Source organism: Streptomyces sp. NPDC003032 (assembly GCF_053591415.1).
On the sequence record NZ_JBSFTT010000004.1, the window covers coordinates 402,838 to 445,505 of the forward strand.

Sequence of the window (42,668 nt, forward strand, 5' to 3'; positions counted from 1 at the left end):
GCACGGCGGGGCCCCGATGCCCCCGCCGCCCCGCCGCCCCCCGGCGATGACCCCGCTGGAGCCGGAGCCGCACCTCCGTACCGCCCAGGACCGAGCCGCCGACACGGACATCGCCGCCCGTCGACTCGGCGAGGCGGCGGACGATGTCCAGGCCCAGGCCCGTGGAGCCGTCCGCTCCCGAGCCCGCGCCCCGGGCCATCGCGGCCTCGGGGTCGGCGATCCCGGGCCCCGCGTCGGAGACGAGGACGATCACCGCGTCCTCGCCGCTGTGCACGTCCACGGAGAAGGCCGTGCCCTCGCCCGTGTGCCGGAAGACGTTGCCGAGCAACGCGTCGAGCGCCGCCACAAGGTCGGGCCGGGCCACCGGTATGTGGACCGGCCGCTCCACCCCCGCCACCCGCACCTCCCGGCCCTCGTCCTCCGCGAGCGCCGACCAGAAGGCCATCCGCTCGCGGATCACCTCGGCGGCGTCGCAGCCCGCCCCGGGCCCGACCGCCGCCGTCCGCGGCTTGGCGTCCCGCGCGGTACGGATGATCGTGTCGACCTCGCGCTCCAGCGTCTCGACGGCCGTACGGGTCTGCTCGGCCGCCGGCCCGCCGCCGAGCGACGCGGCGTTCAGCCGCAGCACGGTCAGGGGCGTGCGCAGGCGGTGCGAGAGATCCGCCGCCAGCTCACGCTCGTTGGCGAGGAGCTGCACCACCTGGTCCGCCATCGCGTTGAACGCCACCGCCGCCAGGCGCAGCTCCGTCGGCCCCTCCTCCGGCACCCGCGCCCCCAGCTTCCCCTCCCCGAGGTCGTGCGCGGCGCCCGCCAGCCGCTTGGCGGGCTGGACCATGCGTACGCCGAGCCGGTCCGCGACGGCCACGGAGCCGATGACGAGCGCGACGCCGACGCCCGCGAGCACCAGCCACGCCGTGGTCACGCCGTTGCTGACCTCGGCCTCGGGCACGTAGATCTCCACGACGGCCGTACCGGAGCTGAGCGCGGTCGGCTGGAGTACCACGAAGCCACCGGGCACCTCGGCGGTCCTGGCGCGGCCCTCCTCGCGAGTGGCCTCCACGGCGCCCGCCCGCGCCCTCGGATCGCCGACCTCGAAGGCGGGGGCGCCGTCGACGGCCGGTACGTACACCGCCATCCGCCCGTCGCCGCCCGCCTCGGACGTGGCGACGGCCCGGGTCAGCTCCTCGCGGTCGGTGGTGATGGAGAGCGTGGGGCCCATGCCCGCGCCGTGCCGCTCCGCGTTCGAGACGGCGCGGTCCCTCGCCATCTCCTTGACGACGAGTCCGAGCGGCACCGCGAAGGCCACCACGACCATCGCCGTGACGGCCAGGCACACCTTGACGAGCGCCCACCTCACCGCGGCGGCTCCGACGGCGGCTCCAGCTTCACGCCGACGCCGCGCAGCGTGTGCAGATAGCGCGGCTTGGCGGCGGTCTCGCCCAGCTTCCGCCGCAGCCACGACAGATGTACGTCGATGGTCTGGTCGTCCCCGTAACTCTGCTGCCACACCTCGGCGAGCAGCTCCTTGCGCGCTACGACGACGCCGGGCCGCCCGGCCAGGAAGGCGAGCAGGTCGAACTCGCGGCGGGTCAGGTCGAGCCCCGTCCCGTCGAGATCGGCCCGGCGCCGCAACGGGTCGACGCGGAGCCCGCCGACCCGCAGGACGTCACTGGGCGGCGCCTCCCCGGCCGTGCCGCGCGCGCGGCGCAGCACGGCGGCCATCCGCGCCGACAGGTGTGCGACGGAGAACGGCTTGGTGAGGTAGTCGTCGGCGCCGTCGTTGAGGAGCCGTACGATCTCCGCCTCGTCGTCCCGCGCGGTGGCGATGATCACGGGGACGTCGGTGATGCCACGCAGCATCTTCAGCGCCTCCGACCCGTCGAGGTCGGGCAGGCCGAGATCCAGGATCACCACGTCAAAGCGGAAATGGGCGACCTCGCGCAGCGCCTCCAGGGCCGTGCCGACGCTGCGCACGGTGTGCGACGCCTCGGTCAGATGCCGGATGAGGGCGGAGCGTACGAACTGGTCGTCCTCGACGACGAGCACACTTGCCATGGGCGGCACCGTACGCCATATGGAGGAACCATCGCCGCGTGGTGCAGTATGGCCCGCGATGCACAGAGGAGTCGTACACGCGATCGCATGGTCGCTCGCCACGGGCGCGGCGGTCACGCTGTCGTGGTGGGGCGTCCACACGGTGCTCGCGGGGACCGTCTACGACCCGCCGCGCGCCCTGCCGCTCGCGGCCGACGGCGGCGCGGACCGCGCGGAGCCGCTGGCGTCCTCGACGCACCGCCCCGATCCGTCACCGGCCAAGAAGCCGCCGAAGACCCCTAAGACCCCTAAGTCCTCGAAGACCTCAAAGACCTCAAAGACCTCAAAGACCCCTGAGTCCACGGAAATCCCACACCGGCCGAAATCCCCCGAACCGCCCGAGACCCGCACCAAGAGCTACGGCACCAAGGGCGGCCGCGTCGTCCTCGATCTCGGGAAGGACTCCGCGGCGCTGGTCTCGGCGACCCCGGCGGCGGGCTGGTCGGTGCAGACGTGGAAGCAGGACACGTGGATCCGCGTGGAGTTCATGGCGGGCGCGGACAGGCTGTCGGTCTTCTGCACCTGGCACGACACCGCACCCCGGGTCGAGATCAACACGTACTGACGCGCGAGGTCAGCGGAACACCGACGGCGGCGGTGCCGGCGACGCGACCGCGCGGGCGTCCGTGACGGCGGCCGCTCCCCCGCTGAAGTCCCGCAGCCCGCGCCCGTGTTCGACCCTGCCGGGGTGCGGGTCGCTCGCGCTGCGCCGGGTCAGCTCGGCGACGGGCAGCGCGTGGTCGCAGCCGAGCAGCACGGCGTTGCCGAACCGCTTGCCGCGCAGCACGGTGGGGTCGGCGACGAGCGCGAGTTCGGGGAAGAGCGCGGCGGCGGTGGCGAGCTGGCCGCGCAGATGCGCGAGCGGCGGCCCGTCGGCGAGGTTGGCGGCGTAGTACCCGCCGGGCGCGAGGACTCTGCGTACGTCGGTGAGGAATTCCGTGCTGGTGAGGTGCGCGGGGGTCCTTGCGCCGCTGAAGACGTCGGCGATGACGAGGTCCGCCCAGCCGTCGGCGATCTTCGCGAGCCCTTCGCGGGCGTCGGCGCCGCGCACCCGCACACGGGCCTGCGGGTCCAACGGCAGCTCTCGGCGGACCAGTTGGATGAGCGCGGTGTCGCGCTCGACTATCTGCTGGGTGGAGCGGGGGCGGGTCGCCGCTATGTAGCGGGCGAGGGTGAAGGCGCCGCCGCCGAGGTGCACGGCCCGTATCGGCTTGCCCGCGGGCGCGACGAGGTCGGCGATGTGACCGAGCCTGCGCTGGTACTCGAAGTCGAGGTACGTGGGGTCGTCGAGGTCCACATGGGACTGCGGGGCGCCGTCCACGAGCAGCGTCCAGGCGCGCGGCCTGTCCCGGTCCGGCATCAGCTCGGCGAGCCCGCCGTCCACCTGCTCGACGACGGCCTCGGACGCCGCTTCCCGGGATCGCCTGTTCCTTGCCACCAGGCCATTATCGACGTACGAGGACGCTGGCGGCCCGGCGGCGGTGCGGGGACCGCTCAGCGGCAGTTGTCGGCGGCCTCGATGGTGCGGGCCGCCTGGCCGAGCGCGGCGCGCAGGACGGCCGGGTCCGTGACGGGGTCGGTCTCGCCGCCCGGCGGCAGGAGCCAGCCGGTGCCCGCGACCGGTGGCTCGGGGACGGCGGGGCCCGGCTCCGGCTCCGCGTACACACGCATGCCGCGCCCGAAGGTCTGCGTACAGGCGCTGCCCGGCAGGTCCCAGCCGTCGGCGGTGCCGGGCGGCACCAGGAAGCCGAGGGTGTCGCAGCTTCCGTCGTGCAGGACGGGGCCGATGGTGTCGCCCGCGCAGCGGCGCAGGATGTCGACCGCCTCCAGTCCCTGCCTGGCCGGGACGGTGACCAGGTCGCAGCAGTCGTCGTCGCAGGGGGCGGCGCCGGGCGGTGGGGCGCTGCCGTCCTCGGTGGGAAGGTGCCGCGCCGTCGTCAGTGAGGCCGGGGGCGCGCCGCCGTTCGTACGGGAGTCGCTGTTCTGCATGCCGATCTCCAACAAGGGGGACCCCTCCTCGCGAGTGCGGGAGCTGTTCTGGTCTCCCACTCCACATGGTTCAACGCGGCCCGGCGTCAACAGGCACTGCGGCACGCCGCCGCAGAGAGTGGCAGTTCATGGCAGATCTTGGGGGAGATATCCGGTTTGTAGCCAAACCGCGTGTGTCGGCCCCGTCACAGCGGGTACGTTCGTGCTCCGCCGGAACAGGGGGTGACCCCGCGAGATCCCGTGCGCGGGCGCGGCGTCCAGTGCGCCAGCGCGTGCGCGGACCGGCACGCTCCGCACGAGAGGGTCCGGCCATGGCGTCCTCACCGATGGCATCGTCAACTCAGTTCCCACGACCGAACCTCGCCTTCCGGCAGCTGCGCGGTCAGCGCTCCCCCGGAGAGTTCGCCGCGACGGTCCGGCGGGCCGCGCGCGAGATCGGCGAGCGGGTCAGCTGCGACGCGCGCTACGTCGGGCGCGTGGAGGCGGGGGAAATCCGCTGCCCCAACTACGCCTACGAGCGTGTGTTCTTGCACATGTTCCCGGGGCGCACACTCGCCGACCTGGGGTTCGCCCCCCGCGCGCAGGTGCGCGGAAGGGCGGCGCGCACGGACTCGGAGGCGCCGCACCCGCCTACCGTGCCCCGCCCCCGCGCGCCCCGACAGCCCAGCACCCGGCCCATCACCACGAGCGACACGAACAAGCCGCACCACACGATCCAGTTGTACGAGTCCCATCCGTCCGGGTCCGACCCCCACGCCTGCGATCCGTACGCGATCCAGACTCACGAGGAGAGCGATGTGCAACGTCGCGCATTCATGACCGGCTCCACCGCCGCCGTGGCCGCCGCGTCCCTGGGGCCCATCGGGCTCGCCATGGCCGGACAGGCCGAGGCCGCCGCCCGGCGCGGCCGCAGGATCGGCGAGGCCGAGGCCGGCGCGGTCGAGGACGCCGTACGCAAGATCAGGCTGCTCGACGACCGGCACGGCGCCGACGGCCTCTACCGGCGCGCCGCGGCCCCGCTGCGCACCGCCTACGCCCTGCTCGACGCGGGCACCACCCGGCAGTCCGCCTCGGACCGGCTGCACGCGGGCGCCGGTGAACTGGCCATCTCCGTCGGCTGGCTGGCGCACGACTCCGGCCGCTTCGACGACGCCCGCTCGCACTACGCCGAGGCCCTCGCGACGGCCCGGGTCGCCGGGGACCTCGACGTGGAGGCGCACGCCTTCTGCAACACCGCCTTCCTGGCGCGCGACGCCGGGCGCCCCCGGGAGGCGGTGCGAGCGGCGCAAGCGGCTGCCCGCGCGGCCCGGCACCGCGGCTCGCACCGGCTGCGCTCACTCATCGCGTTGCGTGAGGCGGGGGGCTGGGCGGGGCTCGGCGACCGCGCGGGCTGCGAGCAGTCGCTGGCCCGCGCGCACGCCCTCTTCGACCGCGGGGGCTCGGACGCCGACCCCGAGTGGATGAGCTTCTACGGCCCCGCCGAGCTGGAGGGCCTGGAGGCGCAGTGCTGGTCGGCGCTCGGCGACTGGGCGCGGGCGGCCCGGCACGCGCGGCGCGCGGCGGCCACGGCGTCCTCGCAGACCCCGCAGTTCACCCGGAACATCGCGCTCTACACCGCCGAGCTGGCCGACGACCTGGCCCGCGCGGGGCGCCCCGACGAGGCGGCGGCGGCGGGGCTGCGGGTCCTCTCGCTCCTGGACGAGGTGCAGTCGTCCCGCGTCCAGTCGATGCTCGCCACGACGGCGCGGGTGCTGCTGCCGCACCGCAGGGCCGCGGAGGTGGGCGTCTTCCTGGAGCGGCATGCCGCGCTTCCGCGCGCCGTGTAGCCAGGCGTCAGGCCAGGTGGCCCGTCTCGTTCCACGACTCGATGGCGGGCTCTCCGTAGGCCCAGCCGAGGACCGAGACCGAGGTCGGGTTGAGGCGGATGCGGGCGGCGAAGTCGATGTCGAGGCCCAGCCAGCGCGCGCCGATGACCCGCAGGATGTGGCCGTGCGCGAAGACCAGCACATCGCGCTCCGCGCTCCTGGCCCACTCCACGACCTCGTCCGCGCGGGCGGCGACCCGCGCCAGCGTCTCGCCCCTGGGGACACCGTCGCGCCAGATGAACCAGCCGGGGTGGACCGCCCGGATGTCGGCCGGTGTCATGCCTTCGTAGTCGCCGTAGTCGAACTCCATGAGCGCGTCCCACGTACGGGCGCGGTCCCCGAAGCCGGCGATCTCACAGGTCTCCCGCGCGCGGGAGAGCGGGCTCGTGCGCACCTCCACGTCGGGCAGGCCGTCGTAGGGCGCGCGGTGCAGCCGCTCGCCCAGGAGCTTCGCGCCACGGCGGCCCTCGTCCAGGAGCGGGATGTCCGTCCTGCCGGTGTGCTTCCCGGACAGTGACCATTCCGTCTGTCCGTGCCGGGCCAGCAGGATGCGGGGTGCCATGCGGGGACCTCTCCACGTTTGTGCTTATTTGGCGCTTTCTACGGACAGGGAGTCCCCGCCCCCTCCATCATCACCCACCTCTGATCGAACGCTCACCCGACGTCGCAACCCGTCGGCCGATCTCTGCGTCCCCTACCTCCGGAGGGCGCCACAGGGGGTGCCTCGGCACGCTCGCGTACGCCGTAAAGTGATCCGGCGGCCTGCGCCGAGTGAACAGAGATGATGGGGGATCGACCGGATGCCGAAGACCGCCGTACCAGGCATCGGCCGCACCATCGGACACCGGCTCCGCTGGTGGACGGAGCTGCCGCTGATCGTGCTGGTGTACGCCGCGTACTCGGCGGGGCGGCTGCTCGCCCGGGGTGACGTCTCCAGCGCCGTCGACCACGGCATCGGGATCCTGAAGGCCGAGCAGTTCCTGCGGCTCGACGCGGAGAGCCCGCTGAACCGTCTCTTCACCGCCCACGCCTGGATCGGCGTCCCCGCGGACTTCTGGTACGCCTCGCTGCACTATCTCGTCACGCCCGCCGTCCTGGTCTGGCTCTTCCGGAGCCACGCGGTGCACTACCGCGCCGCACGCGCGTGGCTGATGATCTCCACCCTGATCGGCCTGGTCGGCTTCACGCTCCTGCCGACCTGCCCGCCGCGGCTGCTCAGCGCGGGCCACGGCTTCATCGACACCATGGCGCAGTACAGCGACTACGGCTGGTGGGGCGCCGAGGCGAGCGCGCCGCGCGGGCTCGGCGGCATGACCAACCAGTACGCGGCGATGCCCAGCCTGCATGTGGGGTGGGCGCTGTGGTGCGGCGTGATGCTGTGGCGTCACGGGCGTTCGCCGCTGATGCGGGCCGCCGCGGTCGCGTACCCGCTCATCACCACGATCGTCGTGATGGGCACCGCCAACCACTACTTCCTCGACGCGGTCGCGGGCGGCGTCGTGATGGGCGTCGGGCTGCTGCTCGTACGGCCCTTGCGGCGGCTCACGGACCCGGTCATGGCACGGCTGCGGGCGCGCTTCACGCCCGGTGCGGGGGCATCGTCCGCCGCAGAGACCTCAATTGTCAGTGGCGAGTGCCAGACTTCGACGCGTGAGCGACTTCCCCGACAGCGCAAGCAGAGTCCCGGCCCGGAAGCCGAGCCGAGCGCCCGCCCCGCCGACGCGGCGGACAGCGCTGCGGCACCGGCTCGCTGAGCTGCGCGGCGCCGACGTTCCCGCACAGCCGCTGGACGCCCGCGCGCTCGCCGCGCTCGCGGCCAACCCCGGGTGCAGACGGCGGGCGCTGCTCGACGGCGCGGGCGTGGACAAGACGGCGCTCGCCCGGTCGCTGGGCTCGCCCTCCGGCTTCGGGCAGTCGCAGTTCGCGTTCATGCGGGGCAACGCGTTCGAGGCGCGGGTCAAGGCCGACGGCGGCGCGGAGCTGCTGCGTCTGACGCATGGGCGCCTGGGTGGCGGGCCCGAGCCGGTCGCCGGGCGATCCGCTCTTCCCGACCTGGCGGCGGTGGGCCCCGAGGGCCGGGCCGCGCGCACGGCGCTCGCGCTGCGCGAGGCGACGGAGTCCGGCGGCTGGACGCTCCTCGACCACCCCATGCTGGCGCTGGACGTGGCGGGGACGCTCGCCTTCCTCGAGCCGGACGCGGTGGTCGTCCATCCGGACGGCGCGTGGACGGTCGTCGAGATCAAGTCCTTCCCGATGATCGACGGTTCGGCGGACGCGGCGAAGGTGGGGGCGGCGGCGCGCCAGGCCGCGGTGTACGCACTGGCGCTGGAGCGGGTGGCCGCGCGCCTGGATCCCGCCCCGCGGATCCGGCACCACGTCCTCCTCGTCTGCCCCAAGGACTTCTCCAACCTCCCCACGGCTTCGGCGATCGACGTCCGCAAGCAGCTCTCCGTGACCCGGCGCCAGTTGGCCCGCCTCACTCGGGTCGAGGACATCGCGGCGGAGCTGCCCGAGGGCACGACCTTCGATGTACGCCGCCCCGCCGCCGAACTGACGGCGGCCGTCGAGGCGGTCCCCGCGACGTACGCCCCCGAGTGCCTCTCCGCCTGCGAACTGGCCTTCCACTGCCGGGCCCGCGCCCGCGAGGAGGGCGAGGTGACGTCCCTGGGCCGCGCGATCCGCGGCGACCTCGGCGGCCTGACGACGATCGGCGACGTCCTCGCGGCGGCGGCGGGTTCGTCGGCGGACGTGGACGATCCGGCGGTGAGGACACTACGGAGGGCGGCGGCGCTGCGGGAGGAGGCGTTGTCCGGCGTGGGCGCCTCGGGGGGGTCGTGATGCCGGCGCCTCTCCGTGTGCTGTTCGCGGGTGCGTGCATGCCGCCCTCTCCCTCGGCACAGGGTGCTCCCCACCCACCCGCCCTTCTGGCCTGGCGCCCTTCGGTGACCGTTCGACGCGGGGTAAACCGGTGGGTGGGTGCGAATCATCCGCCGCGGAGCGGCGGGCAAGGGGCCGACGGCCCGCAGACGAAGAAGGGCCGCACGTGTCGCTGATCGAGAGCCTCGCCCGGCTGGAAGCCGTGAGTACCGGACGCGCGCAGCCACGCGCGACCGTGCGGCACAGGCACATCTCCCAGCACCCCCTCGTCCTCGTCCCGCTCACCACCGCCGGCGAGGCGGGCGCACCGCTGGGCGCCCTCGTGGGGACGGAGCGGACCTCGCCCCGCCTCCTCGTCGTACCGCAGCCCCGCGACCGCGACCTCCGCTTCGCGTTCCTCGCACAGCTGGCCGAGATCGTCCTGCCGTACGTCGACGCGTACGCGGGCGACGTCGAGGCGGCCGAGCGCAGCGAGACGGATCCCGGGACCGGGAAGCGCGTCAAGGTGGAGGTCGAGCTGTGCGCGGACGCCCCGCAGGTGATCGTGCCCAGTCGCGCCGGCGTCGAGTTCGTACGGCTCCTCGGCCGCTCCATGCGTTTTCGCCGCACCGCCGAGCAGGACCCAGAGACGCCCTATCCGGCCCCGCCCCGCGTCCCGCTCCTCGGCCGCTGGCTGACGCACTTCGGAGAGCGGGCCCGCGTCCCCGGCTCGTCGCTGCTCGTCGCCATGACCGAGCTGCTCTCCCGGCACTGGGCCACCGGCCAGTCCAGCCTGGAGGACCAGCATCTGGGCGCCCTCCTCGCCTGGATCGAGGCCCCGGACGGCACATCGGGCGCCGAGTCCGCGCTCCGCGCCGAGCTGGACCGGGACAAGGACGGGCAGCTGCTGTGCCCGCCCGCCGGTCCGGCCACGGACCCGGCGTTCGACAACGACCTGCTCGCCCCGGCCATCGAGCGCTACGACCGCGCGCGCACCGCGCTGGCCGCCGCCGAGGACGGCGTCGAGGCGGACGAGCGCCTTGCCGTGCTGACGGCCGCCGAGCGGGAGATCCAGGCCCTGATCGAGAGCAGGACCCGCCCCACCTGGGACGCCGTGTGGCGCGGCCTGGACGCCCTGTGCACCCTGCCCGTGGCCGCGCACGACGCCGACCGGTGGACCCGCGACCGCTGGTCGTTCACCGGGCACCGCGACCGCGTGACGGCGGGCGAACCCCCGCAGCCCCGCGTCGACGACGCGATCACCGCGGCGAACAAACTGGCCACGCGCGAGCGTGAGCAGGCCCGCCTGGAAGCCCAGGAGGCACTCGACGACCCCCTGGTGATGGCGGGCCGCCGCCTCGCGGGCGAGGCCTTCGCCGGTGAGGTGACGGAGGTCGTCATGGCGTACAGCGAGGCGAAGAGTCCCCGACCGCGCCCGCTGGTCACCGTCCGTACGGACGACCGCCCCCACCTCGGCGCGCGCACGAAGGTGTACCGCTCCCTCCAGGGCAAGCCGCAGACGGCGGAGTTCGTGGCGTACGAGGGTGAGGGCGTCGTCGTGCTGCGCCTCACCGACAAGATGGGCCGCGGCAAGGAGCCCGACGCGGGGTCGGTCCCCGACAAGGGCGACCGGATCTGCTGGACGCTCTTCGAGCACGAGCAGCGCGGCGGCCCCAAGCTGCCGGACCCGGAGGACACCCCGTGGACGCACGGCGGGCCGCCCTCCGACAGCGCGGAGAGCCCCGATCCCGTGACCGCGGAGGACACCCTGTGATGCGGCTCGCCCCGCCCGCGGGCGGCACCTTCGACCCCGGCGCCGAGGCCGCGCGCGCCACGGAGGCGATCCTCCACGACACGCTGCACGGCACGCACCGCGGTGTCGTCGTCGACTCGCCTCCCGGCGCCGGCAAGTCGACGCTGGTGGTCCGCGCGGCGCGTGAGCTGGCCGCGGCCGGCCGGCGGCTGATGGTGATCGCGCAGACGAACGCGCAGGTGGACGACCTGGTCCTACGGCTCGCCGAGAAGGACCCGGAGCTTCCGGTGGGCCGTCTGCACAGCAGCGACCCCGACCCGTACGACAAGGCGCTGGACGACTTGGCGAACGTACGCAAGTCGACCAAGGCGGGGGACCTCGCCGGTCTGGACGTCGTCATCTCGACGGCCGCGAAGTGGGCGCATGTCAAGGTCGACCAGCTGGACGCGCCGTGGGGGCACGCGATCGTCGACGAGGCGTACCAGATGCGTTCGGACGCGCTGCTCGCCGTGGCGGGCCTGTTCGAGCGGGCGCTGTTCGTGGGCGACCCGGGCCAGCTGGACCCGTTCTCGATCGTCGGCGCGGAGCAGTGGGCGGGCCTTTCGTACGACCCCTCGGCCTCGGCCGTCACGACGCTGCTCGCCCACAACCCCGAGCTGCCGCAGCACCGTCTGCCGGTGTCCTGGCGGCTGCCCGCGTCGGCGGCCCCGCTGGTCTCGGGCGCCTTCTACCCCTACACGCCCTTCCGCAGCGGTACGGGGCATGGGGATCGCGTGCTGCGCTTCGCGGTGGAGTCGGACGGTTCGGCCCCGGACCGGGTGATCGACGAGGCGGCCGAGGCGGGCTGGGGCCTGCTTGAGCTGCCCGCGCGGAACACGCCGCGCACGGACCCGGAGGCCGTCCGCGCGCTGGCGCGGGTGGTGCGCCGCCTCCTGGACCGGGGCGGCGCGGCCACCTCGGAGCGCGACCCCGATCCGGCCCCGCTCACGGCCGACCGCGTCGCCGTCGGCACGGCCCACCGCGACCAGGCGGCGGCGGTCCGCGCGGCCCTCGCGGAGCTGGGCGTCACGGACGTCACGGTGGACACGGCGAACCGTCTGCAGGGTCGCGAGTACGACGTGACGGTCGTCCTGCACCCGCTCTCCGGCCGCCCCGACGCCACCGCCTTCCACCTGGAGACGGGCCGCCTCTGCGTCCTGGCCTCCCGCCACCGCCACGCCTGCATCGTGGTCTGCCGCGCGGGCGTCGACACCCTCCTCGACGACCACCCCTCCACGGAGCCGGTCCAGCTGGGCGTCACGGTGAAGTTCCCGGACGGCTGGGAGGCGAACCACGCGGTCCTCGCGCGACTGTCCGAGCACCGGGTGCTCTGGCGCCCCTGACCCCGCTCCGACACCTGTCAGACAGACGATCAACGCAGCGCCGCCCGACCCGCCGGACGGAGTCCGGCACGCCGCCGGAGGCGGCCAATGGTCACAGCCCCGGACGGCTGGGAGGCGAACCACGCGGTCCTCGCGCGGCTGTCCGAGCACCGGGTGCTCTGGCGCCCCTGACCCCGCTCCGACACCTGTCCGACGGACGATCAACGCGGCGCCGCCCGACCCGCCGGAGGCGGCCAATGGTCACAGCCCCGGACGGCTGGGAGGCGGACCACGTAAGGGTGGACCGGCCGCCCCCTTGTGCGGCAAGGGACAATGGAAGACGGCCGGACGCCGCACGGACGGCGCGCACCGTACGAGGAGGAACCACCATGGCGGAGCCCGAGCGGCCCCGGACCGAGCAGCGCATGCGCCCCGCGCCCCTGCTCTTCGAGCCGGCGGAGGCCGCGGCCGACCCCGAGCACTTCTTCGACCTGGAGTCGATCGAGGACCCGCGCGAGCTGCTGGACCGCGCGACGGAGCTGACGCACGCGTTCCGCGCCGCGACGGACCGGTCCGTCGAGTTCCAGGCCATGGCGGCCGCCCAGCTCGCCGACCCGCGCCGCTTCGACCGGCTGACGCCCGCGCTGATCGCGGAGCGCGCGGAGTGGACGGAGGACTACGCGAAGAAGATGGTGGAGTTCGGCAGGGATCTGCTGCGCGGGAGCGCCGAGAGGCACGGCTGAGGGCCTCGGACGGTCCGGTCCGGCCGAGGGGATATCGATTTTTCCTGGCGGCGATCAGGGTGCTAAGGTCTACGACGTCAGCAGGCGCCGCTAGCTCAGTTGGTTAGAGCAGCTGACTCTTAATCAGCGGGTCCGGGGTTCGAGTCCCTGGCGGCGCACAGACAGTGAGAAGCCCCTCGTGCGAGCGAGGGGCTTTTCGCATGCCCGTCGGCGCGCTCAGCCCACCGCCACCTTCACCGTCCACGCCCCCGACGCCGTGCGCGTCTCCACCTCGACGCGTACGTTCTCGCCGGGCACCGTGAAGCTCTCGCCCGCCCGCACCGGAGCGTCCGCCAGCTGCGGATACACCGAGTCGCCCCAGCAGGACTCCGACTCCGGATGGGCGTCGACGACCTCGATGGGGCCGCCGCCCGACGCCGTCCCGTTGCGCACCTCGTAGACGAGGACGCCCTCCGTGCAGGTCGCGTGGTCGTTGCCCAGCGCGCCCCGCGCCTCCAGGGCGATCGCCGTGTCCCGGCCCGTGCGGACCACCGCCAGCCTGGTGCCGCCGACGGCCCCCCGCACGGCGGGCGCCGACAGCGGCTCCAGGGTGAGCCGCTCGGCGCCCGCCGCCACGCAGTGCACCTGGCGGGGCTCCAGCCAGCCGAGCTTCCACTTGTGCCAGCCGAAGAGGTCGGGGGCGAGACCGAACTGGCTGCCCATGACGTCCCAGTCCCCGACGTGGGTGTCCCAGTCGCCGTTGCCGTCGGTCGGCCGGTGGTAGAGGTCGGGCAGGTCGAAGACGTGGCCCGTCTCGTGGGCGAGGACGTTGCGGTCCGGCGGGTGCCGCTCGAAGACCGTGACGATGCGCCGGATGTCCGTGCCGTCGGCCCGCATCGGCCGGTCGAAGTTCACGACCTTCGTGGCGTCCGAGTCGACGCCGGGCGCGTCCGGGTCGGCGACGAAGTAGACGACGTCGTACCGGGAGAAGTCCACGTGCGGATCGGCGGCGGCGAGCGCGTCGCGCAGATAGGCGGCGCGGCGCTGGGCGTTCCAGTCACGCTTTATCGCGTACGCCACCGAGGCCCTCGGCATCTGGACCCACTCGCGCCGCGGATGCGGGCTCAGGCGGAACTTTCCGTAGGAGGCCTGTTCGAAGAAGCGGCTGGTGTCGGGGAAGTGGTCGGCGGCCAGTTCGTCCGGGGTGGCCAGGGGCGGGGAGTCCGGGAAGGAGAGGAAGATCATGGCCGCGTCCAGGGTCCTGGCCGGGCGCGGATAGGCGGTGTTCCAGGTGTCGAGTCCCTCCGAGTGGTGCGCGGCGGTGCGGCGCAGGGCGCAGGGTCCCGCGGTGGACTCGGCGACGGCGGGGCCCGCGACGAGCGAGGTGGCGGCCAGGGCGGTCAGCGAGGTGAGCAGCGCCGTGGTGCTGCGCACCCGGGGGTCCCTCCATGGCCTGGGGTTCCTCCCTCCACGGGTGAGTCCCCAAGGGGGGAGCTGACGCGGCACGTCGACCTCCGGGAGCGGAATGCGGGACACCCCACCCACCTTGTGACGTTTTGCGAGACTCCGCCCTGTTTGCCTGGGCCTTCCGGGTGAGCGCGGGACCGGCGGGCGACACCCCGACCGCTCACGGAACGTCACAAGCGATCGAGGCGTGAAGGAACCAGTGCAGCGCCGAGCAGAAACGATCTGTCATCGGGGGCGGGTCCCGCCCGGTGCGGCGCCATGGCTGGATACGGCATCTGGCGGACCTCTATGATCGGCACACTTTCCTGCGCGGGCCCGGCCCCACACCGCCGTCCGCCACCTGCCCGCCGCCCGACGAGACCTGTTCGAGAACGACTGACTGCGGGAGCAAGCGGTGAACCGAACGTCCCAAGGGCCCCCCTCCATGGCGGCCACAAAACCCGGCCGAGCCCGCCCGGTCGTCACAGAGCGTGGCGATCCGGAGCGGGAGCGTCGTGATCCGGAGCGCGAACGCCGCGCCTCTGAGCGAGAGCGTCGTCATGCGGAGCGGGGGGCTCGCGCCATGGAGCGGGGACCCCGCGCCGCGGAGCCGGGGCCTCGCGCCACCGAGCCAGGGCCTCATCATCCGGAGCGGAGGGCTGGCGCCACCGAGCCAGGGCCTCGTGATCGGGAGCCGGGGCCCCGTGATCCGGAGGCGGGGTCTCGTGGTTCGGGGAGCGTCGACTATCGCGGCGCGTTCAGGCATGCCCCGCTTCCTCTGGCCGTCGTCGACGGTGAGGGACTGGTCGTCAGTGCCAATGACGCCCTCGCCGCTCTCCTCGGGGCGAGCCCGGAGGCGCTCCGTGGAGGCATCGCCGCCGATCTGGTCGACCTGGCCTCCGACGCCCGGACCTGGCACGCCTACCGCGAGGTGCTCCGCGGCCGGCAGGCCAAGCTGCGCTGCACGCGGCGTCTGAAACACCCCGACGGGCACTCGCTGTGGGTGCGGATCACGGTCTCGCCGATGCCGATGCCGATGCCGGAGTCGGAGTCGGAGTCGGCCGAGCGGGGCGCGGGCAGGACCGTCCTGCTCTCCGTCGCCGACATCAGCGCGCGCCGCGAGCTGCAGGCCCGGCTGCGCCACGTACAGATGCACGACCCGGTGACCCGGCTGCCCAACCGGAACCTCTTCTTCGAGCGCCTCTCCTCCGCGCTCGAAGCGGGTGCCTACGACGAGACGAGCACCGGCCGGGTCGGCCTCTGCTATCTGGACCTCGACGGGTTCAAGGCGGTCAACGACACCCTCGGCCACCGGGTCGGCGACCGGCTGCTCGCCGCCGTCGCGGAACGGCTCACGCGCTGCGCCGACCGGGCCGGATACGGCACGGTGACGGCGCCGCTGGTGGCACGCCTGGGAGGTGACGAGTTCGCGCTGCTCGTGGAGGACTCGACCGGGACGGACCAGCTGACGGACCTCGCCGAGGCGGCGCTGCGGGCTCTCCAGGAGCCGTTCGACCTGGCCGGCCAGCGGCTCTCCGTCTCCGCCTCCATCGGCGTGGTGGAGCGGCGTGCCGCGGGCACCACCACGACGGGGCTCATGCAGGCCGCCGACACCACGCTGTACTGGGCGAAGACGGACGGCAAGGCCCGCTGGACGCTCTTCGACCCCGAGCGCAACGCCCACCGCATGACCCGCCAGGCGCTCTCCAGCTCGCTGCGGCCCGCCGTGGAGCGCGGCGAATTCATCCTGGACTACCAGCCCTTGGTGGGCCTCGACGACGAGGGCGTGCAGGGCGTCGAGGCGCTGGTGCGCTGGCGGCATCCGCAGTTCGGACTGCTGACGCCGAATCGGTTCATCGGACTGGCGGAGGAGGACGGATCGATCGTGCAGCTCGGCCGCTGGGTGCTGCGCACCGCCTGCCGGCAGGCGCGTCGCTGGCAGCTGGCGCACCCGGAGCGGGAACCGGTGTTCGTGAGCGTGAACGTGGCGGTGCGGCAGGTGTGGGACTCCGACCTGGTCGCGGACGTGGCGGAGATCCTCGCCGAGACGGGGCTCCCGGCCCGGCTGCTGCAGCTGGAGCTGACCGAGTCGGCCGTCATGGGCTCGGCGGGGCGGCCCCTTCAGGCGCTCCAGGCGCTCAGCGACATGGGGGTGCGGATCGCCATCGACGACTTCGGCACGGGCTACTCGAACCTGGCGTATCTGAGCCGGCTGCCGGTGTCCGTCCTGAAGCTGGACGGGTCCTTCGTACGGGGATTCCAGTACGAGGAGGGCGAGGAGCACCTCAACCCCGCCGACGAGGTCATCGTCGAGGCGCTGGTGCAGCTGGCCCACCGGCTGGGGATCACGGTGACCGCGGAGTGCGTGGAGACGGCGGCGCAGGCCGCGCGGCTGCGGCGTATCGGCTGCGATACCGGCCAGGGGTGGCTGTACTCCCGGGCGGTCCCGGCGGATCGTATCTCCGTACTACTGCGCGGGGCGGGGGCCTGAGCCATGGCCCCGCCAGGGGCGCCACCCCCAGGGCCGGCTAAGCCCGGGGCAACCCGTACGCGTCGGCGATGAGTTCGTACGAGCGCAGGCGGATGTCACCACCATGCGCGTTGCCCGTGATCATCAGCTCATCCGCACCGGTGCGCTTCGCGAGGTCGTCGAGGCCGGTGCGGACCTGATCCGGGGTGCCGTGGATGACGTTGGCGTTCCAGCTGTCGATGAACTCCCGCTCCATCTCGCTGAACGCGTACGCCTCCGCCTCCTCCGGCGTGGGGACCAGGCCGGGGCGGCCCGTGCGCAGGCGGACCATGTTCAGGGCCGCGGCCATGACCTGGCGGCGCGCCTCGTTCTCGTCGTCGGTCGCGAGCGCCGAGACGCCGATGAGGGCGTAGGGGGCGTCGAGGACCGCGGAGGGCTTGAACGACTCGCGGTAGAGGTCCAGGGCCGGGATGGTGTTCTGTGCGGAGAAGTGGTGCGCGAAGGCGAACGGCAGACCGAGGACGCCGGCGAGGCGGGCGCTGAACCCGGAGGAGCCGAGCAGCCACAGTGGCGGGCGGTGCCGGGACTGGACGCCGCCGGGCGAGGTCGCCTGGATGGGGCCGGGGACGGCGTGGATGCGGCCGTAGGGGTGGCCGTCCGGGAAGTCGTCGTCCAGGAAGCGCGTCAGCTCGACGAGCTGCTGCGGGAAGTCGTCGGCGCCTTCGCCCGGCCGGTCGGTGCGGCGCAGGGCAGCGGCGGTCGCGCCGTCCGTGCCGGGTGCGCGGCCGAGGCCCAGGTCGACGCGGCCGGGGGCCATCGCCTCCAGGGTGCCGAACTGCTCGGCGATGACGAGCGGGGCGTGGTTGGGCAGCATGACGCCGCCCGAGCCCAGCCGGATGCGGCCGGTGTGGGCGGCGAGGTGGGCGAGGATCACCGCCGGGGACGAGGAGGCGACGCCCGGCATGGAGTGGTGCTCGGCCACCCAGTAGCGGTGGTAGCCGCGGGCCTCGGCGAGCTTGGCGATCTCGACGCTGGTGCGCAGCGCGTCGGTGGCGGTGCGCCCGGCGCCGACCGTGACGAGGTCGAGCACGGAGAGGGGGACGGGCGCGGTCCCGTGCCGCTCGCCGCGGATGCCGTCGTCGCGGTTGCCGTCGCCGGTCGGGTCCACTGTCACTGGGGGTGCCTCCTGCACTGCGTACGTACGTCACGTGGGTACGGGAGAGCCAACAGGAGGCACACTCCGTTTATTCCCCGCACGTACGCGTTTGTTCCCCGCACGTACGCCCGGGGACGCGGCTACCGTGCCGACCATGGCAGATCCCCTGAAGACCCTCGTCGACGGAGTCGAGGTCGAGGTGCCCAACACCATCCCGGACATCCGCGCGGCCCTGCCCGAGGAGCGGCGGGCGGATTTCGACCGGGCCATCAACGGAGCCGGGGTCGACGAGATCCACGCCGTGATGCGGCACTGGATGCTGGAGGCCGTGCCCGACCCGGACGCCGAGGCGCGCCTCGCGCGGCTGGCCTCCGACGAGGCGGAACGGCGGGGCACGTCGTGAGCGCTCGCCACCGCCGGGGCCACCGCGTCACCTACGCGCCGCCCGCCGACGACACCCTCGCCAAGATGGGCGACGCCGACGCGTTCCGCGCCGCCCTCGCGCGCACCGTGGGCCGCGACCCGTACGGCCACGGATCGACGCCCGTACGGGACGACCCCGACCGCAGGGAGGCGACGGTCAACGGCGCCATCGTCCTGTACTACGTCTCCGGGTCGGTCCAGACGTTAACGGTGGTCAGACTGATCCTCAGCCCCTGAGGGCCTGTCCCTCAGTCCTTGACCTGGACCAGCGGCTCCTTCGTGAACAGGGAGCCCAGCCCCGGGGCGTTCACCCGGCGCTCGGCGAGCCGCAGGGCCTCCCAGACCGTGACCTGGTTGGCCGTCAGGACCGGCTTGCCGAGGGCCGCCTCCAGGTCGCGGACGTACGCCGCCGTGTGCAGCGCCGTGTCCGGCAGGAGCAGCGCCTGGGCGTCCGGGTGGTCGCCTGCGCGGGCCAGCGCGAAGACCTCGTCGCGGCCCCAGGTGCCGACCTCCGCCGCCGTGATGACGCCGCTCCCCCGCACCGAGGCGACCTCCGCGCCCGCCACCTCCAGGAACTCCGCGAAGTGCGCGGCCACGTCCTGCGGATACGTCGCCGCGATCGCGACGCGGACCGCGTCCACCTCGCGCAGGGCGTGCGCGAACGCGAAGGAGGTCGACGAGGCGGGCAGACCCGCCGTGCGGGCGAGGTCGCGGACCTGGTCGTGCGCGCCCTGCCAGCCGAGGACGAAGCTGCCGCTGGTGCACGCCCAGACCACCGCCTCCGCGCCGGAGAGCCGCAGCTCCTCGACGCCGGCGGCGAGCCGCGCGGCCGAGCCCATCTCCAGGAGCGCGTCGACCCGGTGCGCGTCCTCGCCGATGTCCGTGTGGACGACCTGCAGCCGGACGTCGCTGCCGAGCATCTGCTCCATGCGGGGGTAGTCGTCCTCGGCCGAGTGCCCCGGGTAGAGAAATCCGAGTGCCGTCACGTCCAGCCTCCTCCTTCTGCGGGTGGTCCTTCGGGCAGGCCCTGTGGGGGCGGCGGGTTCAGCGGGCTCGCGCCCGGCCGCGCCCCCGGGTCGATCAGTGCCTGATAAGGCCCTACCGCACGCGTACCCAGCCGACGCAGGGCCGACCACATCGTCACCTGGTTCGCCGAGATCACCGGCATGCGCAGTTCCGCTTCCAGTTGCGGGATCACGTCGTACGTGGAGAGGTTCGTACAGCTGATGAAGAGGGCGTCCACCCTGCCCTGGACCGCGCGGCGCGCCATGTCGGTCACGTCCCGGTAGGGGACCCTCCAGATGTGCCGGGTCAGGCCGAGGTAGGCGCGGGCGGTGACCGAGACGCCCGCCTCGGCCAGATACTCCTCCAGGGCCTGCGTCACCGACCAGGTGTAGGGCGTGATGAGCGCGATGCGCGTGGCGCCGAGTTCGTCCAGGGCTTCGAGGAGCGCGCCCGACGTGGTCACGGAGGCGACCGCGCCCTCGCGCGTCATGGCCTCGCACATCGCGCGTTCGCCCGCGATGCCGCCGACGAAGCTGCCCGACGTACAGGCGTACGCGAGCACTTCGGGCTCGGCGACGGTCAGCGCGCGCACCGCTTCGGCGAGCGTCTCGTGCTCGCTGACCAGGCGCGCCAGGTCCAGGCTGACCTCGACGGGCACGTACGGCGTGCGGGTCAGATGGAGGGATACCTCGTCCGGGACCCAGCGCCAGAGTTCCCGGTCGAGGGCGAAGTCGAAAGGGGCGACGACACCTACGCCGCGCTGTGGATGGGGGTAGAGCCCACGCCTTTCGGGCAGTGGGGGTGGTCCGCCGAGAAAGGAGACGTCCATGAGCAGGCCCCAAGTTCGTGCGTGGTGATCAGGGACCGGCCGGGGGCCGGGGACGAGCGAAGCCGGCGACGCGCCGGGACGTCGGGACGGGGAAGGCCACGCGGGCGGACCGCGCGGACTCACCGTGCGGGTGAGAGCACGGAGAGTACTCGGTTGACGCAGTGCCGATGTGGCAATGCCTCTGTTGACGAAGGTAGGTTCGGGTGCGAGCGTGGTCAATCCGCACATCTCAGACGACTGAGCCGTACGACTTCAGAGAAGCGGAACCTCATTGCGAAACGGTTTCCCCTCGACGTCCGGGTCGACGCACGGACCGGCGCCCGGAACAACCGTTCTCATCCTGGACGCCGAGCCGCCGACCCCGCCGCCGCGCCTCGGCGGCCTGACCGGCCGCGCCCGGATCCTGCACGCGGACGCGGCCTCGCTGGCCGGCCGACTGCCGCTCGCCGACGTGCTGTTGGTGTGGGACTTCACCTCGGACGCGGTGCGCCGCGCCTGGCCGGGAGAGGGGCCACGGCCGCGCTGGGTGCACACCGCGAGCGCGGGCGTCGACCATCTGTTGTGCCCCGAACTCGTCGCGTCCGACACGGTGGTGACGAACGCGCGCGGCGTCTTCGACCAGCCGATCGCGGAGTACGTCGCCGCGCTCGTCCTCGCCCTGGCCAAGGACCTGCCGCGCACCCTTCGGCTCCAGCACGAACGCTCCTGGCGCCACCGCGAGACCCGGCGGGTCGCGGGCACGCGCGCGTGCGTGGTCGGTTCTGGGCCGATCGGGCGGGCCGTCACGCGGACCCTGGACGGGCTCGGGATCATCACCGCCCTGGTGGGGCGCGCGCCGCGCCCCGGCGTGCACGGCGCGGAGGAACTCGACCGGCTGCTGGCACGCGCCGACTGGGTGGTGTGCGCGGCGCCGCTCACCGACGGCACGCGCGGCATGTTCGACACGCGGCGCTTCGGCGTCATGCAGCCTTCCGCGCACTTCATCAACATCGGGCGCGGGCCCCTCGTCGTCGAGGACGACCTGGTGGCCGCCCTGACGAAGCGGTGGATCGCGGGCGCGGCCCTCGACGTCTTCGAGCACGAGCCGCTGCCCGCGGACAGCCCCCTGTGGACGGCTCCGGGACTGCTCGTCTCCCCGCACATGAGCGGCGACACGGTCGGCTGGCGCGATGAACTGGGCGCCCAGTTCATGGAGTTGTACGCGGCTTGGGAGGCGGGCCGCCCGCTGAGGAACGTGGTCGACAAGGAACGTGGGTATGTCCCGGGGCACTGATCACGACTAGGAGGCTGGATGTCCGAGCTCACGGATCTCACCGCCGTACAACTCGTCGACGGCTACCGCAAGGGCGAATTCAGCCCGGTGGACGCGGCCCGTGCGGTGCTGCGGCGGGCCGAGGAGATGCAGCCCGCGGTGAACGCCTTCGTACGGATGGAGGCGGAGACCGCCCTGGAGCAGGCCGGGGCGAGCGCCGACCGGTGGCGGCGGGGCGAGCCGCAGGGCCTGGTGGACGGCGTGCCGGTGTCGGTGAAGGACATGCTGCTGCTGCGTGGCGGCCCGACCCTGCGCGGCTCCCGGACCATCAGTCCGGAGGGCGCGTGGGACGAGGACGCTCCTTCGGTGGCGCGGCTTCGGGAGCACGGCGCGGTGTTCATCGGCCGCACGACGACACCGGAGTTCGGCTGGAAGGGCGTCACGGACAGCCCGCAGAGCGGTATCACCCGCAATCCGTACGACACCTCCCGCACCTCGGGCGGCTCCAGCGGGGGCAGCGCGGTGGCCGTGGCGGCCGGCGCGGGGCCGCTGTCGCTGGGCACGGACGGCGGCGGCTCGGTGCGGATCCCGGCGGCGTTCTGCGGGATCTTCGCGCTGAAGCCGACGTACGGCCGGGTGCCGCTGTACCCCGCGAGCCCCTTCGGGACGCTGGCCCATGTGGGGCCGATGACGCGCGACGCGGCGGACGCGGCGCTGATGATGGAGGTGATCACCGGCCCGGACGCCCGGGACTGGTCGCAGCTGGGGCCGGTGGCCGGCAGTTTCCGCTCGGGCCTCGACGGGGGCGTGCGCGGGCTGCGCGTCGCCTACTCCCCCTCGCTTGGCGGGCAGGTCGCGGTGCGGCCCGCCGTCGCGGCGGCCGTGCGGCGCGCGGTGGAGTCCCTCGCCGCGCAGGGGGCGTACGTCGAGGAGGCCGACCCCGACTTCTCGGAGCCGGTGGAGGCCTTCCACACCCTGTGGTTCAGCGGGGCGGCGCGCGTCGTGCAGCACATGTCACCGGCCCAGCGCGAGCTGCTCGACCCAGGGCTGCGGGAGGTGTGCCGGCAGGGCGCGCGGTACAGCGCCCTCGACTACCTCTCGGCGGTCGACGTACGCATGGACCTCGGGCGCCGTATGGGCCGCTTCCACTCGACGTACGACCTGCTGGTCACCCCGACGCTGCCGATCACCGCGTTCGAGGCGGGCGCCGAGGTACCGAAGGGGTCCGGCCATCGGCGGTGGTCGGGGTGGACGCCGTTCACGTACCCCTTCAATCTCACGCAGCAGCCCGCGGCGACGGTTCCCTGCGGGGCCGATGGGGATGGGCTGCCCATCGGGGTGCAGATCGTGGGCGGGCGCCACGCGGACTCGGTGGTGCTTCGCGCGGCGCATGCCCTGTACGAGGCGGGGGCCGGGGGCATCGCACCGCCCCGCCTGAATTAGACGCGCTTGAAGTTCAGCGTCTCGCCCTGCGCCCCCGCGCGCCACAGGTCGTTGCAGGCCTCGGCCATCCGGTCGAGGCCGTCGACGATCCGGCCCCAGACGATGCCGGGCACCCAGCCGACGTCGCCGTTCAGGAGCAGGTTGTTCCGTTCGTAGAAGAGGGCGAGGTCGACGACGGTGGTGCCCGCCCTGACGTCGGCCTCCGGTTCGTAGCCGTACGCCTGCGTCCCCAACTCCGTACCGGAGAAGGAGAAATAGCAGAGGTCTCCCGGGATGGGGGTGACGGTCGGGTTCTCCAGGGGCGGCTCGCGGTCCGCGAAGGCCGGGAAAAGGGCGTAGATCTCATTGCGGGCGTATTTCGCGTGATAGACGTCCGAGCCGAGCGGAAGCGCCTCCCACACCGCCGCGCAGGTCACCGGCGCCCGGTCGTCGAGCAGCCTCGCCGTGCACTGAACTCCCCGCTTGGCGAGGGAGACTTCGATGAATCGGTCTGCCATGAGTCCCATGCTCCTCCCTGGGTCAAGAGGGCAACGATCCCATCAGGGGCCGGAATTCACCGGCATATCTCGCGTCGAGTCGGGTAGCCGCGCGCCCATGGCTCCACCACTGGGAAACAACGAGGGATTCATAGGCAGAGCGATCCGCCGCCGCGCCCTGCTCACCGGAGCGGGCGGGGCGGCGCTGGGTGTGTTCGGCGCCTCGGCATGCAGCCGGGTGCCCGAGGAAGGGAAGGTCGAGGGGGGCGATCTGCTGGACCGGCTGCGCGACAGCGGCACGGTCAGGATCGGTGTCGCGGGCGAGGTCCCGTTCGGATATATCGACGAGAACGGCGAGGTCACCGGGGAGGCGGCGGAGATCGCCAAGGTCATCTTCCCGCGCCTCGGCGTACCGAAGGTGAAGGCGGTGCCGACCAAGTTCGGCGCCCTGATCCCCGGCCTGACGCAGGCACGGCAGTTCGACGTGGTCTCGGCGGGCATGTACATCAACCCGACCCGCTGCGAGCAGGTCCTCTTCTCCGACCCCGACTATCTGATGCTCGACTCCTTCATCGTGAAGAAGGGCAACCCGCACGGCATCAAGACATACGACGACATCGCCAAGAAGGGCCTGAAACTGGCGAGCGGGACCGCCTACGCGCAGATCGACTACGCCAAGGCCGCGGGCGTGGAGTCCGTCCTCGTCCTGCCCGACCAGGTGGCGGGGGTCGACGCGGTGGCCCAGGGCCGGGTGGACGCCTTCGCGGGCACCAACGTCACCGTGCGCACGGTGATCAAGAAGAACGCGCGGGTCGAGGCGGCGGAGCCGTTCCAGCCCGAGGTCGACGGCAAACCGGCGTACGGCGCGGGCGGCTTCGCCTTCCGGCTGTCCGAGAAGAACCTGCGCGACGCCTTCAACAAGGAGCTGCACAAGCTCAAGAAAAGCGGTGAACTCCTGCGGATCGTCAAGCCGTTCGGCTTCACCGCGGACGAGATGACCGATCTGACCCTGCGCAAGCTGTGCCCCCCGGCGAAGGGCGCCTCCTCATGATGTCGTCGGAGTTCTTCCAGAACTGGTTCCTGCCCGGTGTCTGGATCACCGTCCAGGTCACCTTCCTCAGCGCGGCCCTCGCCTTCGTGATCGCCTTCCCGATCGGTGTGCTGCGCACGAACCGGCTCTGGATCGTGCGGTTCCTCGCCGGGGCCTACTTCGAGATCTTCCGCAGCACGTCGTCGCTGGTCTTCATGTTCTGGATCGCGTTCACCGTGCCGCCGGTCTTCAACATCAGCTTCCAGCCGATGTTCGCGGGCGTGCTCGCACTCGGCATCACCTACGGGGCGTACGCGTCCGAGATCGTGCGCGGCGCGCTCGCCGCGGTGCCGCCCGCGCAGCGCGAGGCGGGCATCGCCCTGAACTTCACGCCGGCGCAGCGGCTGCGCCGCATCGAACTGCCGCAGGCCTGGCCGGAGATGATCCCGCCGTTCAACAACCTGCTCATCGAGCTGCTCAAGGGCACGTCGCTGGTGTCGCTCATCGCGGTGGCCGACATGACCTTCGCCGGTGACCTGCTGCGGCTCGTCAAGAACGAGAGCGCGCCGATCTACACGCTGCTGCTCGCCCTGTACTTCGTCCTCGCGTTCATCCTCACGCGCGGCATGCGGCTCCTGGAGCGGCACGCCAAGAAGCGGGTCGGCCAGGCACCCGAGAAGACCGGCCTGCTCAGCGGGATGCGGGCCAAGTCGTCGATCGACGTCGTCGCCGGTACGGGGGGTGCCAAGTGAACTGGAACTGGTCACACGTCGACGACTTCATGCCGCTCTTCTGGGACGGTGTGGAACTCACCCTCAAGGCGCTGTTCTTCGGCACCCTGATCGCCTTCTCGCTGGGCCTGGTGTGGGCGATCGCCCAGCGCTCGGAGAAGAAGTGGATCCGCTGGCCGGTCACGGTGGTGACCGAGTTCATCCGGAACACCCCGCTCCTGGTGCAGCTGTTCTTCCTGTTCTACGTGGTGCCCGAGTGGGGCCCCTCGATGTCCCCCCTCACCACGGGCATCGTCGGGCTGGGGCTGCACTACTCGACGTACACCTCGGAGGTCTACCGGGCCGGTATCGAGGGTGTGCCGGCCGGCCAGTGGGAGGCGGCGACCGCGCTCAGCCTCTCCAAGCGCCGCACCTGGACGTCCGTGATCCTGCCGCAGGCGGTGCGCCGGGTGATCCCCGCACTCGGCAACTACGTGATCGTCATGCTGAAGGAGTCGCCGCAGATGGCCGCCATCGGCGCGCTCGACATGCTGGGCCAGGCCCAGGGATACAGCCAGGCGACCTTCACCTACGAGGCGATCAGCGTCGTCGGTGTCGCCTTCATCGTCATCGCCTACCCGGCCTCTCTTCTTCTGCGAGTTTTGGAGCGTCGTCTTGTCCGCTGACAGCAGCACCTCCCAGGAAACCCCCAACCCGGCCGTCGACGGCAGCGAGCTGATCCGCTTCGACAAGGTCGTCAAGCGCTACGGCTCGAACGTCGTCCTCGACGAGCTGGACTTCTCCGTCGCCTCCGGCAAGCACGTGACGCTGATCGGCCCTTCCGGCTCCGGGAAGACGACGATCCTGCGGCTCCTCATGACGCTGGTGAGACCCGAGGAGGGCACGATCAAGGTGGGCGGCGAGTACCTCACCCACGAGGAGAGGAACGGCAAGCTCGTCCCGGCCGGCGAGAAGCACGTCCGCGAGGTCCGCAAGAACATCGGGATGGTCTTCCAGCAGTTCAACCTCTTCCCGAACATGAAGGTGCTCAGGAACATCACCGAGGCGCCGGTGAGCGTCCTCGGCATGCCGAAGGACGAGGCGGACGTGCGCGCCCGCGAGCTGCTCGACCTGGTCGGCCTCGGCGACCGCTGCGACGCCTATCCGACGCAGCTCTCCGGCGGCCAGCAGCAGCGCGTCGCCATCGCGCGCGCCCTGGCGATGCGCCCGCAGGTGCTGCTGCTCGACGAGGTGACGTCCGCGCTCGACCCGGAGCTGGTGGCGGGCGTCCTGGACGTGCTGCGCGACATCGCGCACACCACGGACATCACGATGCTCTGCGTGACCCACGAGATGAACTTCGCCCGGGACATCTCGGACCAGGTGCTCATGTTCGATTCGGGCCGGGTCATCGAGTCGGGGACGCCGGAGAAGATCTTCACCGAGCCCGAGCAGGAGCGGACCCGCGAGTTCCTCAGCGCGGTGCTGTGATCGGCGGCCGGGACTGACCGGCGTCGGCCGAGGCCCCGCGTCCGGTGCTTGACGTCGGCATATGCCAGGGTGGCGCGTTCCTGCGTACAGGACGGGAGCGCGCCGCCAATCTCGGCAACATCCGCTCCTTATGCGCCACTTGGCGGCTATCGTGGGACGAGCCCGACTGTCCGGAACCGTTCCACGCAGGGGGAAGCAGTGGCGTTGAAGCACAAGGCGACCGCGCCGCACGACTCCGTCCAGAGCGCCCTGCGGGTGCTCGAAACCGTCGCCCGGCACGGCTCGGGGGTCACCACGGTCGTACTCGCCCGCGAGACCCGCCTGCCCGCCACACGGCTGGCGCCCCTGCTCCGCATGCTGCTCCGCGAGGGATACGTCGACCAGACGGCCGACGGGGCCTACGTCACCGGGAAGACCCTCAGCCGCCTCGGCTCGGCCGACCGCCACGCCGAGGCGCTGCGCGAGAAGCTCCAGCGCACCCTGGACGGCCTGCGCGACTCGATCGGCGCCGCGGTCTACTTCAGCCGCTACGTCGACGGCGAGGTCCGCGTCACCGACTTCGCCGCCGGGCCCCGCACCCCCGCGGTCAACGAATGGGTGGACTTCCGCTCCTCCGCCCACGCCAGCGCGATCGGCAAGAGCCTGCTCACCCAGCTCGACGTGAACGGCCGCCGCGACCATCTCTCCCGCCACCGGATGGCCCGCCTCACCTCGCGGACGATCACCAACGAGCGCGTCCTGCTCAACCGCCTGGCCGCCCAGCCCGCCACGGTCCCGGTCCTCGACCTCCAGGAGTACGCGGTCGGCACGGTCTGCGCCGCCGTCCCCGTCACCGCGGGCTCCTCGGTCGGCTGCCTCGCCCTGTCCCTGCCGGTCGAGCACGCGCACCGCCTGCGCGAGGCCGCGGACACCTTGAACCGCGGGGCCGCGCCGGTGCTGCTGTCCTTGGCGATCTAGCGCCCCCGCGCCCCTTCCGGGCATGACCTCGCCGTGGTCGGGAGCACCCCTCCAGGCCATGTAATATTTACGTGTCAGCAGGCGCCGCTAGCTCAGTTGGTTAGAGCAGCTGACTCTTAATCAGCGGGTCCGGGGTTCGAGTCCCTGGCGGCGCACTTGCGAATGCCGAAAGGGCGTTCCCGGTCTCCGGGGACGCCCTTTCGCATGGATCACACGTTCAGATAGGCCAGCACGGCCAGCACCCGGCGGTGGTCGTCCGACGCCTGCGGCAGATCCAGCTTGGTGAAAATGGCCGCGATGCGCTTGGACACCGTGGCCTCCGTCACCACGAGGCGCCGGGCGATGGCCGCGTTCGAGCGGCCCTCCGCGATGAGACCGAGCACTTCCAGCTCCTTCGGGCTGAGGCGCTGCAGCGGATCGTGGCGGCGGCTGAGCAGCTGGCGCACCACCTCCGGGTCCACCACGGTCCCGCCCCCGGCCACGGCCTCCAGCGCCGAGACGAACTCCTCGATCTCGCCGATGCGGTCCTTGAGCAGGTAGCCCATTCCCGCGCCCTGCCGGTCGGAGGCGATCAGCTCGGCCGCGTATCCCTGCGATACGTACTGGCTGAGCACGAGCACCGCGAGGCCGGGGTGGTCGGCGCGCAGCTTCCGGGCGGCGCGAAGGCCGTCGTCGGTGTTGTCCGGGGGCATGCGGACGTCGACGATGACGGCGTCCGGGCCGTGCTCCGCCACCGCGGCGACCAGCGAGACCGCGTCGCCGACCGCGGCGAGCACGGTGTGCCCGAAACGCTCCAGCAGTCCGACCAGACCCTCGCGCAGGAGGGCGGAATCCTCCGCGATGACCAGCCTCAGTGATTGCACGGGATCTCCACTCGCAGGACAGTCGGCCCGCCGGCCGGTGAACAGAGGAACATTTTGCCGTTGAGGACCGCGAGCCTGTCGGTGATACCGACAAGTCCGGTGCCGGCCGACGTGTCCGCTCCACCGATCCCGTCGTCACGCATCTCCATCACCAGCCGGCCGCCGCCGAGCCTGCCGCGCACCCAGGCCCGGGTCGCCTCGCTGTGCTTGGCGACGTTGGCGAGTGCCTCGCACACCACGAAGTACGCCGTGGTCTCCACCTGCGAAGGGAGCCGGTCGGGCAGGGCGATGTCGACCTCGACCGGGATCAGGGAGCGGCCGGCGACGTCTCGCACCGCCGGTCCGAGGCCGCGGTCGGTGAGCACCTGGGGATGAATGTTGTGGATCAGCTCACGCAGCTCCTGGAGCGCCTGCTTGGCCTGGTCCCGCGCCTCCCTGACCTGCTGGGCCGCGAGCGAGTCCGGTGGCAGGTCGAGCCCGGCGAGGCCGAGTTTCATGGACAGGGTGACGAGCCGTTGCTGCGCCCCGTCATGGAGGTCGCGTTCGATGCGGCGGCGCTCCACCTCGAAGGCGTCCACGAGACGGGCACGGGACTCCATGACCTGGACCAGTTCGTCGTCCGCGGGAGCCAGCACCGCCCGGGCCATCGCGGCACGCACGCCCGCCCAGGCGGCGACGGGATAGGCCGCGATCGGCAGGAGCACCACGCCCGCGAGTGTGCCGGCCCAGGCCACGGCGGAGCTCGCGGTCGGCTGGAGGGGGGCACTCATCAGGAAGAGCGGCACCCCGAGGGACACGAAGACGATGCCGATGTCCGTCCACCACAGCACGAGCAGCGCGCCCAGTCCGTAACCGAGATGGCGCAGGCCCCCCGGCGCCCGCAGCCGTTCCTTGAACCCGCTCCACCACGGGCGGGCCCGCTCCTCCCGCGCGTCGGCCGACGGGATGGTCATCACGAGCCGCAGGCGCCAGCGTTCGTAGCGGGACACGGCCAGCGCCACGAGCGCGGCCGACGCGAGGACCACCACGACGGCGAGCGGTCCCAGCGCGGACCACAGGAAGTACAGCAGGGCCCCGAGCCCCGCGACACAGGCTCCCGTGGCAGCGCTCGACAGCAGATAGGCGAGCGACCGCCAGGGCCAGGACGACGTGAGGAAGCTCAACGGGCGTTGTGCGAGGGCCTCCAGCGTATTGCGCGCGATCACGCTGTGACCGTAGCGGTTGGGATCCGTCATCGGCAGTGGTGCCAGGTCTACTTCGGATTTCCAGCCAGCCCCCAGGGCCGGGAGGCTCCCGCGGCGGCCACCACCTGCGGGTCGACGGTGGGCCGCTCCCCGCGTCGCGCCACGACGACCGCTTCACCGCGCGCCAGCGGCACCGTCACGGAGCCCGCGCCGCTGCGACGCCATGGCCTCGGCCTGCCCTTCTCGTCGAGCACCTCGAACGGCCCCTCGATGCCGTGGTCGAGCACCAGCGGCTCACCGGCTTCGCTGCGCACCCTGATCCAGTCGGTGCGTCCGTGGCTGCGCACGGCGTCGACGAGGAAGGCGCCGGGAGCCCGCAGCCCGGCCACCGTCGCCTGTGGCCACTCCCGCGGTGTCGCGGGGAAGACCCGCAGGGCGCCTGCCCGCGTGTCGAGCAGGAGGTCGAGGGCCGCGTGTCCCGCGGAGAGGGGCACGGACACCGCCGTCTCACCGCCCGTCTCGCCCTTGCTCCCGCGGTAGAGCGCCCCGCCTCCGAGGTCCGCCAGGAAGTGCCGGAGGTGGGAGAGGGCGTCATCGGAGTCGCCCACCGCCGCGGCGAGGCTCGCGGCGGCGACGTAGGAGGAACCGTGCCAGCCCTCGCGCCGGGCGGCCCAATGGGCGTAACTGCGCCGTGCGAGGTCCATGCGGGCGTCCGTGAGCCGCTCCCGCAGCGGGTGGAGCCACAGCAGATGTGAGGGGTGCGCGTGGGAGCGGGTGAGGGCGACACCGCGGCCGATCAGCACCCCGTCGGGGCCCGTGGGGTACGGCGCGAGGCGGGCCGCGATGTCGCGCCAGCGGTCGAGTCCCCCTTCCCGGATCTTGAGCCGCCGGGTGGAGTCGATCAGTGAGGACAGCGCCCAGCGCAGCAGAGCGAGGCTGTAGGTGGCGTCGGCCGCGTCGGCGTAGTGCGGCGAGTGGGTGGCCGGCAGGTGCAGCCGCCCGTCGGGCTCCTCCACGAGGAAGTGCGCGTAGAAGCCGACCGCCTTGCGCAGCCCGGGGTGCAGCCGGTCGCGGAGGATGCGGATGTCCATGCTCTTGCGGTACGCGGCCTCGACGGCGGGCAGCCCCCATGCGCTGATGGGCTCGTCGGCCCGGCCGCCCTTGGAGCCGACGCCGGGCAGAGCGCCGTAGAGATGGCTGTGGCTCGCGGCGCGCGGACGGCCGGCCGCGGTGCCGGCCACCGCGTCGAGCGCGAGGTGGTCGGTGGTGCCGAGCAGCGGGTGGCCGAAGCCGACGGCACGGGGATCACCGCGCAGCGCCGCCGCCGACAGGTAGATCTGCGCCCAGTAGAACCGCTGCACGGTGCGGTCCGGTACGGAGATGAAGCCGCGTCGGTAGTGGGCGTGCCACCAGCGGCGGTGCTCGGCGCCGAGGCGTTCGGGGTCGGCGAGGACCCGGCGGACCGCTCCGGCGTCGCCGCCGGCGGCCATGACGCGTTCCGGTCCGCGCCTCTCCTCGCGGTACGGCAGCGGGCGGCCCGCGCCCGTGTCGGCCATGCGCTCCCAGGCGGCTCCCGACTCCGCCCCTTCGGTCGTCAGACGGACGACGAGGACGCCGCGGCCGTGGGGCACCAGAGCCGTGAGGCGTACCCGGCCGCGCGTCGTGGTGACGGTCGCCGTGAGCTCCGCCCGCCACAGGTCCAGCTGCCAGTGGTGGGCCGTGGGCGTCCCCGCGAGACGCAGGACGATGCCGTCGGCGGGTGACTGCCGGTCGTCGTCCCCTGCCCGCACCGCGAAGGCCAGGCGGTTCGGGGAGTCACCGCGGTGGACATGGACCCGCAGGGAGCCGTCGCCGAGGCAGGGCGCGTCGTGCCACGCCTCGGGCGGGCGGTCCCAGATCATCCGGGCGTCCCGTACGGATTCCTCGTAGGGGTCGGTCCGCCGGGCCACGTCCGCCGCCCGGGCCGGTGTGCCGGTCGCTCCCGTGGTCGCGGCCGCCGCCAGTCCCACGGCCGCCGATCCTTGCAGGACCGTCCTTCTGCGCGGCCGGCTCATCGGGGTTGCCCCTGGCCCGGCCGGGCTTCCAGGGCCAGCTTCTCCAGTACGTCGACAGCGGCGCCCGGACCGTTCAACCGGCCCATGCGGGCGGAGAGCTCCGACAGCTTGCGGCGGATGCCGTCGTCCGCCACCACCTCGTCGAGGGCGGCGACGAACCGGGCCCCCTCGCTCTCGGCCGGCACGACGACGCCCGCGCCGACGGCGGCGAGGCGCCGGGCGATCTCCTGCTGATCGGCAGCCCGTGGCACGAGGACCATGGGTTTGCCGAGTGCGAGGCCCTCCAGGGCGGAGTTCATCCCGCCGTGCGAGAGGAAGGCGTCGCAGCGCTCCAGGACGGCGGACTGCGGCACGTACTTCCGGGCTATCACATTCTCGGGGAGCGGCCCGAGTTCGGCCGGGTCGGTGTGCGAGGTGGCGAGCACCACCAGCCAGCGGGTCCCGGCGAAGGCATCGGCGATCTTGCGGAAGAACTCCGGGCCCCGGGTGAACATGGTGCCGGTGGACACGTACAGGGACGGCTCGCGCTCGATGCGCTCCCAGGGAAGGTCGTCGGAGTACCCGGCGGCCGAGCCGTCCGTCCCGACGGGCTCGCGGCGCAGTGGTCCGACGAAGTGGAAACGCTCATCGAACGAGGCGCGGGCGGGCTGCAGTTCGGGCACGCAGTTGACCAGCGCCTTGGCGGCTCCCGCCGTGACCCTGCGGCGCAGTCCGGGCTGGATGCGCGCGATGCCGGACAGCTTGACGAGGGTGGCCACGCGCGGACCCAGCTGCCGGCGCACCTCTTCGAGCAGGACCTCTTCGCTGACGGCGTAGGTCACGTAGAAGGAGACGAAGGGCACGTGGGCCGCTTCGGCGGCGCGGATTCCCCAGATCGCCATGATGTCGGCTACGACGACGGCCGGATCCCACTTCGGCCAGCCGCCGATGAGTTCCGCGGTCAGGCGGCGCTGCTCCCGGAAGACGTTCCAGATGCGGCGGATCCGGCGCAGCCGGTGGCCGAACGTGGGCCGTTCCGGTACGCCGCCACGGGGCCGGATGGCTATCTCGGTGACCGTGCAGCCCACCTCGCGGAACACCTCCGCGAAGGGGGCGCTGATCACCACGTCGACGTGGTGCCCACGCTCCACCAGTTCGGCGGCGAGGGCGACCATCGGGGTCACGTGCCCGTGCAGAGGAAAAGGGGCCAGGAGATATCGCGTCATGAACTCTGCCTTCCCACAGGAGAATTCATGGAGAATTCCCATCGGCAGTCGTGACGTTAACAGCTGCCCCAATGGGAGTCACCGTCATTAAGTCTGGAGCGAAAGACGCACGACACCGCCGGTGGCCTTATCGGCGTTTCTCCGACAGTAGTTGACGGTTCGCCGTACGGGGCGGCAGGCTGTTCGACCATGACCGCTCCCAGCACGACGAGCCTGCTCGACCTGTTCGGTTCTGAATGGGCGGACAACCCCTACCCATTCTATGCCGAACTGCGCATGGAGAACCCAGTCCAGTGGGACGAATGGATGCAGTCCTGGGCGATACTCGGGCATCCGGAGATCGTCCAGCTCTCCAAGGACGACCGCCTCTCCGGTGCCCGCATATCCGATTTCTACGAAAGTCTCCCTGCGCAGTCGCGAGGAAATGTCGAACTGCTGGCCAAAACACTCTCCGACATGATGCTCTTCAATGAACCGCCCCGCCACACCGGACTGCGGCGGCTCATCAAACCCGGGCTCACACCCCGTTTCGTACGGGAGATGCGTCCACTCATAGAGGAACTGGCGAACGAGCTGCTCGACCGGGTCGCCGGCCAGGGGCACATGGATGTCATCCATGACTTCTCCGAGCCGCTGAGCCGCGGCATCATCGCGAAGCTGGCCGGCGTGCCCGACGACGACGCGCACCTGCTGGAGAGCTGGCAGGGGCTGCTGCACGAGTTCTTCACCCAGTCCAGCGCGGAGAACGGACGCATCGAGACGCTCAGGGAGTCCTTCGACAAAGGCGCGCGCGCCCGGCGTGACGGTACGGCCGACGACCTCTTCAGCCAGGTGATCAGCCCGCAGCTGCACGACGCCGACTACACCGACGACGAGGTCTTCGCCAATTTCCTGCTGCTCATCGACGCGGGCCAGGCGACCACGACGCACCTCATCGGCAACGCGGTGCTCGCCCTGCTCCAGAACGGGGACCAGACCCGCCTCCTGCGCGACAACCCGGAACTGACCACGAACGCGGCCCATGAGCTGATGCGTTACGACAGTTCGGTTCAGTTCACCACCCGGATCGCCCTCAGCGACATCGAGATCGGCGGGCAGCGGATACGCGGCGGCCAGTCGGTGACGCTGGTCCTCGGTTCCGGAAACCGCGACCCCCGGCGCTATAAGGATCCGGACACCCTCGACATCACACGCAGAGCGGCCGACCATCTCTCCTTCGGGCACGGAATCCACTACTGCCTCGGGGCCTCGCTCGCCCTCTCGGAAATCGATGTCGCGATGCGCACGCTGTTGCGCCGGGTGGACAACTGGGCCCTCGCCAAGAGTGATCCCGACTGGCTGGACAGCATCAACTTCCGTTTCCTGAAGAGCCTGCCGATCACCTTCGAACCACGCGACTGAGAGGCGCCAGTGTCGTACCTCGGATTTCCTCGGCTGAATTTCGCCGGCACCTTCCAGGCCGATGTGGCCACAGCGAACAACCTCGTGCCCTACTTCGACAACGATCTCTTCGAGCCGCGGTTCCAGTGGCGCATGGATCTGCCGGATCCGAACGGCCTGTGGAACCCCCGTGGTTCCGGGGCGCTGCGGCTCACCGACGTGCGGGTGACCAGCGTCTGCCACCCCGACGGCCGGGTGGTGACCAAGGGCTCCGCGGACCCGGTGGTGGGCGGGCGGATCGCGGACGACGACCGGCGCCCCAACGGCAAGTTCGTGGACCTCGACCCGCAGAACCAGATGGTCTCCGAGATCTACGGCCTGCGCCTGCGCGTCCTGGACGGCAAGGGCCGGGAACAGCTGCGCGGCGACTTCGCGCCGGCGGCCATGGAGGACGTGTGGATCCGCGCGACGCTGCCCTCGGGCCGCGGTGACCCGTCCGCCACCTACCAGTCCGTCCTCACAGACGTGCGGTGGGCCGAGGACCTCACGTCACCGCTGCTGCGCACGATGCGCGGGGCCACCCACGGTGACAAGCTCTCGGTGAAGCTCAACCTGGACGGCGTGGAGGACGGCGTCGAGCGGTGGCTGGACTCGCTCACGTTCGGCCGGCTCGTGGGAGCCATCGGCCCCTACGCCGAAGGGGAGCCGCACCATCTGGTGGCGGGCCGCAGACTGCGCAGGTCCGGTGACGCGGGGCCGCTGCACCACGCGCCGTGCCGGGTCGACGAGAAGGCGCGTACGGTCTTCGTCGACCTGGGCAACAGCATCCGGGCCACGTCGCGCGGTGGGCCGCTGGAGAGCGTGGGCCCGCTGCGCCTTGTGGCCCTGGACGACGACGGCGGGGAGCAGGTCGAACTCGGCGCGCTCCAGGGTATGGACAAGGACTTCTACGAGCGCCTGGCGGGCATCGCCACCGTCCGCCTCACCTCCGCGCAGGCCGCATCGGTGCGCGACCGGCGTCTCGCGGTCGTGGACACCTCCGGGGCACAGCCCGCCGTCGTCCTCGCCGAGAACAAGGACGCGACCTTCCTGCGCGCGGACGGCGGGGTCTTCCGCATCTATCCGCAGGCGCCGCACGACACCGCGAAAACCTCCGTGCACGCCACCCGGTACGGCCGGCCGGCCGCGGGCGTACGGATAGACCTCGACGCACAGGCGCTGCCCGCGGCGCTACAGGCCCCGAAGACGGTGACGACCGGCTCCGACGGCCGGGCCGAGATCACGCTGACCGGAAAGGACCCGGGCAACCCGCGGCGCGTCGTCGACGGCATCGTGGCCGACCTCGCCTACGGCTTCGCCGAGGGCCCCGGGGAACCCGAGGGCCGGTTGAGCGTCCGGCTCTTCAGCCACCACAAGGCACCCGAGCGCCCGACCTGGGTCCGTGACGTGCAGCCGGTCCTCCAGCAGTACGCCAACCTCTACCCGGCCATGCACGACGTGTTCGACCTGGGCCACTACGGCCACGTCACCGAGCACTCCGTCTACATCACCAAGACGCTGCTCGCGCCACGGGAATCACCCCACCACATGCCCGTCACACGGGATCTCTCACCAGGAAAGCGGGACACCATCGTGAAGTGGCTGGCCACCAAACCGGCGCCGCCCATCCTCGACATCGACACGCCCGACGACCTGCGCTCGGCGCTCCAGCAGGCGCTGCTCGTCGAGCACGCGACCATCCCGCCCTATCTGGCGGCGCTGCTGTCGGTGAAGTCGGGTTACAACACCGAGATCGCCGCGATCATCCGGGGTGTGGTGCTAGAGGAGATGCAGCACATGGCCCAGGTCGGCAATCTGCTGACCGCGGTCGGCGGGAAACCGCGGATAGGCCGCCCCGGCCTGGTGCCGACCTACCCCGGGCGGCTGCCGGGGCCGGTGCTGCCCGATCTGAAGGTGCGGCTGCGCAAACTGTCCCTGGAGCACGTCGAGAACGTCTTCATGGCCATCGAGCTGCCCGAGTACCCGGTGGTCGACGGGAAGCGGTTCAAGGGCGCCGTGATCAACTCCGACGACGTCAAGGTCAGCCGCAAGGGCGAGATCCTGGCCGCGGACGGCAAGGCCGTGCGCACGCTGGAGAGTTGGTTCGAGCGGGCCGAGTACAAGCCCCAGACCATCGGCTGGTTCTACAACCAGATCGCCCGCGCCATCATCCGGCTCGACCGCGAGGGCAAGCTGTTCACCGGTGACCCGGCGCGACAGGTCAGCTGGCCCGGCGCGCCGGGCGTGCTGTTCCGCGTCGAGGACAAGCGCTCCGCGCTGCTGGCCATCCACCAGATCATCGAGCAGGGCGAGGGCAGCCCGCACGACCTCAACGGGAACGGCGTGGCCGACCCGGACGAGTTCGGGCATTACTACCGATTCCAGGAGATCGTCAAGGGACGGCGGCTCGTCAAGAACAGCAAGGGCTCGTGGGTCTTCGAAGGGGCGCGCGTGCCCTTCGACCCCGACGGGGTGCACCCGATGGCCGACGACCCCGACACCTACAAGCTGCCGTCCGGTTCCGCGGCCCGCCGCGACTCCGAGCAGTGCGACGAGTCCTACACCCGCGCACTGACCTCCCTGAACCGGGTGTTCAACGGCCACCCGGACGAAATGGACGACGCCGTCGGCCTCATGTACCAGATGCAGGTACAGGCCAAGAAGCTGCTCGGCATCAAGGTGCCGGACGGTGGTGGCACGGTCGTCGGCCCTTCGTTCCAGTCCCCCGGCGTGCATTTCTGATCACCCACGAGAGGGCATCGACATGAATGACGACGGCACACTGCGTCTGCACTGCAACGAGAACCCCTACGGCCCGCCCGACGGGGCCATCGAGGCCGCGACCGCCGAACTGCGGGAGCGGATCCACGAGTACCCCGACACCGAGTCCGCCCTGCTGCGCTCGCGCCTGGCCGCCCACTACGACGTGGCCGAGGACATGGTGGCGGTCGGCAACGGCGCGGACGAGCTGGTCCTGCTCACCGCCCTGACCTTCCTGCGCCCCGGCGACGGGGTCCTGGTCACCGACTCCACCTTCCCCGGCTACGGCGCGGCCGCCGCGCGCGCCCGCGCCACGGTCCACGGCGTACCGCTGAGCGGCCACCGGGTGGCCGTGGACGCGCTGACCGCGGGCCTGGCCGAGGACGGTGTCCGCCTGGCCTTCGTGTGCAATCCGCACAACCCGACGGGCACGGTGCTCGACGCCGCCGATGTGGAACACATCATCGACCGCGCCGAGGCGGCGGGCGTGATACCCGTCTTCGACGAGGCGTACATGGAATACGCGTCGCCCGAGTACGAGTCCGCCGTCGGGGCGGTGCGCGCGGGGCGGCGCCTCATCGTGCTGCGCACCTTCTCCAAGATCTGGGGGCTGGCCTCGCTGCGGGCCGGGTACGCCCTCGGTCCCCGGGACCTCATCGCCAGGATCGCCGAGACCCACCGGACCGTGCCGTTCAGCGTGAACCGGCTCGCCCACCGGGCGGCCGCCGCCGCGCTGGAGCACCCCGAGCACGTGGAACTCCACCGCCGGCGCAACGCCGAGACCCGTGAACTGCTCTATGAGGCCCTTGAGTCCGCGGGGGTCGGGTACATCAGATCGCAGACCAACTTCGTCCTCGTCGAGGCGCCCGGCGGCGGCGCCGAACTGGCCGCCCGGCTGGCGACGGAACACGGCATCGCCACCCGCGACCTGGAGCTCTTCGGTCTGCCCGGTCATCTGCGGGTCACGGTCGGCACGCCGGAGCACGTCGAGCGGTTCTCCCGGGCCCTGGCCGCGACGCTCCCTGTGCCGCCGGTCCGCCGTATGCCGGGCAGCGGCCTCGGCGCGCCGCGCGGCGCCGAGGCCTTCCCCACCCTGGAGCCGCAGGAACCGGCCGCTCTGTTCAACGGATACGTCGGCGCGAACGTGGTGCTCGCCCTCACCGAGCTGGGGGTGTGGGACGCACTCGCCGACGGCCCGCGGACCCTGGACGACCTCCTGGCGCGGACCGGCACGGACGAGGCCAAGTTCTCCGCGCTGCTGCGGGTCGCCGCGCTCCTCGGCCACCTGGAACTGGGCCCCGACACGGTGGAGCTGACCCCCGCGGGACGCGAACTGGTCCGCCACTGCGGGTACTTCACCTGGGGAGTCGGCGGCTACGGAGAGGTGATGAGCCGGCTCGCCGGCCTCGCCGACGGCTCCGTGACGTTCGGGCGCGAGGTGAACAGGGACGGCCGGCACGTCGCCGTGGGCTCCGGTCAGGTGGGGCGGTGGATGATGCTGCCCGTCGAGGAGAAGGTCACGGCGGCCCTCGACTACGCGTCGGTGGCCGACCTGGGATGCGGTGACGCGTCCCGGCTGATCCGGCTGTGCGGCACCGACACGGCGCGGCGCGGCGTGGGCATCGAGGTGAACGCGGCGGCCTGCGAGTCCGCGCGGCAGCGGATCGACGAGGAGGGTCTGTCGGACCGGCTCGACGTGGTGCTCGCCGACGTGCTCGACCATGTCGATCAGCGGACGTTTCCCGGCATCGACCTGGTCACCAGCTTCCTCATGATGCACGACCTGTTCGAACTCACCGGGGACCCCGGGGGTGTGATGCGGATGCTGCGCGACGTCTTCCCCGACGCACGGCACTTCATGATCGCGGACACGGTGGCCCAGGACTGGTCGGCGCAGAGCGGGCCGCTGCCGGTCTTCTCCGCGGAGTTCGAGCTGGTGCACACCTTCATGGAGACCCCCATTCTCGGGCTCGACACCTATGAGAAGGCATTCGCCGAAGCGGGGCTGCGCGTCGAGCGCCGCGAGCCGTTCGGAGCTCCTTCGACCTGGTTGTGGCTGCTGAGCACCGACCGGTAGAGAGCCGACAACGGGCTGCCCGAGTGCGGATCACGCACTCGGGCAGCCCGTTGTCCGTGCCGTGTCAGCTCGCGAGGACCGCCTTCATCACGGATCCCGCGGTCACCGCGGCCACGGCCTCGTCCGCCGACGCCAGAGGGTAGGGGGTCACCAGTGCCTCCAGGTCGAATCGCGCGGTCAGCGCGGGCAGCAGCCGGATGTAGTCGACGAGGTGGGCCCCGGTGAAGGCCCAGGAGCCGATGACGTCCAGCTGCCGGTGGACGATCTGGTGCGGGTTGATCAGGGTGTCACCCGCGTCCGTGTACTGGCCGACGACGAGGTACGCACCGCCCCGGCGGGCCAGTCCGAGCCCCTGCCCTACGGCGGCCGGCACTCCGGTGCACTCGATGACCAGGTCGGCGCCGTGGCCGCCGGTCAATTCGCGCACCCGCTCCAGGACCTTGTCGGCGGCCTCCTGCCCGCCGTCGACGATGTCGATGTGCTCGTCACCGATGCGCGCCCGCGCGGCGAGGTCGAGCCGGCCGGCGGGCCCGCCGACGATGATCACCTGCTCGGCGCCGCTGAGCTGGGCGAACGCCGCCGCGGCCAGGCCGACGGGACCGCTGCCCTGAACGACGACGCTCTCCCCCACCCGTACCGGCCTGCGGTCGTACAGGGCGTGCACCATGGTGGGGCCGGCGCAGGCCAGCGACATGGCGGCCAGCGGAGCGACGCCGTCGGGCAGCCGGACCACCGTGGTGCCCTCCCGCAGGAAGATGTGGTCGGCCCAGGACCCGGAGAGCGCGGACGGCTCCGTTACGGGCCGGTTGACCCCGTACGTCCTGCGGTTCTCGCAGAGCGTCGGTTCCCGGTACTGCCGGCAGGGCACACAGACGCCGCAGGCGATCGATGACGCCCACATGACCGTGTCGCCCACGCTCAGCGGGCGGCCCTGGGCGTCGTGCCCGGCGCCGGGACCGGTCTCGTACACCGTGCCGAGGCCCTCGTGGCCGAGCACCAGTGGCGTCGGGATGTCGAGGTGGCCCTGGCTCAGATGCACGTCCGTGCCGCAGATCCCGCCGTAGTCGCAGGCGACGACGAGTTCACCCGGCCCCGCGGACGGCACCTCGAACGAACGCAGCGCCAGCGGTGCGCCGAAGCGTTCGAGCACCACGGCGCGGGCGCTGAGCTTTTCGGCCCGGCCGGTCATACCGGCCCTCCGACCCTCAAGTCGATCGGCTCGTCACTGAACTCCAGCGGCGCCGTGTCCCGTCCGACCACGTACGGGGGCCTGGGCTCCCCGAGGGGGACCGGCACATTGGTGACGTCGTTGTACGTGGCGATCAGCAGGCGGCGCGGGAACGGCGACATATTGGGCGCGGAGCCGTGCACGATCTCCGGATCGAAGAGGATCACCGAGCCCGCGGGGCCCTTGGGGCTGACCATGCCGTGCCGGTCGACCAGGTCGCTCATCTGCGCGGGGCGCAGGGCTATGTCGTCCGGGTCGAGGTGCTGCGACGACCGGGTCGAGGCGTTGCGGAAGTCCCGGAGCAGACCGGACCGGTGTGAGCCGGGCAGGAAGATCAACGGGCCGTTGAACTCAGTCACTTCGTCGAGGAACAGACCGACGTTGACCTGGCGCGGTTCCAGCAGGTTGTCGGCGAGCTTCCAGGCGAGGAAGTCCTGGTGCCAGGCCCATTTGTCACCACCGAACGCCGGCTTGGCGTTGATCTTGAACTGGTAGACGTAGAGGTGGTCGGACATCAGCTGCCGAGCGGGACCCAGCAGCCGGGGGGTGCGCACCAGCGTGGCGAACTCACGGCGTCGCTCGTGCGAGGCGTACACCGCGCGCACCGCTTCGTCGTTCTCCTCCAGGATGCGCTGCGGGCCCGGGGTCAGGCAGTCGGCCTCGAAGCCGTCCACCAGGGCCTCGACCTCGCTGGGGTCGAAGAGGGATTCGAGGACCAGGAAGCCGGTCTCCCGGTACTGGGCCATCTGATCGGGACTGAGCTGCACTCTTTCCTCCACTTGCTGCTTCATGACCAGTACAGGAGCCGGCCCTCACCGGTGACGCCCAGAAAGAAGGACAGGCTGATCCGGCGTCCCTCGCCCTCGCTCGCCCTGACAAGGTGGTAGTTGCGGGGGTCGAAGACGATCGCGTCGCCGGCCTCGGGGCGTACGGCCGCGAACGGTTCGTCGGCGACCATGTCCTCGGCCCATCCGTAGCCGTCGCGGAACCGCTCGTCCGCCGGGCTCCAGCGGCGCCGGTAGACCCAGGTGTCGCCACCGCCCTCGGGCATCGACAGGTACCAGTTGAAGGCGAGCTGGCAGACGGGCTCGGTGTCGAGGGCGCCGGGCAGCTCACGGACGATCTCGTCCCAGTGCATCTTCATGCCGGTGGCGATTTCCCGGATCATCCCGGCGAAGAGCGGCCGGCCCCCACAGGTCGCCGGCTCGACCGGACCCGGCCACACGGAGCGGAAGTGCTCCACCGCGAGGTCGAGCGGGTCACCGCCGTCCAGCAGGACCGACCGGACGACGGTCGACTCCTCGGCGCTGCGCCAGTAGTCCTGGTTCAGCTCGCGGGCGCCGTAGTAGTCGTAGGCCGCCGGCCCGAGCTTGGCCACCGGCGGGTAGACGACCTCGGCGTCGTAGGCGCCCAGCGGGTGCTCGTCGAGCGCCCCCATGATCTTCGCGCAGGTCTCGTCGGAGCCGAAGCCCCGTACCCGCACCGCACCGAGCACGCCGGAGGCGAGCCGCCGCAGGTGGTCCGGGCGGAGGCCGTCGGTGACCTCGGCGTCGAACAGCGTGTAGATCGGCGAGCTGTTGCTGCTCACGTCCTCCAGCTGACGGGTATCCAATTCGGCCACGCAATCCCCCAATTCCCGCACTCAAAGTGCTTATTCATGGGCTTTCTTGCCAGCGGACGCTAACAGTCGCGAACTTCCCAGTCACCCTTGTTAAGCAGTACTTGAAACAGGCCCGAGAGGCATTGACTGGGTCCGTACGACGGAGCAGACTGCGCGAGATATCGGGAATCGAATGACAGCCGATGAGCGGAGTCCCCGTGAATGACATAACCGTCTGCATTGCCACGATCCCGCCGCGTCAGGAGCACCTGCAGAAGGCGCTGGCCTCGGTGACGCGGCAGACCCTCCAACCCGCCTCGCTCGTCGTCGAGTACGACCACGAGCGGTCCGGGGCCGCGGCCACGAAGAACAGGGCGCTGGCGAAGGTGACCACCGCCTGGACGGCGTTCCTCGACGACGACGACGAGTTCCTCCCGCACCACCTGGAGCGGATCCGCGACTGCGCGGAGACCACCGGCGCCGACGTGGTCTACCCGATTCCGCGTGTCCCCCGGTACGAGAGCGGGCGGGACCCGATGGGGCGCTACGGCGTGCCGTTCGACGAGGAGGAGCTGCGCCGCCGCTCCTACATCCAGACCACCACGCTGGTCCGCACCGACCTTTTCAAGAAGGCCGGCGGGTTCCAGCTGCCCAAGGACTTCCCCGGCTGCCCCTTCGACGACTGGGGTGCCTGGCTCGCACTCCTCGATGTGGGGGCGAAGTTCGTGCACCTGCCGGAGGAGACGTTCATCTGGAACCACTGGGGCATGGGACAGCCCGGCGTTCCGGGCAACACCTCGGGCATGGCCAGCCGTTGGTGACAGACCCCGTGGGGGAGGGGCGGTCTCGTGCCGCCATGCCCGGTCCGGTGTGCACGTCACGGGGCCGAGCGTGAGCTCCATGCGCTCCATGCGGGCGAGCGCGAGGACCCCGGCGGTCTCAGGCACGTC

38 protein-coding genes, 2 tRNA genes and 1 pseudogene (1 of these 41 running past the window's edge) are annotated in these 42,668 nt (G+C 71.9%); 23 read left to right on the plus strand and 18 right to left on the minus strand.

All coding sequences use genetic code 11. From position 1 onward, the window contains the following. Both ACWDZ7_RS08390 and ACWDZ7_RS08395 read right to left on the minus strand, forming a co-directional pair. A protein-coding gene (locus tag ACWDZ7_RS08390) for a sensor histidine kinase (RefSeq protein WP_451795889.1) crosses the window boundary here: on the minus strand, positions 1–1,357 show its 5' portion. The gene continues 32 nt to the left of window position 1, outside the view; only the first 1,357 of its 1,389 coding nucleotides appear in the window; its start codon is at positions 1,355–1,357; its stop codon lies off the left edge, out of view. Further along, positions 1,354–2,055, minus strand: coding sequence for a response regulator transcription factor (locus tag ACWDZ7_RS08395; RefSeq protein ID WP_451795890.1), 702 nt, complete (start codon positions 2,053–2,055; stop codon positions 1,354–1,356). Before ACWDZ7_RS08395 ends, ACWDZ7_RS08390 begins: the two co-directional genes overlap by 4 nt. A 58-nt stretch (positions 2,056–2,113) precedes the next feature. On the opposite strand from ACWDZ7_RS08395, the gene ACWDZ7_RS08400 reads away from it, so the two are divergent. Beyond that, on the plus strand, positions 2,114–2,659 hold the full coding sequence (locus tag ACWDZ7_RS08400) for a hypothetical protein (protein WP_451795891.1): 546 nt from the start codon (positions 2,114–2,116) through the stop codon (positions 2,657–2,659). 9 nt (positions 2,660–2,668) lie between these two features. Here ACWDZ7_RS08400 and ACWDZ7_RS08405 read toward each other — a convergent pair whose 3' ends face one another. Then, positions 2,669–3,532, minus strand: a complete 864-nt coding sequence (locus ACWDZ7_RS08405; RefSeq protein WP_451515666.1) for a spermidine synthase — start codon at positions 3,530–3,532, stop codon at positions 2,669–2,671. A gap of 56 nt (positions 3,533–3,588) precedes the next feature. Further along, positions 3,589–4,083: a hypothetical protein gene (locus ACWDZ7_RS08410; protein WP_451795892.1), complete on the minus strand. Its 495-nt coding sequence runs from the start codon at positions 4,081–4,083 to the stop codon at positions 3,589–3,591. A gap of 311 nt (positions 4,084–4,394) precedes the next feature. On the opposite strand from ACWDZ7_RS08410, the gene ACWDZ7_RS08415 reads away from it, so the two are divergent. Next, positions 4,395–5,909, plus strand: coding sequence for a hypothetical protein (locus ACWDZ7_RS08415; RefSeq protein ID WP_451795893.1), 1,515 nt, complete (start codon positions 4,395–4,397; stop codon positions 5,907–5,909). Between the two features lie 7 nt (positions 5,910–5,916). Here the strand turns inward: ACWDZ7_RS08415 and ACWDZ7_RS08420 are convergent, their stop codons facing one another. Further along, entirely contained in the window at positions 5,917–6,510 is a 594-nt protein-coding gene (locus ACWDZ7_RS08420; RefSeq protein ID WP_451795894.1) for a histidine phosphatase family protein, read from the minus strand. 238 nt (positions 6,511–6,748) lie between these two features. Between ACWDZ7_RS08420 and ACWDZ7_RS08425 the strand changes: the two genes are divergently transcribed. The 6 genes from ACWDZ7_RS08425 to ACWDZ7_RS08450 all read left to right on the plus strand — a co-directional run bounded on the left by ACWDZ7_RS08425 (position 6,749) and on the right by ACWDZ7_RS08450 (position 12,819). Then, positions 6,749–7,702: a phosphatase PAP2 family protein gene (locus ACWDZ7_RS08425; RefSeq protein WP_451795895.1), complete on the plus strand. Its 954-nt coding sequence runs from the start codon at positions 6,749–6,751 to the stop codon at positions 7,700–7,702. Next, the gene (locus ACWDZ7_RS08430) at positions 7,599–8,786 is read left to right on the plus strand and encodes a hypothetical protein (protein WP_451795896.1); all 1,188 of its coding nucleotides are present in this window, start codon (positions 7,599–7,601) and stop codon (positions 8,784–8,786) included. Before ACWDZ7_RS08425 ends, ACWDZ7_RS08430 begins: the two co-directional genes overlap by 104 nt. 205 nt (positions 8,787–8,991) lie before the next feature. Beyond that, positions 8,992–10,578: a hypothetical protein gene (locus ACWDZ7_RS08435; protein ID WP_451795897.1), complete on the plus strand. Its 1,587-nt coding sequence runs from the start codon at positions 8,992–8,994 to the stop codon at positions 10,576–10,578. Then, positions 10,578–11,939, plus strand: a complete 1,362-nt coding sequence (locus tag ACWDZ7_RS08440) for an AAA domain-containing protein (RefSeq protein ID WP_451795898.1) — start codon at positions 10,578–10,580, stop codon at positions 11,937–11,939. Before ACWDZ7_RS08435 ends, ACWDZ7_RS08440 begins: the two co-directional genes overlap by 1 nt. A gap of 368 nt (positions 11,940–12,307) precedes the next feature. Beyond that, entirely contained in the window at positions 12,308–12,661 is a 354-nt protein-coding gene (locus ACWDZ7_RS08445; RefSeq protein WP_451795899.1) for a hypothetical protein, read from the plus strand. An 84-nt stretch (positions 12,662–12,745) separates the two neighbouring features. Further along, positions 12,746–12,819, plus strand: a tRNA-Lys gene (locus ACWDZ7_RS08450). Positions 12,820–12,877: 58 nt separating this feature from the next. Here the strand turns inward: ACWDZ7_RS08450 and ACWDZ7_RS08455 are convergent. Further along, complete coding sequence (locus ACWDZ7_RS08455) at positions 12,878–14,176, minus strand: M6 family metalloprotease domain-containing protein (RefSeq protein WP_451795900.1); 1,299 nt, start codon at positions 14,174–14,176, stop codon at positions 12,878–12,880. A gap of 493 nt (positions 14,177–14,669) precedes the next feature. Here ACWDZ7_RS08455 and ACWDZ7_RS08460 point away from each other — a divergent pair, with 493 nt between their 5' ends. Continuing rightward, the gene (locus tag ACWDZ7_RS08460; protein WP_451795901.1) at positions 14,670–16,577 is read left to right on the plus strand and encodes a putative bifunctional diguanylate cyclase/phosphodiesterase; all 1,908 of its coding nucleotides are present in this window, start codon (positions 14,670–14,672) and stop codon (positions 16,575–16,577) included. A gap of 37 nt (positions 16,578–16,614) precedes the next feature. On the opposite strand, the gene ACWDZ7_RS08465 is transcribed toward ACWDZ7_RS08460, so the two are convergent. Further along, on the minus strand, positions 16,615–17,730 hold the full coding sequence (locus tag ACWDZ7_RS08465; RefSeq protein WP_451795902.1) for an LLM class flavin-dependent oxidoreductase: 1,116 nt from the start codon (positions 17,728–17,730) through the stop codon (positions 16,615–16,617). Positions 17,731–17,866: 136 nt separating this feature from the next. On the opposite strand from ACWDZ7_RS08465, the gene ACWDZ7_RS08470 reads away from it, so the two are divergent. Both ACWDZ7_RS08470 and ACWDZ7_RS08475 read left to right on the plus strand, forming a co-directional pair. Beyond that, positions 17,867–18,115 carry a hypothetical protein gene (locus tag ACWDZ7_RS08470; protein ID WP_451515655.1) on the plus strand — a complete coding sequence of 83 codons (249 nt, stop codon included), beginning with the start codon at positions 17,867–17,869 and terminating at the stop codon, positions 18,113–18,115. Positions 18,116–18,180: 65 nt separating this feature from the next. After that, on the plus strand, positions 18,181–18,372 hold the full coding sequence (locus ACWDZ7_RS08475) for a hypothetical protein (protein WP_451795932.1): 192 nt from the start codon (positions 18,181–18,183) through the stop codon (positions 18,370–18,372). A gap of 11 nt (positions 18,373–18,383) precedes the next feature. Here the strand turns inward: ACWDZ7_RS08475 and ACWDZ7_RS08480 are convergent, their stop codons facing one another. Both ACWDZ7_RS08480 and ACWDZ7_RS08485 read right to left on the minus strand, forming a co-directional pair. Beyond that, positions 18,384–19,121, minus strand: coding sequence for a maleate cis-trans isomerase family protein (locus ACWDZ7_RS08480; protein ID WP_451795903.1), 738 nt, complete (start codon positions 19,119–19,121; stop codon positions 18,384–18,386). Further along, on the minus strand, positions 19,118–19,969 hold the full coding sequence (locus ACWDZ7_RS08485; RefSeq protein ID WP_451795904.1) for a maleate cis-trans isomerase family protein: 852 nt from the start codon (positions 19,967–19,969) through the stop codon (positions 19,118–19,120). Before ACWDZ7_RS08485 ends, ACWDZ7_RS08480 begins: the two co-directional genes overlap by 4 nt. Before the next feature lie 271 nt (positions 19,970–20,240). Between ACWDZ7_RS08485 and ACWDZ7_RS08490 the strand changes: the two genes are divergently transcribed. Both ACWDZ7_RS08490 and ACWDZ7_RS08495 read left to right on the plus strand, forming a co-directional pair. Next, on the plus strand, positions 20,241–21,242 hold the full coding sequence (locus tag ACWDZ7_RS08490; RefSeq protein WP_451795905.1) for a D-2-hydroxyacid dehydrogenase: 1,002 nt from the start codon (positions 20,241–20,243) through the stop codon (positions 21,240–21,242). A gap of 18 nt (positions 21,243–21,260) precedes the next feature. Further along, positions 21,261–22,664 carry an amidase gene (locus tag ACWDZ7_RS08495; protein ID WP_451795906.1) on the plus strand — a complete coding sequence of 468 codons (1,404 nt, stop codon included), beginning with the start codon at positions 21,261–21,263 and terminating at the stop codon, positions 22,662–22,664. On the opposite strand, the gene ACWDZ7_RS08500 is transcribed toward ACWDZ7_RS08495, so the two are convergent. After that, positions 22,661–23,161 carry a DUF3830 family protein gene (locus ACWDZ7_RS08500; protein WP_451795907.1) on the minus strand — a complete coding sequence of 167 codons (501 nt, stop codon included), beginning with the start codon at positions 23,159–23,161 and terminating at the stop codon, positions 22,661–22,663. The genes ACWDZ7_RS08495 and ACWDZ7_RS08500 overlap by 4 nt on opposite strands. A gap of 97 nt (positions 23,162–23,258) precedes the next feature. On the opposite strand from ACWDZ7_RS08500, the gene ehuB reads away from it, so the two are divergent. From ehuB to ACWDZ7_RS08530, 6 genes are all read left to right on the plus strand, one after another. Then, the gene (ehuB, locus tag ACWDZ7_RS08505) at positions 23,259–24,191 is read left to right on the plus strand and encodes an ectoine/hydroxyectoine ABC transporter substrate-binding protein EhuB (RefSeq protein ID WP_451795908.1); all 933 of its coding nucleotides are present in this window, start codon (positions 23,259–23,261) and stop codon (positions 24,189–24,191) included. Beyond that, on the plus strand, positions 24,191–24,922 hold the full coding sequence (gene ehuC / locus ACWDZ7_RS08510) for an ectoine/hydroxyectoine ABC transporter permease subunit EhuC (protein ID WP_451795933.1): 732 nt from the start codon (positions 24,191–24,193) through the stop codon (positions 24,920–24,922). Before ehuB ends, ehuC begins: the two co-directional genes overlap by 1 nt. Then, positions 24,919–25,566: an ectoine/hydroxyectoine ABC transporter permease subunit EhuD gene (gene ehuD / locus ACWDZ7_RS08515; RefSeq protein ID WP_451795909.1), complete on the plus strand. Its 648-nt coding sequence runs from the start codon at positions 24,919–24,921 to the stop codon at positions 25,564–25,566. Before ehuC ends, ehuD begins: the two co-directional genes overlap by 4 nt. Beyond that, positions 25,556–26,371, plus strand: a complete 816-nt coding sequence (ehuA, locus tag ACWDZ7_RS08520) for an ectoine/hydroxyectoine ABC transporter ATP-binding protein EhuA (RefSeq protein ID WP_451795910.1) — start codon at positions 25,556–25,558, stop codon at positions 26,369–26,371. Before ehuD ends, ehuA begins: the two co-directional genes overlap by 11 nt. 198 nt (positions 26,372–26,569) lie before the next feature. Beyond that, complete coding sequence (locus tag ACWDZ7_RS08525; protein WP_451795911.1) at positions 26,570–27,328, plus strand: IclR family transcriptional regulator; 759 nt, start codon at positions 26,570–26,572, stop codon at positions 27,326–27,328. Between the two features lie 81 nt (positions 27,329–27,409). Beyond that, positions 27,410–27,483, plus strand: a tRNA-Lys gene (locus ACWDZ7_RS08530). A gap of 54 nt (positions 27,484–27,537) precedes the next feature. On the opposite strand, the gene ACWDZ7_RS08535 is transcribed toward ACWDZ7_RS08530, so the two are convergent. From ACWDZ7_RS08535 to ACWDZ7_RS08550, 4 genes are read right to left on the minus strand one after another with little or no spacing between them, the layout of a single operon-like run. Further along, positions 27,538–28,191 (minus strand): response regulator transcription factor, encoded by a 654-nt coding sequence (locus ACWDZ7_RS08535; RefSeq protein ID WP_451795912.1) that lies wholly within the window; start codon positions 28,189–28,191, stop codon positions 27,538–27,540. Further along, positions 28,179–29,396, minus strand: a complete 1,218-nt coding sequence (locus tag ACWDZ7_RS08540; RefSeq protein WP_451795913.1) for a histidine kinase — start codon at positions 29,394–29,396, stop codon at positions 28,179–28,181. Before ACWDZ7_RS08540 ends, ACWDZ7_RS08535 begins: the two co-directional genes overlap by 13 nt. Before the next feature lie 47 nt (positions 29,397–29,443). Beyond that, positions 29,444–31,384, minus strand: a complete 1,941-nt coding sequence (locus ACWDZ7_RS08545) for a glycosyl hydrolase family 95 catalytic domain-containing protein (protein ID WP_451795914.1) — start codon at positions 31,382–31,384, stop codon at positions 29,444–29,446. A gap of 41 nt (positions 31,385–31,425) precedes the next feature. After that, positions 31,426–32,634 (minus strand): nucleotide disphospho-sugar-binding domain-containing protein, encoded by a 1,209-nt coding sequence (locus tag ACWDZ7_RS08550; RefSeq protein WP_451795915.1) that lies wholly within the window; start codon positions 32,632–32,634, stop codon positions 31,426–31,428. 189 nt (positions 32,635–32,823) lie between these two features. Here ACWDZ7_RS08550 and ACWDZ7_RS08555 point away from each other — a divergent pair, with 189 nt between their 5' ends. The 3 genes from ACWDZ7_RS08555 to ACWDZ7_RS08565 all read left to right on the plus strand — a co-directional run bounded on the left by ACWDZ7_RS08555 (position 32,824) and on the right by ACWDZ7_RS08565 (position 38,890). Further along, complete coding sequence (locus ACWDZ7_RS08555; RefSeq protein WP_451795916.1) at positions 32,824–34,035, plus strand: cytochrome P450; 1,212 nt, start codon at positions 32,824–32,826, stop codon at positions 34,033–34,035. A gap of 63 nt (positions 34,036–34,098) precedes the next feature. After that, positions 34,099–36,795 (plus strand): ferritin-like domain-containing protein, encoded by a 2,697-nt coding sequence (locus tag ACWDZ7_RS08560; RefSeq protein WP_451795917.1) that lies wholly within the window; start codon positions 34,099–34,101, stop codon positions 36,793–36,795. Positions 36,796–36,817: 22 nt separating this feature from the next. Then, positions 36,818–38,890 (plus strand): aminotransferase class I/II-fold pyridoxal phosphate-dependent enzyme, encoded by a 2,073-nt coding sequence (locus tag ACWDZ7_RS08565; RefSeq protein ID WP_451795918.1) that lies wholly within the window; start codon positions 36,818–36,820, stop codon positions 38,888–38,890. A gap of 64 nt (positions 38,891–38,954) precedes the next feature. Here ACWDZ7_RS08565 and ACWDZ7_RS08570 read toward each other — a convergent pair whose 3' ends face one another. Genes ACWDZ7_RS08570 through ACWDZ7_RS08580 form a run of 3 tightly spaced genes read right to left on the minus strand, consistent with a single transcriptional unit; the run spans position 38,955 to position 41,706 of the window. Beyond that, positions 38,955–40,079, minus strand: a complete 1,125-nt coding sequence (locus tag ACWDZ7_RS08570) for a zinc-binding dehydrogenase (RefSeq protein ID WP_451795919.1) — start codon at positions 40,077–40,079, stop codon at positions 38,955–38,957. Continuing rightward, positions 40,076–40,909: a phytanoyl-CoA dioxygenase family protein gene (locus tag ACWDZ7_RS08575; RefSeq protein ID WP_451795920.1), complete on the minus strand. Its 834-nt coding sequence runs from the start codon at positions 40,907–40,909 to the stop codon at positions 40,076–40,078. The genes ACWDZ7_RS08570 and ACWDZ7_RS08575 overlap by 4 nt, the downstream gene beginning before the upstream one ends. After that, a complete protein-coding gene (locus tag ACWDZ7_RS08580) occupies positions 40,906–41,706 on the minus strand; it encodes a 2OG-Fe(II)-dependent halogenase WelO5 family protein (RefSeq protein ID WP_451795921.1) in 801 nt (266 codons plus the stop codon). The genes ACWDZ7_RS08575 and ACWDZ7_RS08580 overlap by 4 nt, the downstream gene beginning before the upstream one ends. A gap of 230 nt (positions 41,707–41,936) precedes the next feature. Between ACWDZ7_RS08580 and ACWDZ7_RS08585 the strand changes: the two genes are divergently transcribed. Further along, positions 41,937–42,539, plus strand: a complete 603-nt coding sequence (locus tag ACWDZ7_RS08585; RefSeq protein WP_451795922.1) for a glycosyltransferase family 2 protein — start codon at positions 41,937–41,939, stop codon at positions 42,537–42,539. A gap of 39 nt (positions 42,540–42,578) precedes the next feature. Here the strand turns inward: ACWDZ7_RS08585 and ACWDZ7_RS08590 are convergent. Continuing rightward, positions 42,579–42,668, minus strand: a pseudogene (locus ACWDZ7_RS08590) (bifunctional DNA primase/polymerase); the annotation flags it as partial.

Coding starts and splice junctions, on each gene's coding strand:
- ACWDZ7_RS08395 (WP_451795890.1), bottom strand. CDS start 2,055: ATGGCAAGTGTGCTCGTCGTCGAGGACGACCAGTTCGTACGCTCCGCC.
- ACWDZ7_RS08400 (WP_451795891.1), top strand. CDS start 2,114: ATGCACAGAGGAGTCGTACACGCGATCGCATGGTCGCTCGCCACGGGC.
- ACWDZ7_RS08410 (WP_451795892.1), bottom strand. CDS start 4,083: ATGCAGAACAGCGACTCCCGTACGAACGGCGGCGCGCCCCCGGCCTCA.
- ACWDZ7_RS08415 (WP_451795893.1), top strand. CDS start 4,395: ATGGCGTCCTCACCGATGGCATCGTCAACTCAGTTCCCACGACCGAAC.
- ACWDZ7_RS08420 (WP_451795894.1), bottom strand. CDS start 6,510: ATGGCACCCCGCATCCTGCTGGCCCGGCACGGACAGACGGAATGGTCA.
- ACWDZ7_RS08425 (WP_451795895.1), top strand. CDS start 6,749: ATGCCGAAGACCGCCGTACCAGGCATCGGCCGCACCATCGGACACCGG.
- ACWDZ7_RS08440 (WP_451795898.1), top strand. CDS start 10,578: ATGCGGCTCGCCCCGCCCGCGGGCGGCACCTTCGACCCCGGCGCCGAG.
- ACWDZ7_RS08445 (WP_451795899.1), top strand. CDS start 12,308: ATGGCGGAGCCCGAGCGGCCCCGGACCGAGCAGCGCATGCGCCCCGCG.
- ACWDZ7_RS08460 (WP_451795901.1), top strand. CDS start 14,670: ATGGAGCGGGGACCCCGCGCCGCGGAGCCGGGGCCTCGCGCCACCGAG.
- ACWDZ7_RS08470 (WP_451515655.1), top strand. CDS start 17,867: ATGGCAGATCCCCTGAAGACCCTCGTCGACGGAGTCGAGGTCGAGGTG.
- ACWDZ7_RS08475 (WP_451795932.1), top strand. CDS start 18,181: ATGGGCGACGCCGACGCGTTCCGCGCCGCCCTCGCGCGCACCGTGGGC.
- ACWDZ7_RS08485 (WP_451795904.1), bottom strand. CDS start 19,969: ATGGACGTCTCCTTTCTCGGCGGACCACCCCCACTGCCCGAAAGGCGT.
- ACWDZ7_RS08495 (WP_451795906.1), top strand. CDS start 21,261: ATGTCCGAGCTCACGGATCTCACCGCCGTACAACTCGTCGACGGCTAC.
- ACWDZ7_RS08500 (WP_451795907.1), bottom strand. CDS start 23,161: ATGGCAGACCGATTCATCGAAGTCTCCCTCGCCAAGCGGGGAGTTCAG.
- ehuB (WP_451795908.1), top strand. CDS start 23,259: ATGGCTCCACCACTGGGAAACAACGAGGGATTCATAGGCAGAGCGATC.
- ehuC (WP_451795933.1), top strand. CDS start 24,191: ATGTCGTCGGAGTTCTTCCAGAACTGGTTCCTGCCCGGTGTCTGGATC.
- ACWDZ7_RS08550 (WP_451795915.1), bottom strand. CDS start 32,634: ATGACGCGATATCTCCTGGCCCCTTTTCCTCTGCACGGGCACGTGACC.
- ACWDZ7_RS08555 (WP_451795916.1), top strand. CDS start 32,824: ATGACCGCTCCCAGCACGACGAGCCTGCTCGACCTGTTCGGTTCTGAA.
- ACWDZ7_RS08565 (WP_451795918.1), top strand. CDS start 36,818: ATGAATGACGACGGCACACTGCGTCTGCACTGCAACGAGAACCCCTAC.
- ACWDZ7_RS08570 (WP_451795919.1), bottom strand. CDS start 40,079: ATGACCGGCCGGGCCGAAAAGCTCAGCGCCCGCGCCGTGGTGCTCGAA.
- ACWDZ7_RS08575 (WP_451795920.1), bottom strand. CDS start 40,909: ATGAAGCAGCAAGTGGAGGAAAGAGTGCAGCTCAGTCCCGATCAGATG.